Origin of the sequence: Kaistia nematophila (genome assembly GCF_026343855.1) — a bacterium.
In the GTDB taxonomy this organism is placed as follows: Bacteria; Pseudomonadota; Alphaproteobacteria; order Rhizobiales; family Kaistiaceae; genus Kaistia; species Kaistia nematophila.
Genome location: NZ_JAPKNK010000005.1, coordinates 227432 through 284811 on the forward strand (window position 1 = coordinate 227432; position 57380 = coordinate 284811).

Consider the following 57380-nt stretch of genomic DNA (forward strand, 5'->3'; position numbering starts at 1 on the left):
GCCGGCCTCGAAGAAGCTGATGGCGCGGCTCGGGCTCAAGGCAGCCGATTTCGACGTGATCGAACTGAACGAAGCCTTCGCCTCGCAGGGGCTCGCGACCCTGCGCGATCTCGGCATCGCCGATGACGACGCGCGCGTGAACATCAATGGCGGCGCCATCGCGCTCGGGCATCCGCTCGGCATGTCCGGCGCCCGGATCACCGGCACGGCCGCGCTGGAACTGAGCCTGAATGGCGGCCGCCGTTCGCTCTCGACGATGTGCATCGGCGTTGGCCAGGGCATCGCCATCGCGCTCGAACGCGTCTGACCGGTCGATCGGGACGGCGTCCATCCACGATGGCGCCGTCTCCAACGATAGATGACCCGGCCGTCGACGACGGCCGGGACAAAGGCGTCACTTCCAGATCGGATTGGACCAGGCGCTGCGGCCGGTATCGTCGACGACGATCACGCGCAGCCAGGGGCTCTTTTCGAGCGGCGCCAGCGAGACGCGGGTGCGGGTCATGGCGATGCCGCTGCTGTGGCTCATCAGATAGCCCTGTCCGGCGACCAGCACGCGCGAAGCGGACGAGCAGCGGACCTCGACGGCGTCCGCCGTGACATCGATGTCGTCGATGCGCGGGCCCTGGGTCGAATAGAAGCTGCCGGCCTTGAGCGCCTCCAGGATGTGCTCGGGGCTGTTGCTCTCGGCCTTGAGCTCGATCCAGCCGCCGCCGAAATCGGCCGCCTTGAAGTGGGCGTCGTCGCAGGCATAGGTCGTCAGGCGATGGCCCTTGTCGAGCAGGCCGTCGAGCAGATAGGCGCCATGGCCCTTGTCGTGCATGACCTGGCAGCCATGGTTGTAGATCTCGACCGAATGAGCGGCGTCGACCAAAGTCTCGGCATCGGCGAGCGACAGGCTGTACCAGCCGGGATGGGCGATGCCGACAAAGGCGCCGGCCGCCTTGGCGCGGCGGGCGAGCGCCGGCCCATCCTCGTCGGGCGTGGTCGGGGCGAAGTCGAGCGGCAGGCCGACGGCGACGAGGTGCCAGAGGTCGCTTACCTCGGTGCGCGGCGCATGGATCTCGGCGCCCTGCAGCATGGTGAAGCTCTCGTCGCTGAAGGCGCGCGTGTCGGTGACCGGGAAGTCGTACTGCTTCAGGAAATGGTCGGTGATCGACAGGAAGTCATAGCCGGACTGGCGGTAGGCCTGGATCACCGCCTCGACCGGGAGCGCGCCGTCGGAACGCGTGGTGTGGGTGTGGATGTTGCCGCGCAGGAAGCGGCCGGGCAGGGAGAAGGGAGCGATGCTGCTCATCGGGAACGGTCCTTTGTGCAATCGGGAAGGCTGGTTCAGGCAAGGGCAGCCGCGCTGGCGGAAAGCCAGGGCAGGGCGGCCAGTTCGCGGTGTTCGGTGAGGACCAGGTCGGCGCCGAGCGACAGCAGGCGCTGGTCGTGGCCGGGCAGGATGTGGCCGCCGCCGCAGAAGCCGACCACGCGCATGCCGGCGGCGACGCCCGCGGTGACGCCGGTGACGCTGTCTTCCACCACGAGGCATCTCTCGGGCGGGATGCCACCCATGCACTTCGCCGCGTGCAGGAACAGGTCGGGGGCGGGCTTGCCGCGCGCCACGTCGTCGGCGCTGAACACGCGTCCTTCGACCAGCGGCGCCAGCCCGGTGGCCGCGAAGGTGCAGCGTAGCCGCTCGTGGCCGCTGTTCGAGGCGACGCAATAGGGCTGGCCGAGGCCGCGCAGCAGCTCGGCGATGCCGGCGACCGGCTTCAGCTGCGACTGGAAGGCCGCCTCCAGCCGCTCCGCGACCATGGCCTCGAATTCCGGCAGCAGGGCCGTACCGTGCATGGCTTCCAGCTTGCGTCGGGTGGCGCCGGCGTCCAGGCCGACCAGCCCGGCGACGACATCCTCGACCGACATCGGCCGTCCGATCGCGCCGAGCGTCTCGCTGATCACCTGCGCGGCGAGGATTTCGCTGTCGACGAGCACGCCGTCGCAGTCAAATATGACAAGATCGATCAAGGTCTTACCTGATGAAAGGCCGCGCGTGGAAGCACGCGCGGCGGATGGCTTCTGATGTGGGAAGCTCAGTTCGGCAACAGGGCGTTGGTCGCCTCGGTGATCTTGACGATGCCGTCCTCGGGGGAGACGTCGCCGCTCATCACCTGGCCGATGATGTCACGCTGCGTGCGCCAGATCTTCACGCCATTGGTGCCGGGGTAACCGCCCCAGGGCGCCGCGCGGGAGATCTGCTTGATGCTCGTGTACCAGTTCGGGTTCTCTTCGTAGAACTTGCCGAGATATTCCGGCGCAAGCGCCGCCTTGTTGGTGGGCATGTAGCCCGAGCCGAGCACGGCGATGGTCTGGCCTTCGGCGCTGGTCGCAAACTTGATGTATTCCCAGGCCGCGTCCTGTTTCGCCTTGTCCTTGGCGAGGATCATCATGCCGTTGCCGCCGGTCGGCACGACGCCCTTCTCCAGGTTGGAGACGGGGAAGGTCGAGGACATCAGCGTGAAGCGGGTGCCGATCAGGTCGGAGAAGCCGCGCGCGCTGTTCGGCGAGGCGAAGATGATGCCGAGCTTGCCGGCGGCGAACTGCTGGCGGGACTGCTCGAAATCGCGCAGCGTCATCTTGCCGTCGGTGACGAAGCTGCGGGCGAGCTTCAGAGCCTCGAGGCCCGAGCCATTGTCGAAGGCGACGCTCTTGTTGTCGTCCTTCATGACCTGCGCGCCCTGCTCGAGGATGAGCGAGCGCCACAGCCAGTCGTCCGGCCAGGCGTGGATGTCGTAGGCGAAGCCGTCGACGTCGCCGCCGGTTGCCTTGATCTTGGCGCCGAGCGCGATCATGTCCGACCAGTTGGTCGGGAAGTGATCGGGATCGCCGCCGGCCTGCTTCACCAGGTCGGCATTGTAGAAGACGATCGGCGTCGAGGCGTTGAAGCCGATGCCGTACTGCTTGCCGTCGACCTTGCCGAGATTGAGGATCGAGGGCTCGTAGTTGGCGTTGACCCACGCCTCGCCTTCCTTGGCCATGTAGTCGTCGAGCGCGATGACCTGGCCGCGCTTCTCGAGCTGATGGACGACTTCCGGCAGCAGGTGGTAGCCGGAGTGATAGACGTCCGGGAGGTTGTTGGTGATGGCCTCGCGCAGCAGCGCCTGGTGCTGCTCGTCATAGCTCGGCAGCGCGTTGCGGAACTTGATGACGATGTCGGGGTGCTTCGCCATGAACGCCGCCGCCACCTTCTCGTGGAAGACGTTGTGGGCGGGCATGAAGTGCTCGACTTCGATGGTGATCGGGTCGGCATGTGCCGTGGACGCGCCGAGCAGGGCGACCACGCCGGCCAGCGCGGCCTGCTTGAGGGTCTTCATCATTGGCTCCTTGAGGGTGGATGCGTAGGGCAGAGGGATCCGTCGCGGGCCCGACGATCGTCGGGCCCGGCATCTGGTGGAGTTCACTGGGGTGCGGCCGGATCGCCGGCCGCGGCGGTCACTTGACGCCGGTCATGGTGACGCCCTGGACGAAATGGCGCTGGGCGCAGAGGAAGAGGACCACGAGCGGGGCGGTGAGCAGGGTGGCGGCCGCCATCAGGGCGCCGAAGCTGGAACCGAGGTCGGTGTCGGAGAAGTACATCATGCCGAGAGGCGGCGGCGCGAGCTCCGGGCTGGTGACGACGATCAGCGGCCAGTAGAGGTCGTTCCAGTGCGCGGTGATGGAGAAGACCGCGAAGGCGGCGATCGCCGGGCTGGCGCTCGGGACGACGACGCGCCAGAGGATTTCCAGTTCGCCCATGCCGTCGAGCCGCGCCGCGTGGATGATGTCGTCCGGGAAGGAACGGAACACCTGGCGGAACAGGAAGATCGCGAAGACCGACAGGAAGAACGGCAGCATCAGCGCGAAGTAGCTGTCGAGCGTGCCGGTGAAGGCGAGGCCCATGTAGAGCGGCAGCGCCGGCACCTGCACGGGCACGCAGAGGGCGAACAGCACGAGCGCGAACAGCAGGCCGCGGCCGCGGAACTCGTATTTCGCCAGCGCATAGGCGCAGGGGATCGCCGTCAGCAACTGCACCGCGAGGATGCCAGCGCAGATCACGACGCCGTTCAGCATGAACCGCAGCAGCGGCGCCTTGGCGAAGGCTTCGCGGAAATTGTCGAAGCCGGCGAAGGTCTGCGGCAGCCAGTGGAAGGTGGCGGAGAAGACTTCCGGCGACGGCCGGAAGGCGGTGAGCACCATCCAGTAGAACGGAAACAGCATAGCGAAGGCGCAGGCCAGCAGCACGGCGTGCATGACGAGCTGGCCGGGGGTGAAGCCTGCCCGCGTGAGGAAGGAGGCGGAGCGCGACATCAGTAGTGGACCTTCCGTTCCAGAACCTTCGCCTGGATCAGCGACAGCAGGAGGATGATGCCGAGGAAGACGACCGTGATCGCCGAGGCGAGGCCGATCCGCATGTACTGGAAGCCCTCGAGGTAGTTGACGTAGAGCAGCACGTCGCTCGCCCCCTGCGGCCCGCCCCGGGTCAGCACCGCGACGGTGTCGAACACTTTGAAGGCGGTGATCGAGGTGGTGATGATGACGAACATCGTGGTCGGCCCGAGCATGGGCAGCGTCACGGTGAAGAAGCGCTCGATCGGACCGTCGATGCCGTCGACGGCCGAGGCCTCGTAGAGCTCCTGCGGGATCGCCGTCAGGCCCGCGGTGAACAGCACCATGTTGAAGCCGGCGAGCGACCAGACGCCGATGATGGCGAGAGCGGGCATCACCAGCGACGGATTGCCGAAGAACTCCATTGCCGGCAGGCCTATGGCGGTCAGCAGGTGGTTGATCGGGCCGATCGTGCCATGGAGCAGGTATTTCCATACCGTCGCCATCGCGATCAGCGTCGAGGTAACCGGCAGGAAGAAGGCGATCTGGTAGAGCTTGCGGCCGTGCTTCAGTCCATTGACCATCACGGCGAGCAGGAGGCCGATCACCACCGAGGCGGGAACGACCAGCGCGACATAGTAGATCGTGTTGAACAGGGCCTTCCAGAAGCTCCGGTCCTTCCAAAGCGTGACATAGTTGTCGAAGCCGAGGAAGGAATAGTCGAGGGCGCCGAGCTCGTAGTCGGTGAAGCTCATCGTAACCATCACCGCGATCGGCAACAGCAGCGTGCCGACCAGCAGGATGACGGAGGGCGTGGCGAACCAATAGGCGACGGAGGGTGCGATCTCGGCGCCGAGCCGGCGCCGCGATGCGGTGCGGCTCGCGCCGGAGGAAAGAACCATGGCCATGATCAGGCTCCCACCGCCCTGCGGCCCATGGCGAAGTTCATCAGCTCGGTCGGGGCCGCGCCCTGCAGGCCCGGCAGCCGCTTGCCGTCGGCGCCGAACAGGAGGGCCGAACCGGCGCGCGCGCCGATCGCGACGTTCTCGTTCAGGCGGCCGTTTGCCTGCAGCTTCTCGAGATCCGCCGCCGAGACGCGCAATGTCATGTTCTTCTTGCCGCCGGCGTCGTGCCGCATGTGGAGCAGCACGTCGTGGCCGAGCCGCTCGATGCGCTGCAGGCGGCTGTCGATGACGATCTCGGACGAGCCGTCGTCGATGGCGAGCACTTCCGGCCGAAGGCCGACCGTGAGCGCCCCGACCGTCTCCGCGCGGAACCCCGTCGCCTTGCCGGCGATCGAGACCTGACCGTTCGTGTCGGCGCGGGCGTCGACCAGGTTGATCTCCGGGCTGCCGATGAAACGGGCGACGCGTACATCGACGGGATTTGCGTAGATGTCGCTTGGGGTCGCGACCTGGATGATTTCTCCGTCCATCATCAGCGCCACGCGGCTCGACATGGTCATCGCCTCGACCTGGTCGTGCGTCACATAGATGAAGGTCGCGCCGAGGCGGCGGTGCAGTTCGGAAAGCTCGCCGCGCATGTGCACGCGCAGCCGGGCGTCCAGGTTGGAAAGCGGCTCGTCCATCAGGAAGACGCGCGGCTGCCGCACCATGGCGCGCGCGAGCGCCACGCGCTGCCGCTGCCCGCCGGAGAGCTGCGCCGGCCGGCGGTCGAGCAACGCCTCGATCTCGACCTGCGCCGCCACCTGGTTCACGGATTCGGCGATGGCGGCGCGCGCGGCCGACTGGCCCGGCACCATACGGCCGACGAGCGGCCAGCGCGCCGCGCTGCTGAGACGCCGCACCTTCAGCGGCGTGGCGATGTTCTCGCGCACGCTCATATGCGGATAGAGCGCGTAGCTCTGGAACACCATGGAGACGTCGCGCGCCCGGGGCGGCAGGTGGTCGACGGGAGCGCCGTCGATGCGGATCGAGCCGCCGTCCTGCGGAATGAGGCCGGCGAGGATGCGCAGCAGCGTTGATTTCCCGCAGCCGGAAGGGCCGACGAGGGTCAGGAATTCGCCTGCGGCGATATCCACCGAAACCCCCTTCAGCGTTCTGGCCGCGCCGAAGCTCTTTTCGATCGAAGCGATGGAAACGGTCGCCGTCATGTTCTGCCCCCGTTGCGTTGGGCGGAACATGGCGGAGTTTTATTTCACTCGCATGACGGATGTGGATTAAAACTCCATAATCTCTTCATGCCGGTGGAGCGTCGGCCGCTCACTCGGCCGCGATCGCGGCGGCGAGTGCTTCCACGACGAGGATCTTGGCGGGGACGGCCGTCATTTCGCCGCCCATGGGTGGCGGATCGGTGGCGACCGCCAGCAGGACGGCGTCGGCGTTCTGGGTAAGCGGGCTCTGCGCGCGGCCCGTGATCGCGAGCGTGAAGGCGCCGGCCGCCCGCGCGCCGGCCAGGAAGCGCACCGTATCCGGCGTGACGCCGATTTCGGAAATGCCGATCGCCACGCAGGAGGCATCAAATTTGGTGATCACCTCATGCGCGAGCGTCGCATCCTGGAAGGCCTGGGCGATGAGGCCGACGCGCATCAGGCGATAGGCGACCATCTCGGCCACGATGCCGGAGATGCCGGCGCCGAAGACGTCGATGCGCCGGCTCTTCTTCAATTGCACCGCCAGGCGGAGCAGCAGGTCGGGATCGAGGTTCTGCGCGGTGCTGCTGATCGCTTCCGCGAGCCGGGCCGCCAGCGGCGTCAGGCCGCCGACATGGGATACCCGCATCAGGCGGACGGTCCGCTGGCTCGCAAGCTCAGCCGTCAGGGCGATCTTGAGATCGCGGTATCCGGCATAGCCGAGATGCTTGCAGAAACGGACGACGCTGGCCTCGCCGCTCTGCGCCAGCACGGCGAGTTCCGCCAGCGACGAACGGACGACGCGCTCTGGATTGTCGAGGATGTACTTGCCGATCCGCGAGAGCGCTTCCGGCATCTCGTCGATGGCCTGCCGCAGGCGTGGAAGGCTTGGATCGCCGAAAGTCTCGGGGCGATGGTCGGGGGGCGCTTCGAGCGGCATCACGAATCTTTGGCTGCCAGACGGGTCTTCGATCCGGCCGAGAGTGAAACGTCGGCTGCCGATTGTCCAGAAATTGCATAGGCTCGGTTGTGGAGCCCCGCCGTTGCCATGTAGCGCTAGGCGGCAAGGGGCGGACCGGCGGAGCATGTCAGCCGGTCGACGGGCATTTCGCCGCGACCTCAGGGCCGCGACGGCTCGAAGCCTTGATGGACTTTTGTTCTGCGTACCCCGTGATTCACCTTGAACGCAGATGCGGTCTTGATCAGCCCAGCGGGCCGCTACTTTCTCATTCTCGTCGCGTGTCGTGGGCCTAATGTATTGGAGGGTGTCCTAGCGGCACTCTCACGCGTGGCGTTCTTGCTGATTAGTTCAAAAATGGAGACAAAAGATGACTGCCCTTCAAATGAATAGTGCACCGATTGCTTTTAACGCCATGTCGGTCGGCGCCGGAAACCCGCCCGCGCCCGAGGCCGTGCGGGCGATCCGCGATATCGGCTACGACAATCTTCATATCGATATCGACACAACCAATTCGACCTGCTGGTGCTACATGGACCCGGTCGACAAGCCCTCCTACACCCATGAACTGATGCACGACATCAGCCGGATGCAGACGGCGATCACCCAGACCTTCTCGAAGCTGCCGACCCAGGCCGACGCGCCGTTCTCCTGGTTCGTCATGGCCTCGGCGGTGCCGGGCATCTACAATCTCGGCGGCGATCTCGGCCATTTCGCGCAGCGGATCCGCAGCCGGGACCTCGATGCGATGCGCCACTACGGCCATGTCGCCGTCGAGGCCATCCACCGCAATGCCGTGGCATTCGATGCGCCGGTCGTCACCATGGCGCTGGTGCAGGGCGACGCGCTCGGCGGCGGCTTCGAGCACGCCCTGTCCTTCGACCTGATCGTGGCCGAGCGGAGCGCCAAGATGGGCCTGCCGGAAATCCTCTTCAACATGTTCCCCGGCATGGGTGCCTACAGCTTCCTGTCCCGCCGCATGTCGCGCGACAAGGCCGAGGCGCTGATCCTCTCGGGCCGCATCCATACGGCCGAAGAGCTTTACGAGATGGGCGTGGTGGATGTCCTCGCCGAGGACGGCCAGGGCCAGGCGGCCGTGCTCGACTACATCGCCCGCCACAACCGCAAGCACAACGCGCATCACGCCATGTACCGGGCCCGGCGTCGGGTCAATCCGGTGACGCTCTCGGAACTGATCGACGTCGTCGACATCTGGGCGGAAGCGGCGCTCAACCTGACGGAAGCCGACCTGCGCAAGATGGATCGTCTCTGCTCGGCTCAGAACCGGCGCCTCGCCAGCCTGCAATCGGACGTTTCCGTTCTCGTGGCTGCCGAGTGAGGTCGATTGGCGATGCGCCCGCGGGCGCATCGCCAGCCGCCGGAAATTCAGCCCAGTCCGGCTTCGCGCCCCGAATAGAGGCGCATGGCTTTCTGGGTCCGCCGTAGCTCGGCCCTTGCCTGCCGGGTGAACTCGGTCGCACTCGCCCGCAGTTCCTCGCCGCGCAGGTCCCGCCAGGGCCTGCAGATGCTGCCGAGGGCGAGAGCGCCCATGTTTGCGGAACTGCTCTGCAGCGCGTGGTCGTCGCTGCGGAATGCTTCCAGGTCGCCCCGCGTCGCGCTCTTCGCCAGCCTGTCCAGCATGATCTCGGCGTCGGCGAGGTAGTCCTCCATGAGCTCGCTGACGAACTCGGCATTGCCGAGCCGTTGCAGCCGCTCGACCGCCTTCTCGTCCAGCGTCGGCAGGATGTTGGAGCGCACCAGGGTCAGGCGTGTCTCGGGCCGCGCCGAGGGATCGGAGCCGTCGCCGGTGATCCGCTCGATCGCCGCGAGCAGCGCAGCCGGTTCGACCGGCTTGATCAGGCAGTCATCCATGCCCGCGTCGCGCCAGCGGCTGTCGTTGAGCGCGGTCGCATCGGCGGTCAGGCCAACGATCGGCAATCTGCGGCTGCCGGTCGCCATCACGCGGTAGAGCTTGGTCGCCTCCAGCCCGTCCGTGTCGGGCATGTTGAAGTCCATCAGCACGATGTCGATCTGGTCGGCCTTTTCCTCCAGCAGGTCGAGCGCCTGGTCGCCGGTCTCCGCCAGCAGGACGGAATGGCCGGCCCCTTCGAGGATGCGCGAGAAGACCCGCTGGTTGATGCGGTTGTCGTCGGCGAGCATCACGCGGCGTGGCCGGATGGGGCGGATGGGCCGTGGCGCGGCGGCATGCTGCGGGGCGGCCATCGGCGCCGGCGTGTTCAGCCGGCAGGCGATCGTCAGCGCGCGCCGGAGCTCGGCCGTCGTCGGGTGGTCGGAGAGGAGGCTGGTGCAGCGTTGCCGCGTGGCGAGGCCGGGCAGCGTGGGTGCGGCCTCCGGCTGGATCAGGACGCCCTTGGTCGGCGCGCCGGTCGCGACCGCGAAGGGTAGGGGCAGGTTGCGGCCGTTCGGCTCGAAGAGCAGGCGGATCGCATTGGCGGCCTCGGGCGGGAACATGCGCGCCGGGCCGAGCAGCGGGTCGGCCATCATCGGCTTCACCCCGAGCGACGAAAGCGCGCCGACCAGATCCTCCAGCGGCGCGGCATCGCGGCAGACAAGGACGACGCCGCGCTCGCGCCAGGGTTCGTCGACCGCCAGTCCCTCGTCCGGCAGCGTCGAGGTGACGATGTCGAAGCGGAACGTACTGCCTTCGCCGAGCGCGCTCTCGACAGAGATGGAGCCGCCGAGCAGGCCGACCAGCCGCCGGGCGATGGCGAGGCCGAGCCCGGTTCCGCCGAAGCGGTTCATGATGCTGGCATTGGCCTGCGTGAAATCCTCGAAGATCCGCTCCTGGTCCTTCGGGGCGATGCCGATGCCGGTATCGGTGATTTCCATCGTCAGCCGGAGCCGGCCGTCTTCCTCCGGCTGGCCGTCGACCGCGATGGTCACGCCGCCGTCGCGGGTGAATTTCACGGCGTTGCCGACGAGATTGACCAGGATCTCGTGCAGGTGCTGCCGGCTGCCATAGAGCCGCAGCGGGGTGCGCGGCGTGACGTGGATATCGAAGCTCAGGCCGCGCTCGCGCACCTGGCTCTCGACGAGCCGGCGTGAATCGACCAGCAGGGCGATCAGGTCGATCTCTCCGTTCGAAACCGGCATCCGGCCCGCCTCGATGCGCGAGAGATCGAGCAGGCTGTTGATCAGCGATTGCAGCGAGCGGGAGGCGACCTCGACCGTCTCGACCATGTCGCGCTGCTCGGCGACGAGCGGGCTGGCGCGCAGCAGGCCCGTCATGCCGACGATGGCGGTGAGCGGAGTGCGCAATTCGTGGCTGACGCTGGCGAGGAAGAGGCTCTTGGCCTGGCTCGCCTCCTCGGCGGCCTGCGTCGCCAGCGACAGCTTGCGGATCAATGTGCCGGCATAGGCGGGCAGGATGACAAGCCCGCCAAGCAGGCCGACCGACAGGTGCCAGCGCTGGAACCAGAACGGCGTCGTCATCACCACGATGCCAAAACAGATGGTGGCGACCGGAATGGCGATGGCGAGCGATGTGAGGCCGAAGCGGAAGCCGTTGCCGAAGATCACCCAGAGATAGATCGGGAAGAACAGGGCGGCGACCTCGCCGCCGAGATGGAGCTGCCAGGAGAGGAAGCCGCAATCCATCACCAGCGCGAAGAAGCGGCGCCCGCGCGAGACGCCCGGATAGATCAGGATGTGGGCGAGCACCGCCAGAGCGAGCGGGATGTAGAGCGCCATCACGTCCAGCGCATAGCCCATGTCGCCGCTGCCGCGGTTCACCAGCAGCACGATGACGATGATGATGGCGAAGACGAGCCGGTTAAAGCTCATCTCGTGTTCGCTGTCGGGGCGCTCCCGCAGCCGCGCCATCACGCTGCGGAAGGGCGCGGCCAGCGCCTGGAGGAACCTAGTCGGCGCGCGCATGCTCGGTCTCCGTCGCCCCAAACGAGGGGCCGGAGCTTGCCCGGCCATGTCGCGCCACCCAGGCGACGAAGGCATCGGGCGGGAGCGGTCCGCTGAAATGGTAGCCCTGCACCTCGTCGCATCCCTCCAGACGCAGGAGCGAGAGCTGGGCCTCCGTTTCGACGCCTTCGGCGAGGACCTGCAGGTTCAGGATGTGGCCAAGGTCGATGATGGTGCGCACGATCGCGAGCGCGCTCGGATCGCTACCGAGATCCTGGACGAAGGACCGGTCGATCTTCAGCCGGTGCAGCGGGAAGCTGCGCAGGTAGCTTAGCGACGAATAGCCGGTGCCGAAATCGTCCACCGACAGGGTGACGCCGAGCGATCGCAGGACGTGCATCTGCTTGACGATCTGCTCGTCATGGCCGAGCAGGATGCCCTCGGTGAGTTCCAGTTCCAGCGATGTGGGCCGCATGCCGCTTGCCCGCAGCGCGTCCTTCACAAGGCCCTCGACACCCTGGCGGCGGAACTGGATCGGCGACATGTTGACGGCAATGCGCAGGTCGCCCAAGCCGATCGCCTCCCACGCCGCGCCCTGGCGGCAGGCTTCGTTCAGCACCCATTCGTTGATCGGCAGGATCAGGCCGGTCTCTTCGGCGAGGCCGAGGAAGGAGCCGGGCGCCAGCAGGCCGCGTTGCGGATGCTGCCAGCGCAGCAGCGCCTCGGCGCCCACGATCTTCTGGCTGCGGAGATCGACCTGCGGCTGGTAGAACAGCACGAATTCCTGGCGCGAGAGCGCGCCGCGCAGTTCGGTCTCGAGATGGGCGGTCTGGCTGGCGCGCGGGCGCATGTCGGCGGCGAAGAAACGCCAGGTGCCGCCGCCCAGCGACTTCGCCAGGTACATGGCCTGGTCGGAGTTCTTCAGCAACTCGTCCGGGTCGGTGCCGTCGAGGGGGGCCAGCGTGACGCCGATGCTCGCGCCGATATTGAGGGCGAGGGGGCTGTCTTCCGTGCTGTTCAGGAGGGCGAGGATCGACTCCGCAAGCCGGCCGGCATCTTCCGGTCCGTCGATGTCCGGCTGCAGGATGGCGAATTCGTCGCCGCCGAGGCGCGCTACCGTATGGTCCTCGCCGACCAGGGTCCGCAGGGCTTCGGCGACCCGCTGCAGCAGCGCGTCGCCGCGATGGTGGCCATGGGCGTCGTTCACCGCCTTGAAGCGGTCGAGATCGATGAAATGCAGCGCGAAGTTCTGGTCGCCGCGACGGCCGCGCGCGAGTTCGCGGCGCAGGTGGTCGCGCAGCATCACCCGGTTGGGCAGGCCGGTGAGCGGATCGTGGTTGACGATATGGAGCAGGCGCCGCTCGGCGTGGCGCTGTTCGGTGATGTCGATCGAGGTCGAGAGCACGCTGGCGATCTCGCCCATGCCGTCATAGAGCGGCGCCTTGCTGGTCAGGTAGATGCGGTGCTCGCCGTCGGGCGCCCAGACATCCTCCTGGCGCGGCGGCATGGCGCGACCGGTCTTGAGCACGAGCTGGTCGAGGCGACGGCTAATATGAGCGCGGTCCTCGCCGAGAAGCGCCTCGATCGGCTGGCCGACCAGATCCGCGGGAGCCTTGCCGAAGAAGGCGGCCTGGTGCGCGTTGACGAAGACGCAGCGCCCGTCGCGGTCGGTCGCATTGATCATCGCTGGCACGGTATCGATCACCTGCGCGAGCGCTTCGCGGCTCTCGCGCAGCAGCTGTTCCTTGGCGTGCAGGCTGATTTCGAGCTGGTCGGCGCGCTTCGAGATCAGCAATTGCTGCGCCCGCAGCTTCAGCAGGTTCTTGGCCCGAGCCAGGAATTCGACATGGTCGACGGGGCTCAGCAGGAAGTCGGTCGCTCCCGCCTCGAGCGCGGTGACGCGGAACTCCTGGTCGCTATAGGCCGTGACGACGATGATCGGGACGTCCCAGTTGCGGACGTCGGTCCGGATGGCGGCGGTCAGGTCCGCGCCGGTCATGTCGGGCATCTTGTAGTCGGTGATGATCAGGTCGGCGGTGTTCTCCGTCATCCACTCCAGCGCCTTGCGCGGATTCCCGAAAGCGCGGATGTCGAGTTCGGATTCGAGCTGTCTCGCCAGCTTTGAATAGATGCGCTGATTGGTCGAGCTGTCGTCGACGATGACTATCTTGGGCATCAGGGCTGGCGCCTCGGAAACACAGAAGTTCTCTTATCGGTTCATGGGCACGATGCGCTTCATGAACCGCGCTAGACGACAGTTCGCTGGAATCGGCCACGGGACGTGGCCGAATATGGTTTATCATGTGTACGCCCGCCATGGGGCAAGTGGTAGCCTCGGCTTGCCCAGATTTGAATTTTTTCAAAGTGTTGCTCCGGGTCGCTTAGCTGGACTTAGGTTCTTCGGCGACGAAACTCCCGCTACGGAAGGAGAAGGCTCGCTAAACCGCCCGCCAAATGCGTTCGGCCGGGCAGTGCGCCGCCCGGCCGGGACAGGAATCCGTCGATGGGGAGGAAAGGCTAAGGCTTGCCGAACAGGGCCGCCGTCGCCTTCGGGTCGACCGGGCCGCGCTTGCCGTTGCTGTCGAAGTAACGGTCCTTGTAGCAGCTTCGCTCCGACGTATCGCAGAACACCCCGTTGTCGAAGGTGAAGCGGGTCGCGTCGAAATCGCCCTGCGAGAACAGTTTCCTGGCGGCGGCCCTGCCGAGATAGCGCGTCGTCAGCTCACGCGAGATCCCGGCCTTGTCGGCGCACAGGTAGTGGTCGCAGAGAACCCCGGCGTGCGGCGACTTCAGGCCCTTCTGCGGCGCTGCGAGCGACGGCGTCGCGCCTGCCAGCGCCAGCGCTGCAATTGCGAGAATGGCGGCTTTCCGCATCTCCGGTCCCTTCGTCATTCGCCGTCGGAAGCGGCGCGTGGCACGATCGAGGGCCGTGCCCGCTCGCGCAGGCCCTGGAAGATCACATAGAGCGCGGGGATCGCGAAGATGCCGATCAGCGAGGCCGCGAGCATGCCGCCGAAGACCGGCGTGGAAACATGGCGTCGCGCCAGCATCGCCGCGCCGGTGCCGAAGACGAGCGGCACCAGGCCGAGGATGAAGGCGAAGGATGTCATCATCACCGGGCGGAAGCGCAGCCGCGCGCCCTCGATCGCCGCCTCGAGCAGCGGCATGCCGTGCTCGCGCCGCTCCTTGGCGAACTCGACGATCAGGATGCCGTTCTTGGCGGCGAGGCCGATCAGCACGATCAGGCCGATCTGGGCGTAGAGATCGAGCGTCAGCCTTCCAACCAGGATGGCGAAGAAGGCGCCGAGCACCGCGACCGAGACCGAGAGCAGCACTGGCACCGGAATGGTCCAGCTCTCGTAGAGCGCCACCAGGAACAGGAAGGCGAACAGCACGGCGAAGCCGAGGATGATGCTGGTCTGCCCTTCGGCCTTCTTTTCCTGGAACGCGATGTCGGTCCAGGCGCCACCATAGCCGGCCGGAAGCGACTTGGCGGCGACTTCCTCCATCGCGGCGAGCGCCTGGCCGGACGAGACGCCCGGCGCCGGAGCACCCTGCACGGTGACGGCGAGCTTGTTGTTGTAGCGGATCAGCGCCTGCGGGCCGAGCACCAGCCTCGGTTCGACCAGGCTGCGCAGCGCGATCATCTCGCCGGTCCGGCTGCGCACATTGATGCGATCGATGTCGGTGATCGCACGGCGGTCCTGCGCTTCGGCCTGGACCTGGACCTGCCAGGTGCGGCCGAACAGGTTCATGTCGTTGACATAGCCGCCGCCGAGCGAGGTCTGCAGCGCCTGGAAGATCGACGAGATGTCGACACCGAGGATCTCGGCCTTGTCGCGGTCGATGTCGAGATAGATCGACGGGTTCGAGGCGGAGAAGGACGAGAAGACGTTGGAGAGGCGCGGATCCTGGTTGGCGGCGACCAGCAGGCCGCGAAGGGTCTGCGCCAGCGCCGTCGGGTCGCTGCTGGAGAGCGAGCGCAGCATGTAGGTGAAACCACCGCCGGTGCCGAGGCCGATGATTGGCGGCGGCGCGAGCGGCAGCGCGAAACCGCCCGAGATGGTGCGGAGCTTGGGCCCGAGCCGCTGGATCGCCGCCGCCGCCGATTGATCGGCGCCCTTGCGCTCCTCGAACGGCTTCAGCGTGGCGATGACGAAGGCGGCGTTCGGCTGCGAATAGCCGTCGACGAAGTTGAAGCCGATGATCGAGGAGGTATCGGCGATGGTCTCTTCCTGCTTCAGGATCGCCTCGACCTCGGCGACGGCCGCGCTGGTGCGTCCGACCGAGGCGCCGTCCGGCGTCTGCACGACGACGAAGAAGGCGCCCTGATCCTCTTCCGGCAGGAAGCCGGTCGGCGTCACGCCGTTCAGCACGTAGATGCCGATGGCGGAGGCGACCACCATGACGATGCCGATGATCGAGATGCGAAGCAGCCGAGCGACGACCGAACCATAGGCGTCGCGGACATGGTCGATGCCGCGCATCAGCGCGCCGATCGGGCCGCGACGAGGGCCATGGCGCGGCTTCAGCAGGATGGCGCAGAGCGCCGGCGACAGGGTCAGCGCGTTGATGGCCGAAAGCAGCATTGAGACGGCGACCGTGACCGCGAACTGGCGGAACAGCTCGCCGGTGATGCCGGGAATGAAGGCCACCGGCACGAACACCGAGAGCAGGACGAGCGTGATGCCGATGATCGGCGCCGTGATCTCGCCCATGGCCGCCTTGGTGGCTTCACCGGGCGTCAGGTGGGGCTCGGCCTCCATCTTGGCCTCGACCGCCTCGACCACGACGATGGCGTCGTCGACGACGATACCGATGGCGAGCACGAGGGCGAGCAGCGACACCGTATTGGCGGAATAGCCGATCGCGTTCAGCACGATGAAGGTGCCGATCAGGCTGACCGGCACGGCGATCGTCGGGATCAGCGTGGCGCGCAGATTGCCGAGGAAGAGGAACACCACCAGCACGACGAGCACGAAGGCCTCGAACAGCGTGTGCTCGACGATGTCGATCGTGGCGGTGACGAAGGTGGTGGGATCGTAGGTGACGCTCCAGGTCAGATCGTCCGGGAACTGCTTCTGCGCTTCGGCCAGCCTCTCCTTGACGGCGGCGAGCGTCGTCAGGGCATTGGCGCCGGGCGACTGGTAGATTCCGATCAGCGTCGCCGGCTGGCCGTTCAGGCGGGTGGAGCGGTCGAGATTGGCGGCGCCGAGCTCGACGCGGGCCACGTCCGAAAGGCGCAGCACCGATCCGTCCGAATTGGTGCGGATGATGATGTCATTGAACTCGTCGACCGAGGAAAGCCGACCCTTGGTCTGGATGTTGAGCTGGAGCTGCTGGTCGTCGGAGATCGGGCGCGCGCCGATGCGGCCGACGGCCGCCTGCACGTTCTGGCCCTGGATCGCCTGGACGATGTCAGCGGTGGTGAGCCCGAGGCCGGTCAGCCGGTCCGTCTGCACCCAGGCGCGGACGGCATAATCCTGCGGTCCAAACAGCGTCGCCTGACCGACGCCCGGCGTCGAGCGGATCTCGTCGAGCAGGTTGATCGTGGCGTAGTTCGAGATGAACAGCTGGTCGTGCGTGCCCTTTGGCGACGTCAGCGCGATCACGCCCAGCATCGCGGAGGACTGCTTCTTGACGGTCACGCCCTGCCGTTGCACGTCCTGCGGCAGCTTGGAGAGCGCCACCTGGACGCGGTTGTTGACGTTGACGGTATTGATGTCGGCGTCCGAGCCGAGCTCGAACGACACGGTCAGCGTATAGCTGCCGTCATTGCCCGACACGCTCTTCATGTAGATCGACCTGTCGACGCCGACGATCTGGCTTTCGAGCGGCTGGGCGACGGTCGATTCCACCACCGAGGCCGAGGCACCGGGATAGAAGGTCGTCACCGACACCTGCGGCGGCACGATGTCGGGATACTGGGCGATCGGGATCGCGAAGAGGGAGAGCAGGCCTGCGATCACCGTCACCAGGGCGATGACGATCGCGAAGCGCGGCCGGTCGACGAACAATGCGGAGATCATCGTCTTAGCTCGCCTTCGGCAGGACGGGGGCCGGATAGGTCGAGACCGGCGCGCCGGGGCGCACCGTCGCGAGGCCTTCGACGATTACCTGGTCGCCCGGCGACAGGCCGGTCTCGACGCTGGCGTTCATGTTGACCTCGCGCCCGAGGGTGACCCGGCGGACGGCAGCCTTGCCGTCCTCGACCACGAAGACATAGAAGCCCTGCTGGTCGGCGAGCAGCGCCGATTGCGGCACCAGGATCTTCTCGACCGGCTTTTCGAGCTCGATCGTCACCTTGACCAGCTGGCCGTCGATGAGGCGGCCATTCGGATTTGCCACTTCCGCCCGCATCGTCACGCTGTCGGTGGCGCGGTCGACGGAGACGTCGATGAAGTCGATCTTGCCGGGATGGTCGTAGGCCGAGCCATCCGAAAAGCGGATGAGCGCCGTCAGTTCCTGCTTGGCGGCGGTGCGGTCGTCGCTCTTCAGCTTCAGGAATTCGCGCTGGCTGACCGGGATGATCACATGCATCGGATCCTGGCTGACGATGGTCGTCAGCACGCCGCGGTCCGGGCCGACGACATTGCCCTTGGTCACGGCGGTGCGGCCGATCAGGCCGGAGATCGGCGATTTGATCTCCGTGTAGCCGAGGTCGATCTGGGCGGTCTGGACATTCGCTTCGCCGATCTGGACATTGCCCTTGGCGGTCAGTTGCTCGGCGAGGCGCTGGTCACGCGTCGCGGCGGTGCCGGTCTGGGTCTTCAGCAGTTCTTCGGCGCGTGCATATTGCTGGTCGGCATAGGCCGACTGGCCGCGGGCCTGGTCGAGCGCGCCCTGCGCGCGCGAAAGCGCCGCCTGGAACGGTTCCGGCTCGATCCGGTAGAGCAGGTCGCCTTCCTTGACCGTCTGGCCGTCCTCGAACAGCACGTCCTGCAGGAAGCCGGTGACGCGGGCGCGGACATCGACCCGTTCGCGCGCCTCGATGCGGCCGACGAATTCCTTGGCCGGGTTGATGGGCTGCGGCGTCGCTGCCAGCGTGCCGACCCGGACAGTCGCTGCATCCTGCGCCGTTGCCGGCCCTGCGACCGAGAGACCTCCGACCAGAACTGCCGCCATCGCGACGAGCTGCATCTTCATCTTGTGCGATATCCTGTTCGAGCATGACGACAGCCGCCGAGATCATCCCCGAAGCGGCGGGATCATCTCGGCGTTCCGAGCACCCTAGGGCTCGCGACGTAAAGAATTACTTTAAGAATACAGGCAAGCCGCCGGGGCTCTCTTTGAGTTTTGTTGCCGGCTTGCAGAAATTGGCCTTGTCGGCCTGGCCTTCGGCAATGAAGAGTCCGTAGCGCGCCTAAGGCGACTAGAATGGCGGCGCTGCGCCCGAACCGGGAAGATGCGGCGCGGAAGCGAGCAGGCGGCGCGTGAATTCGTGCTGCGGATTGGCGAACAGATCTTCTGTCGCGCCGCGCTCGATGACCTTGCCGTCCAGCATCACCACGACCTCGTCGCTGACTTCGCGAATGACGCCGAGATCGTGCGAGATGAACAGATAGGAGACGCCCAGTTCGTCCTGCAATTCGCGCAGGAGGTCGAGCACCTGGGCCTGGACGGAGACGTCGAGCGCCGAGACGGGTTCGTCGCAGACGATCACCTTCGGGTTCGAGGCAATGGCGCGGGCGATGGCGATGCGCTGGCGCTGGCCGCCGGAAAGCTGCAACGGCCAGCGGCTGGCGTAATCCGCTGGAAGCCGTACCTTCTCCAGCAGCGATGCGATCCGCTCGGTATGCTGGCGGCGCGGCAGTCCGCCGGCTTCGAGCGCATCGGCGAGGATCCGCCCGACATTCCAGCGCGGGTCGAAGGAACTGAGCGGATCCTGGTAGATCACGCCGAAATGCGGCCGCTGCGGCCGGCGCTCCCGCTCGGGGACGGCGTCTTTTCCGGCTGCGTTCCAGCGGCTGCCGTCGAAGGTAACTTCACCCTGGTCGGGTCCGACGAGGCCGAGCGCGATCCGCGCCGCCGTCGTCTTGCCCGAGCCGGATTCGCCGACGATTCCCAGCGTCTGGCCGGAGCGGAGCGTGAAGCTGACGTCGTCGACGACGCGGCGATCCTGCCGATCGGGCCCGACATAGGTCTTGGACAGCCCTGAGGCTTCCAGCACGATGTGCGCATTGGCGGCACTGGCGGCGGCGCGGGCCTTGTGCCGCCGTGCGCCGGGGACCGAGCCGAGCAGCAGGCGGGTATAGGCGTGGCTTGGCTGGCCGAGCACGATGTCGGTCGGGCCCTGTTCGACGACGTCGCCCTGGTGCATGACGACCACCTCGTCGGCGATCTGCGAGACGACGGCGAGGTCGTGGCTGATGATCAGCAGGCCGCTGCCGCGCTGCTTCACCGCTTCCAGAACTCTGAGGATCTGCGCCTGTACGGTGGTGTCGAGCGCGGTGGTCGGTTCGTCGGCAATGACGATGGCCGGATCGAGCGCCAGAGCGGTCGCGATCAGCGCGCGCTGGCGCAGGCCGCCGGAAAGCTGGTCGGGCCGCTGGCGGGCGCGGAGCTGCGGCTCCGGGATGCCGACGAGATCGAGCAGTTCCAGCATGCGCTGCCGCCGGGTCTCGCGGTTGCCCCAGCCATGCGCGGCGAGCGCCTCGATGAGTTCGTCGCCGACGGGCCGCAGCGGATCGAGCGAGACCAGCGCGTCCTGCAGGACGAAGCCGATATCCTTGCCGCGCAGGCCGCGCCATTGCCGGTCGCCGAGCCGGCGCAGGTCTCTATCGCCAAACTGCAGCCGTTTTGCCGAGATGCCGGCGCCGCTGCCGGCCAGTCCCACCAGCGTGCGCGCGGTGACGCTCTTGCCGGAGCCGGATTCGCCGACCAGCGCCACGGCCTTGCCGGGCTCGACGGTGAAGGAAATGTCGTGGACGACGCGGCGACGGCTCGCGCCATGGCCAAGCTCGACGGAGAGTCCGTCGACGATCAGGGACGATCCGCTCATGCGCCGCGTCCTTCCAGCCGGCGCTGCAGATAGCGGCCGAAGACGGTGGTGGCGAGGGTCGTCAGCACGATGAAGAAGCCGGGGAAGAAGGTCAGCCACCAGGCGCGCTGCACGAAATCGCGGCCCATGGCGAGCATGGTGCCCCATTCCGCCGCCGGGGGCTTGGCGCCGAGGCCGAGGAAGGAAAGCGCCGAGGACCAGACGATCGCCTGGCCGATGCCCATGGTGATGGTGACGATCAGCGGCCGCATGGCGTTGGGCAGGATCTGCCGCGCGATGGTGCGGATCGGCGGATGACCGAGCGCGCGCGCCGCTTCGACATAGCCGGCATTGCGGGCGGCGATCACCTGTCCGAGCACCATCCGGGCGTAGCCTGGCGCCGTGCCGATGCCGGTCGCGATGATCAGCGGGCCGATGCCGCTGCCGAGATGGGCGGCGAAAAGCAGCGCCAGGATCAGTGTCGGGAAGGAGAACAGCACGTCGAGCAGCCAGGAGACGGCACGCTCGGCGAAGCGGCCGCCCAAGCCGCCGATCAGGCCGAGCACGATGGCGACGCTCATCGATAGCGCCACGGCGCCGATGCCGAGCAGCAGCGACTGGCGCGCGCCATAGATGACGCGGGTGAAGATGTCCCGGCCGGACTGGTCCGTGCCGAAGACATGGACCCAGCTCGGGGGCTGGAATGCTTCGCGCGGCGCGATCGCCAGCGGGTTGGCGGCGGTGAACAGGCGCGGCTCGATGGCGGCCAGCGCCAGGGCGAGCAGGAACACGCCGGCGAGGATCGCTCGCAGCGGCGGCAGTCGAAGGGCCGGCAGCCGCCAGGCGCCGGAGCGGATCGAGAGCGTGTCGGAAAAGCTCATCGCGTGGCTGCCTTGATACGGGGATCGACGAGGACGAAGAGGATGTCGGCGATGGTGCTGGCGAGGATGTAGACGACCGTCACCACCAGCGTGACGCCAATGGTCAGCGGAATGTCCTGGCGCGTCACGGCCTGATAGAGGATGCGGCCGAGACCCTGCCGCGAGAAGATCACCTCGATCAGCACGGCATTGCCGATCAGCGAGCCCACCGCCCAGGCCGAGAGGCTGATGCCCGGCAGGACGGCGTGGCGAAGCGCATGGCGCAGACGCACCGACAGATCGGACAGGCCGCGCGTCCGGGCCGACAGGATGAAGGGCTGGTCGAGCACCAGTTCCAGCGATTCCCGCGTCACCTGCGCCAGGAAGCCGGCAAGCGGAATGGCGAGCGCCAGCGTCGGCAGGACGAGGCCGGCGAAGCCGTCGCGGCTCTGCGGCGGAAACCATTTGAGGCCGAAGGCGAAGACCGCGAGCAGGACGAGCGCCAGCCAGAACTGCGGCAGCGCCGCCGCGATCGCCTCGAGCCCGGAGCCGAGGGCGCTCAGGACGCGGTTGCGCCGCGTCGTGCCGATCACCGAGGCGAGGGCGAGAGCCCAGGCGACGATCATCGCCGAAGCCGTCAGTTGCAGCGTCGGCCCGATCTGCTGGGCGATGACGGCGGCTACCGGCTGGCGCTGCGAGAACGAGACGCCGAGATTGCCGGAGACCAGCCGCTCCAGATAGAGGCCGTACTGGACGGCGATCGGCCTATCGAGACCGAATTCGCGGATGGTGGCGGCGATCGTCTCCGGGCTCGGATTGGCGGTCGGGCCGCCCAGCACGGCGCGGACGGGATCGCCCGGCGTCAGCTTCAGCGCGAAGAAGGTGACGGTCGCCGAGGCGAGCAGCACCAGGATACCGACCAGCACGCGGATCGCCACGCGCCGGCCGAGGCGTCCCAGCCCGTCGCCCGATGGAAGAGCTAGGACGCCCGCGCTCATTTGCTGACCCAGGCGTCGTAGAGCGTCGTCACCGACAGCGACGGCTCCAGCCGGACGCCCTGCGCGGTCTTGTAGACGCCGAGGCGGGTGCTCTGCGGATAGGTCAGCACCTGCAGGAAGTTGGAGGCGACGATCTTCTGCGCCTGGTGATAAAGCTCGCGGCGCTTCGCCTCGTCCTGCGTTTCCAGCGCCTTGGCGACGGTCGCGTCGAACTCGGCGTCCTTGAAGCCGGAGGCGTTCTGGTGGTAGCCGCCGGAGCCCGCCGCGCCGATGAACTCGGAGCTCAGCACGATCCGCAGCACGTCGGCCGTGTTGGTGTTCCAGTACGCGCCGATCACGTCGTAGTCCCAGCGCGAATCCCGGTCGAGCCAGTCCGAGAAGCCGACATTTTCGAGCTGGACGTCGAAGCCCGCCTGTCCGGCGGTTGCCTGGATCTGCTCCCAGAGCGAGCGATCGGCCGGGCCCTGGAAGTCTCCGATCGGGATGTGGATGGTGAGCTTCTTGCCGTCCTTGGAGCGGATGCCGGCCGAATCCCGCTCGGTCCAGCCCGCTTCGTCGAGCAGCTTGGCGGCGCGATCGGGATCGTAGTCGTAGAGGCTCTGGAAGTCCGCGGTGGCGAAGGGCGTCACGCCGCTGAGCGGGCCCGGCGCGCGGCGATAGCGGCCGAAGAAGACGCTGTCGAGCGCGGCTCCGATATCGGCCGAACGGATGAAGGCCTCGCGGACGCGGATGTCGTCGAACGGAGCGCGCGTGATGTTGAGGCTGCCATTCGTCGGATTGCCGGGGCGATCGGTGACGATCAGCTTCAGGTCCGGGTTCTGCTCGGCTTCGGCCTCCGATTCCGGCGGCACGGATTCGATGACGTCGACATCGCCGCTGGCGAGCGACGCGTAGCGGACGGACGGCTCCGGAATGAACTTCCAGATGATCTGGTCGAGATAGGCCGGGCCCTGGTGGTCGGCGGTCGGCGGCGCCCAGTTGTAGTCGGGGTTGCGCTCCAGCACGATCTCGCTCTGGCGGTCCCACTTCACCACCTTGAACGGGCCGGAACCGATCGGGCTTTCGCAATTGACGTTGCGGTCGCGGGCCAGCGCCGCCGGCGCCTGGATGCCGAGGAAGCCCTGCGCCAGCACTTCGAGGAAGGCCGCATAGGGCTTGGAGAGGTGGACGACGGCGGTGAATTCGTCCGGCGTTTCCGTGCTGACATATTGCTGGATGTAGCCGCCGGCGGTCGAGGATTGCGTCGCAGGGTTCTTGATGTGGTCGAGGTTCGCCTTCAGCGCGGCGGCATTGAACTTCTCGCCATTGGTGAAGGTGACGTCGTCGCGGAGCTGGAAGGTGTAGGTCTTGCCGTCCGGCGAGATGGTCCAGCTCTTCGCCAGCCAGGGGCCGATCCGGCCCTGCTTGTCCTGCGAGACGAGCGAATCCGTATATTGCTGGGCGATGAAGACCTGCGGCATGTCGCCGTCGACATGCGGGTCGAGGCAGGTCGGCTCGCGGTCGGTCGCGTAGATCAGCGTGCCGCCCTTGACCGGCGTCGTCGCGTCCTCGGCGCTCGCCTGCGAGATGCCCCCGGCGAGCAGGAACAGGGTGGCGAGGGCGGTGGATCCGCGTGCCAGCGAGGCACGGCGATGGATGCGTTTCATGCTCAGATCGTCCTTTGCTAAGGGCAAGCGGAACCTCGCGCCGTCCATGCTGGGGGCGAGCATCCGGATTGGTGCCGTTCGGGCCCGGTGAAGGCCGCGACAGGCGATGTCAGCGTGTCGGCTTTGTCAGGCGGCTTCCGGGGCGGAGCGCTGCCGCGCCGCGGCCTCGGCCCGCTTCACGGCCTCGATGTCGCGGTAGCGCGCGCCGGGATGGTCGTCCGGTAAATAGGGGCCATCGCCGAAGAGCTTTTCGCGCAGCGTTCCCTCGGCATAGGCGGTCGGATAGGCGTCGCGGCGCTGCAGTTCGGGGACGAGATAGCCGACGATGTCCTCGAACGAGCCCGGCGTGATCGCATAGGCGACGTTGAAGCCGTCGACGTCGGTTTCCGCGACCCAGTCCTGCAGGATGTCGGCGATCGTTTCCGCCGATCCGATGAAGACAGGCCCGGCGCCGCCGATGCCGCCCCACTGCGCGAGTTCCTCGATCGTCCAGGGGCGGCCGGTTTCCTCGATGGATTCGACCAGCGACGTCAGGCCCTTGGGCGCCACCTGCCGCACCAGGTCGGTTGGCGCGTACTGACCGAAGTCGATTCCGGTCCAGCCGGACATGAAGACGAGCGAGCCATCATAGGAAGCGTATTCCTGCAGCTTCTCGAACTTCGCCTGCGCTTTGGCGTCTGTCTCGTCGACGATGATGGTGATGAGGTTGTAGACGAGCAGCTTGCGCGGATCGCGTCCCTCCGCCGCGGCGCGGGCGCGGATGTCGGAGACGTAGTTCTTTAGCGCCGGCTTGGTCAGCGCCCCGACGAAGACGCACTCCGCGTTGCGGGAGGCGAAGCGCCGCCCGGCCTCGGACTGGCCGGCCTGGAACAGCAGCGGCGTGCGCTGCGGCGAGGGCTCGCTCAGATGATAGCCCGGCACCTGGAAGTATTTTCCGTGATGGCCGATCTCGTGCACCTTGGCCGGATCGGCGAACAGCCGCCGCTCGCGGTCGCGGAGCACGGCGCCTTCCTCCCAGCTGCCTTCGAGCAGCTTGTAGAGAACCTCGAGATATTCCTCCGCCACATCATAGCGGTTGTCGTGCTGGCGCAGTCCCGCTTCGCCGACATTCTTGGCGCCGCTCTCCAGATAGGAGGTGACGATGTTCCAGGCGACGCGGCCCTTGGTGAGGTGGTCGGCCGTCGAGAGCCGCCGCGCGAAGGTATAGGGATGCTCGAACGAGGTGGAGGCGGTGATGCCGACGCCGATATGCTGGGTGCTGAGGGTGATCGGCAGCGCCAGTTGCAGCGGGTCATTGACCGGGATCTGCGCACCTTGGCGTAAGGCGGCGTCAAGGTCGCCCTTGTAGACATCGTAGTAGCCGATAACGTCGGCAATGAAGATGCTGTCGAAAATGCCCTTCTCCAGCGTTCGTGCCAGATCAGCCCAATATTCGACGTCCTTGTATCGCCAGGATTGATCGTCCGGATGCGCCCAGAGGCCGGGAGACTGATGGCCGACGCAGTTCATCTCGAAGGCATTGAATCGGATGTGTCGAGGCAAAGGGAATTCCTTCGAAATTCATAATATTTGTAAGAAAAGACTAGCGGGGCGCGTTGACCGGTTACAGGCAGCGGGTATCCTTCTTCGCCGCATCCATGGAAATTTCCTCCCCCGCCGGCGGCCTTCGGGGCGATGGATCCGGCGATGGGAATGATTTTTTAGCCCCGTGCCGCAGCGCATGATGGGGTTTCTGTCCGCCTTGGCATCGATCGGATATCGCTGGTGGACGGCTTCCGGGACTGGCGCAACGCCCGTCGACCCGCACCGCCGCTCGCGCGCGGCGCGCAGCCGGCAATCGCGGAAGCTATTCCTTTTCACGCAGGCGAGGACCACAGAGATGACGCAGATCGATGCCGGCTGGGGCGCCGGCCCGAGCGCTTCCTACGAGACGCTGGCCGCGACGTTCCGGCCCGTCTTCCGGCAGATCGCGGCCGGCGCCGTCGATCGCGAGGTGGCGCGTCGGCTGCCCTATGAAGAGCTCGCATTGTTGAAGGTCGCGCGCTTCGGCGCCCTGCGCGTGCCGCGCGAGCAGGGTGGCTTCGGCGCCTCGGTGCCGGAACTCTTCGCCTTGCTGATCGAGTTGTCGGCGGCGGATTCGAACGTCACGCAGGCGCTGCGCGCGCATTTCGGCTTCGCCGAGGAGATCGTCAGCACGCGCTCGAGGGCCTGGCAGGCGAACTGGTTCGAGCGGCTGGTCGCCGGCGACACGGTCGGCAATGCCTGGAGCGAGGTGGGGGAGGCCAAGCAGCTCACCTTCTCGACCCGGCTAGACCGCGATGGCGAGCGCTGGCGGCTGAACGGCACCAAATACTACACGACCGGTTCGCTGTTCGCCGAGTGGATCGACGTCACCGCGACCGGCGAAGACGACAAGCCGGTCGGCGTGCTGGTGCGCTCGGATGCGCCGGGGGTCGAGATCTTCGATGACTGGGACGGCTTCGGCCAGATCGGCACGGCAAGCGGGACAACCGTCTTCACCAATGTCGCCATCGAGCCGGCGCAGCTGGTCGCCGACGAGGGGCGGGTCAGATACGGCCAGGCCTTCTTCCAGCTTATACATCTGGCGACGCTCGCCGGTATCGGCCGGGCGGCGGCGCTCGAACTCGCCGAGGCGGTGGCGGCGCGCACCCGCCATTACAGCAATGGCGCCGGCGCGCGGTCGAGCGAGGATCCGCAGGTGCTGCAGGTGGTCGGCCGCATCCGCGCCGCCGCCTATGCCGCCGGCACGATCGTGCTGAAGGCGGCGGAGGCGGTGCAGCGCGCATTCGAGCGCCGGATCGCCGGCGACGAGGCGGGCGAAGCGGCGGCCGCCGCAATCGCGGATATCGAGGTCGCGCAGGCGCAGGTCATTGTGTCTAGCCTGGTTCTCGATGCCACCGCCTCGGTCTTCGATGCGCTGGGCGCCTCGGCGACGCGGAGGGGCGTGGCGCTCGACCGGTTCTGGCGCAATGCGCGGACGCTGTCGTCTCACAATCCGCGCATCTACAAGGATCGGATCATCGGCGATTTCGCCGTCAATGGCGCCCCGCATCCTGCCCAGTGGCGGATCGGCAAGGTCGCCTGATCCCGCGCTCCCGAAAGAGTGCGCGGCCGTCGAACCGGCCGCGCACGCGTCCTGTCCTAAAGCGCGCCGTTGCGCGGCGGCGCGACCTGGTTGAGCACCCAGTTTCCGACGACGTGGTACTTCCAACGGACGGGATCGTGCAGCGTGTGCGTGCGGGCATTGCGCCAGTGGCGATCGAGGTTCTCTTCGATCAACGTCGAGCGCGTGCCGGAGAGCTCGAACAGCGCGTTGGTGGCTGCGAGCGCCACTTCCGTGGTCAGCACCTTGGCGCCGGCAACCGCGATGGTGGCGGCGATTACGTCCGGCTCGGCAAGCGAACGGCGCGCGGTGTCCACCTTGCGGCCGGCCTCGGCAAGAAGCGCGCTGGCGGCGTCTAGGCGTATCGCGAGGCTGCCGACGATCGAGATCGTCAGCGGGTCGTCGGAGGCGCGTTCGACCCCCGCATCGCTCCAGGGGCGCGCGCGGTTGCGGACGAAATCGAGGGTTTCGGCGAGGGCGGCGCGAGCGATGCCGAGATCGATGCCGGCATGGATGATCTGCCCGAGCGAGCCGATCGTCGTCGGACGATCGAAGCCCTTCTGGTGCTCGACGATGCTGTCCTTGTCGACCCGGACATTGTCGACGATGGTAGTGCCGCTACCAGTGGTCCGCTGGCCGAAGCCGCTCCAGTCGTCGAGAACCGTCAGGCCTTCCGCGTCGTGCGGCAGGAAGGACATGGTCGTCCGTCCTTCCGGGTCGTTGGCGAAGACGACGATCCAGTCGGCGAACAGCACCCCGGTCGAATAGAATTTGCGGCCGTTGATGCGGAAGGAGTCGCCGTCTGGCTCGATCTTGGTGTTCTGCTGCCCGACATTCTTGGTGCCGATTTCCGACAGGGCGTTGCCGAACTGATCACCCGCGAGCGCGCGGCCGAAGAAGAAGCGCTTCTGCGCCTCGGTGCCGTCCACTCGCAGCGCCTCGAGGATGTAGAAGTGGTTTTGCGGGATCTGGCCGATCGAGCTGTCGGCCTCGGCCAGGATCGCCGACACCTCGCCGAGCGTCGCAGCCGAAACGTCGATGCCGCCATATTCGCGCGGCACGGTGATGGCGAGCAGGCCGGACGCGGCCAGCTTCTCCAACTCGGTCCAGGGCAATTGACGGTCGCGGTCGCGCTGCGAGGCGCCGCGGGCGAATTCGGCGGCGAGCGTCCGGGCAATGTCCAGTGCCTCCTGGTCGCTGGCGATCCGCCTGGCTGCCGGCGTGGATGAAATCGCGGATGCGGTGGAGAGCGACATGCGGTGATCCTGATTGAACGGGAGGAGGGCGCGCTGGCAGGGCCGGCGCGCGCTTCGTCCAAATCTCTCCGCCGAAGCCGTTTGCGAGAAGCCATCGAATTTCTATATTGCAGGCATAATTGGCAATTGTTTCCTTTTGTCCGGATTTGTTCGATAATACATTGCCGCTTCTTTCCACGATGGCGGAAAGGTCTGGATAATTCTGAATTGATCGGAGATATACATGAGTGTGAACGTGCCCGAGCGCATCAAGGTTCTCTGGTTCATTCCCACTCATGGTGACAGCCGTTATCTCGGTACGTCCGTCGGCGGCAGGGCAGTCGATCTCCCCTATCTGACCCAGATCGCCCAGGCCGCCGATTCGCTCGGTTTCTATGGCGCGCTGCTGCCGACGGGTCGCAGCTGCGAGGACAGCTGGGTCATCGCCTCGGCGCTCGCGCCGTTGACCCGCCGCCTTCGCTTCCTGGTCGCGGTGCGGCCGGGCCTGCAGTCGCCGACACTGGCCGCGCGCATGACGGCGACGCTCGACCGGATCTCCGGCGGGCGCCTGCTGATCAATGTCGTGACCGGTGGCGACCCGCAGGAGAACAAGGGCGACGGCATCTTCCTGAGCCATGCCGAGCGCTACGCCGTCACGCGCGAATTCCTCGATATCTACAAGGCGGTGCTGAGCGGCGAGACGGTCGCGCATGAGGGGCCGCACTTCCGCATCGAGGATGGGCGGTTGCTGTTTCCGCCGGTGCAGGCTCCGTATCCGCCGCTCTATTTCGGCGGCTCCTCGGCCGAGGCCAATGACGTGGCGGCCGAGCAGATTGACAAGTACCTGACCTGGGGCGAGCCGCCGGCGCAGGTGGCGGAGAAGCTCGACACGGTGCGGCGCCTCGCCGATGCGAAAGGGCGCGATGTCAGCTTCGGCATCCGCCTGCACGTGATCGTCCGCGAGACCAGCGAGAAGGCGTGGGCGGCGGCGGAGGAGTTGATCCGGTATCTCGATGATGACACCATTGCGGCGGCGCAGAAGGTATTTGCCCGCATGGACTCGGAAGGCCAGGCGCGGATGAGCCGGTTGCATGGCGGTCGCCGCGACAAGCTCGAAGTATCGCCCAATCTCTGGGCTGGCGTCGGCCTCGTGCGCGGCGGCGCCGGCACGGCGCTGGTCGGCGACCCGGATACGGTGGCCGAACGCATCGACGAATACCGGCGTCTCGGCATTGATACCTTCATTTTCTCCGGCTATCCGCATCTGGAGGAGGCCTATCGCTTCGGCGAGCTTGTGCTGCCGAACTTGCCGCTCGATCATCCGATCTCGTCCCGCAGCAGCGCGGTCAATACCGGGCCCTTCGGCGAGACCATCGCCGGCGACCATCGCCCGGCAGCCTGATGAGCATCCATTCATGACAAGCCGCAGAAAGCCGCCGACTGTCGTCGTTGTGGGAGGTGGTTTCACGGGTGGCGCGGTGGCCTATCATCTCGCTGCCCGTCGCCTGCCTCGCCTCGGCCCGGTCACGGTAGTCGAACCTCGCCCGCTGCTCGGCGCCGGCCTTGCCTATTCGACCCATGACGCGGCGCACCGGATCAATGTGCCGGCGGCGCGGATGAGCCTGATCTCCGAACAGCCAGGCCATTTCGCGGAGTGGCTGGAGCGGACCGGCGCTGCCGACAGGGGCGCGGTGACGGAGGACGGCCACGTCTTTCCGCAGCGCCGCCTGTTCGGCCTCTATGTCGACGCGACACTGCTGCCGCTGCTCGGCGAAGGGCTGGTCCGGCACAGCCAAACCCGGGCGATCGCGATCGAGAAGCAGGGCAAGCGCTTCCGCATCGGTCTCGAGGACGGCAGCGTGCTGCTGGCCGACGTTCTCGTCCTCGCGACGACCCATCCTGCGCCGTCTGTGCCGGCCGTGCTGCGGCCGCTGGCGGAACGAAAGGGCTTCGTCGCCAACGCCTATGCCTCGGACGCGCTGGAGGGCATCGCCCCGGACGACCGCGTCCTGATCGTCGGAAACGGCCTGACCTCGGCCGATATCGTCGCCTCGCTCGACGCCCGCGGCCATCGCGGGGAGATCACCTCGCTCTCCCGCCATGGCCTGCGCTCGAAGGGGCATGCGCCAGGGACGTGGCAGCCGCGCGGCGATTTCACCACTGCGCCAGCCCCGACCGTCCTGAAGCTGCTCGGGCAGATCCGCGTCGAACTGGAAGCCGGCCGGACGGCCGGCGAGACCTGGCATCCCGTCTTCGACGCGCTGCGCGGCCAGGGCGGGGCGATCTGGGCCGCGCTGTCGTTGGCCGAGCGCCGCCGTCTCGTCCGTCACCTGCGAGTGTTCTGGGACGTGCATCGCTTCCGTGTCGCGCCGCAGGTCGAGGCCGCGCTGGATCGCCGGATCGCTGATGGAACGCTCGAGGTTCTCGCCGGATCGCTCGTGGCGGCGAGCCGGGATGCGCGGTCCTTCGTGATCGATATCCGGCCGCGTTCGCGGCGGACCATCCGTCAGGAGCGATATGACGCGGTGATCGTCGCGACCGGTCCGGCTCATGCCGCCGTTATCCGCGAGAACCCGGCGATCGCTTCCCTCCATGCCGCGGGCCTCGTCGGGCTGGACGCCTATGGGCTCGGGCTCGCGGTCGATGCCGAAGCCGTCGCTCTCGACGCAGGGGGATCGCCGGTGCCGGGCCTCTATGTCGCCGGCCCGCTGGCGCGCGGCTCGTTCGGCGAGTTGATGGGGCTGCTGGAGGTGACCCGGCACGCCGAATTCGTCGCGGATCGCATCGTCGAACGCCTGATCGGCTAGAAGGGAAGGCGGAGATGGTGAGCCCGCCTGTTGGCGGGCTCCGCGCCCGCTCAGGCGGCGATCTCGTCGATGCCGGTCATGATGCCTACCACGCCCCGAAGGCTCGTCTCGGCCGGCCGGACGACCGCGGCGCGGCGGCCCTGGCGATGGATGTGGATGCGGTCGGCGATTTCGAGCACTTGCGGCAGGTTGTGGCTGATCAGCGTGACGCTGACGCCCTTGTCGCGCACGCGCCGGATCAGGTCTATGACCACGGCCGTTTCGCGCACGCCCAGCGCCGCCGTCGGTTCATCGAGGACGAGAACCCGCGCGCCGAACGCCATGCCGCGCGCGATCGCCACCGCCTGGCGCTGGCCGCCCGAAAGCTTGCGCACCGGCGTCGTCAGCGAGACGTTGCCGAGGCCGAGACTGGCCAGTTGCTCGCCGGCGATCTTCGCCATCGCCGCGCGGTCGAGCGTTCGCAGCACGCGGCCGCTGAAGGACGGTTTGCGGATCTCGCGGCCGAGAAACAGGTTGCTGACCAGATCGAGTTCGCCGGAGAGCGCGAGATCCTGATGGACGACGCCAATGCCGGCGCCAAGAATCTGCGTCGGGTCGCTGATCTGCACCGGCTTGCCGTCGATGAAGATCTGGCCGGAATCCGGTACCGTCGCGCCGGCCAGCGACTTGATCAGCGTCGACTTGCCGGCGCCGTTGTCGCCGACCACGGCGAGGATCTCGCCCTGCTTCAGGTCGAAATCGGCGCCGCGCATCGCCTCGACCGACCCATAGGTCTTCACGAGGCTGCGCGCGGCGAGGATGGTGCCGGCCGGAACGAGGGGAGCGGTGCTCAATTGGATTTCCTGCGCGAATATTGATCGAGCGAGACCGTCGCGACGATCAGGATGCCGGTGATGATGTCCTGGAACAGGCTGTCGATGCCCGCGAGGGTCAGTCCGTTGCGCAGCACGCCGACGATCAGCGCGCCGGTCAGCGTGCCGAGCACCTTGCCGCGTCCGCCGAAGAAGCTGGTGCCGCCAAGCACGACGGCGGTGATGCTCTGCAGCGCGATATTGGCCATGGCGTTGGGATCGGCGCTCGGAATGCGGCCGAGCGACAGCCAGGCGCCGACGGCATAGAGCAGGCCGGCGACGGCATAGACGCCGATCAAAGTCCGTTCGACGCGGACCCCGGCGAGGCGGGCGGCATCCGGATTGTCGCCGACGGCGTAGATGTGCTTGCCCCACGCCGTGTTGCCGAGGATATGCGCGAACAGCGCATAGGCGGCGAGCAGGGTCGGGATGCCCCAGCTGATGAACACGCCGCCGATGCTGAAGCCCTGGCCGAGGAAGGTCAGGAGGCCCTTGGGGATCGTCTGGCTGCGCGAGCCGGAGAGCAGATAGGAGACCGCCGTCAGTACGGTGAAGGCGCCGAGCGTGACGATGAAGGGCGGCAGGCGGACCCGCGCCACCAGCAGGCCATTCAGCGTGGAGGCGGCGATCGCCAGGACGAAGGCCAGCAGCAGCGCCAGTCCTTCCGGCGCGCCGCCGACGGCGACCTTGGCGGCGACGATGGTTGCCAGCACCGTGATCGCGCCGAGCGCCAGATCGACGCCCGCCGTCAGGATGATCAGCGTCTGCCCGAGCGCCAGCATTCCGAGGACCAGCGTCTGCTGCAGCACGAGCGAGACGTTCGTCGCGGTCAGGAAACGATCGGAGGCGAAGGAAAAGACGATGACCAGCAGCAGCAGCGCCAGCGCCGGGCCGACAAGCGGATGACCGCGCAGGGATTTTCCCCACGCGGCCACCCGGCCCTCACCGGTCTTCCCCGCCACGTCCGGGCGGGCGGGTGCTACCAGCAATTCTTCAGGCCCCAGGCGGAATCCTGCGAGGTGATGCCTTCGAACGGCTTGTCGGTCACCAGCACGGCGCCGGAGTCGATGAAGCCGCTCGGCTTGGCACCGGTCTTGGCATAGTCGACCACGGCCTGGACGCCGAGCTCGGCCATCTTGCCCGGGAACTGCACCACGGTGGCGCCGACCTGGCCATCGGCGACCGCCTTGATACCGTCGCAGCTGCCGTCGATCGAGCCGATCGCGACCTTGCCGGCGAGGCCGAGCGCCGAGGTGACGGCATGGGCGGAGACCGCCGCCGGCTCATAGACCGTGTAGACGGCGTTGATCGTCGGATCCTTCTGGAAGAAGTTTTCCAGCGCCGTCTGCGCTTCCGCCTGGTTGGAGATGTTCTGCTGCGCGATGATCTCGGGCGCGCCTTCCTGCAGGCCAAAGCCCTTCAGGAAGCCGTCATGGCGCTCGCGCGTCGAGACGGTGCCGCGCGTGCCGTCGACCAAGGCGACGCGGGGCGCCGTGTCGCCGAGCGCGGCGCGCACCCACTGGCCCTGCAGGACGCCCGCCTGAAGATTGTCGGTGGCGAAGGTGGCGTCGACGGCGCTGTCGGGAGAGACGCGGCCGTCGAGCGCGATGACGAGGATGCCGGCGGCGCGGGCCTTGGCGATGGCGTCGTTCAGCGCTTCGGCGTCGCTCGGCGTGACCAGGATGCCCTTGACGCCGAGTGCGGTCAGATCCTCGATCGCGGCGACCTGGCCGGCGGCGTCGTCATGCGTCTTGCCCGTGATGGCGACGATCTCCGCGCCGGCCGTCTTGGCATAGGCCTGGGCATCCTCGCGCAGCTTGACGAAGAAGGGATTGCTGTCGGTCCGCGTCACGAGGCCGACCTTGACCGCCTCGTCGGCGGCGAAGGCGCTGCTCGAGAGCATGGCGATGGCCACGAGGGCGAGAGACGGGGCATGGAAGCCGAATTTCAGGCGCATGATTTCATTCGTTTCTGATGGAGGCCCTGTCCGCACCCGTCCGAGAAGGACTTTGGTGACGAGAGCAAGGCAATGGGCACATCGACGATGTGTGTTGTCCGTGATCGTATCGATGACGATCATCTGCATCAGGGTAGAATGAGATATCCACCTCTGAAAGAAATCGTGTTTGCGATTCGTCTGATGATTTAGAAAATATTCGGCGGATTTGGATTAGTAATTATTTCGATTGGAGAGAGATAAATTTGGATCGCTTCGTAAATATACGAGAATCGCATTGGAATATACTGAGAGTGGCCGCCGGCGCTCGATCGGTCGGGAGCCGGCGGCGAAGGGATCAGCGCGATGCCGGGCCCGTCTCGTTCGACAGCTGGCGATAGCCGCCGTGCCAGTAGAGCAGGGGCTGGGCTTCCGCCGTGGTCGTGATGGCCCGGACGGAGCCGATCAGGATCGAATGCGAGTGCCGTTCGATCGCTTCTTCCAGTTCGCAATCGAGGACCGTCAGGGCGCCGACGAGGCCGAGGCTGCCGGTGACGAGTTTCTGCCAGGAGGCGCCCTCATAGCGGTCGGCGCCCTTGAGGCCGCCCCGGCCGGCGAAATTGTCCGCCACGTGCTGCTGGTCGTCGGCCAGCACGTTCACGCAGAAGCTCTGGTAGCGCTGGATGGCCGGCCAGGAGGACGAGGCGCGGTTGAGCGAGACGATGATGGAGGGGTGGTCGGCCGAGAGCGAGGAGACCGAGGTCGCCGTGAAGCCCGTCAGGTCCTGACCCTGTCCGACCGTGATGACGCTGACGGCCCCGGCCAGGAACCGCATCGAGTTCTTGAAGGCCGCCGTCTCGACGCCGGCCTGGAAGCGATCGGAATTCGCCGTGTAGGGGTAGGCGGCGGCAAGCGACATGGTTTTCTCCATGGGGACGTCAGGTCGACGGAATGAGGGGGGAAGCGTCCGGCGCCGCCGGCGCGAAGACGGGATCCGGCATGCGGCCGAAGGCATGCGCCGGCACGCGTGCGCGGCTCGGCGGGGACAGGCGGGCATGTCGAGGTCGGCGGCGAAGGGCCGGGCGGGTAGGACTGGGCATGCCCCATTCCAGCATGGCAGGCCGAGGAAAGACGAGACCGTCGCGATCTAGATCGGCGCGCGACGGGGACTTTCCTTGCTCGAAGCGGCGGCGCGAGCAGAAGAAAAAACCGAATTGCTATTTTGTCGATTAAATTAGTCGTCTTGGTGAATGGAGACCCGCGCTGCGATGGAGCGGCGCGGTGGATCGATCGGGAGCGGCGTCCGGACCGGAGCGGACCCGGACGCCGGAAAGGATCGGCGTCCTTCCTATCTCTCGTAGAACTTGTTCAGCCGGGGGCTGATGACGACCTCGTTGAGGCAGACCGAAGCCGGCTGCGTGGCGATGAAGAGGGCGAGTTCGGCGAGATCGGCCGGCTGCAGCATCTCGGCGCGCTGCTGCGCGCTCGGCGGTGTCGGGCGCTTCTCCAGGATCGGCGTCGCGACCTCGGCCGGCAGGATGGCGGTCGAACGGATGCCGTTCCGGTACTCTTCCATGTTGATGCTCTGGCTCATCGCCACGACCGCATGCTTGGCAGCGGTATAGACGGGGCCGCTGACGGGATGGATGAACTTGCCGGCCCAGGAGGCGATGTGGATCAGCTGGCCCTGCTGCGCCTTGCGCATCGGGTGCATGGCGGCGGCGGCGCAGTAGAGCGCGGCCGACAGGTTGCTGTGGATCAGGCCGTCGATACTGGCCGGCGTGAGGTCCTTCCAGGCGCGCTCGACGATGTTGCCGCCGGCATTGTTGACGAGAAGATCGAGCCGTCCGAACCGCGCCTCGATCTCGGTGACGATCGTTCCGGCGGTCTCTGGCTGCGTCAGGTCGCCGGACTGGACGAGGCTCTTGCCGCCCGTCTCGGCGATCGCGGCCGCCGTCTGGTCGAGGGCCTCCCGACGCCGTCCGGTCAGGACGACGGTGCAGCCCGCGCCGGCCAGCGCCTTGGCGACCGCCTGCCCGATGCCGCTTCCCGCGCCGGTGACCCAGGCGACTTTTCCAACCAGCTTCGTCATGTGCTTCCGTCCTTGCAAGGTGAGCCTCGCTGATAGCGAAGGAACTGGTCCGAGGACAAGGGCGCGGGCTTGATTGCGCCCGCAACGCCGGCCTTGCCTGTCCTGTAATGTAACTTATATAGTTGCATGAAATTCAGTCGTGGCCGGAGGAGATCGCATGCAACGAGACGATGGACGGGCGGGCGCTTCCCGCCTCGTGACGCCGGCGTTTGGCGGCGCGCATGCGAGCCTCTATGCGGAGGGGCCGCCGCGCCAGGTGCCGGGATTTGCCGCCCTTCATCGCATGACCTCGATGCTGCTGGCCGAGCATGTCGCGCAGCAGGGGCGGGTGCTGGTGCTCGGAGCGGGCGGCGGCCTGGAACTGAAGGCGCTGGCCGACGATCATCCCGGCTGGAGCTTCGACGGCATCGACCCGTCGGCCGAGATGCTGCGCGTGGCGGCGGAGATCGTCGGGGCCCATTCGGGGCGGATCCGCCTGCAGGAAGGCTATATCGACACGGCGCCGGCGGGGCCGTTCGATGGCGCGACCTGCCTGCTGACGTTCCATTTCGTTCCGCCGGAGCAGCGCCTCCATACGCTCCTGGAGATCCGTCGCCGTCTTGCGCCGGGCGCGCCCTTCGTCGTCGCCCATCTGAGCTTTCCGCAGGCGGAGCCGGAGCGGTCGCGGTGGATCGCCCGTCATGTCGCGTTCGGCGGGACCGATCCCGCCCAGGCGGAGAGCGCCCGGCAGGCGATTGCCACGCGGTTGTCGATCCTGTCGCCGGAGCAGGACGAGGCGCTGCTGCGCGAGGCGGGGTTCTCGAATGTCGGCCTGTTCTACGCGGGGCTGAGCTTCCGTGGCTGGGTCGCTTATGCCTAGCGCTGCCGCGCCGCGGCCCTGCCTTCATGTCGACACGGCCCTGAGGTGCCGCTCGAGCCAGAGGCTGTAGCGCGAGGCGGCGTAGGAGAGGGCGAAGTAGATCGCCGCCGCGAAGGCGTAGGCTTCGTTGTAGAAGCCGATCCAGTTCGGGTCGGTCGCCGAGACGCGCGCCGTATTCAGGAAATCGAACAGGCCGATGACGATCACCAGCGTGGTGTCGAGGAAGAGGCCGATGGCGAGGCTGACGAAGGCGGGGATGACCGCCCGCAGCGCCTGCGGCAGGACCACCCGGCGCATGGTCGTTCCCCAGGAGAGGCCGAGCGACCGCGATGCCTCGTATTGCCCGCTTGGCACCGCCTGCAGCCCCGCGCGGACGATCTCCGCCATGTAGGCCGAGACGAACAGGACGATCGCGATCTGGGCCCGAAGCAGCTTGTCGAGCGAGAAGCCGGCCGGGAGCATCAGCGGCAGCAGCAGCGTCGAGACGTAGAGCACGGCGATCAGGGGCACGCCGCGCATCGTCTCGATGAAGCCGACGGCGAGAAGCTGGATCAGCCTCATGTTCGAGCGCCGCGCCAGCGCCAGCCCGATTCCGATCGGGAAGGCGGCGGCAAAGCCGACGACCGACAGCAGCGCCGTCACCGGAAACCCGCCCCATTTGTCGGTAGCGACCCAGATCCCGGTCAGCGCGCCGGACAGGATGGCGATCGCGGCGCCGAGGGTGACCGGCCAGGCGAGCGCGAGCCAGCGCCCCCAGAGGCGCGGGATTCCGGTCGCGACGACGAGGCCGATCAGGAGGAAGACCGCCATTGCCGCCTGCCAGTCGCGATCGTTCGGATAGAGGCCGAACAGGATGAAGCGGGCCTTCTCGCCGATGAAGGCCCAGCAGGCGCCGGTCCTCGCCGCGCAGTCCTGCGCCGTCCCCGTCCAGGTCGCGTCGATCACCGCCCAGCGCAGGAAAGGCAGGACGACGAGGGCGACGAAGGCGGCGAAGCCGAGCGTGATCAGGATGTTGGCCGGCGAGCCGAACAGGCCCTGTCGCCATTGGCGCCAGGGCGAGGATCGGGGCGCCGCCGGCGCGGGGCCGGAGAAGGCGATCGTCATCGGCTGAGCCCCTTCAGGGCCTGGCGCGCATTGTAGCGGTTCATCGCGATCGAGACCGAGAAGCTGATCGCGAGATAGACGGCGACCATGATGATGATCGTCTCCAGCGCCTGGCCGGTCTGGTTGGCGGCGGTGTTGATGATGCTGACGAGATCGGGGTAGCCGATCGCGACGGCGAGGCTCGAATTCTTCGTCAGGCTCAGATAGTTCGACGTCATCAGCGGCGTGATCACCCGGAGCGCCTGCGGCAGGATCACGAGGCGGAAGATCTGGCCGGGATGCAGGCCGAGCGAGCGCGCCGCCTCCCACTGGCCCTGCGGCACCGACTGGATGCCGCTCCGCACGATTTCGGCGACCAGCGCCGAGGAATTGACGAAGAGACCGACGACCAGCGCCGCGAATTCGGGCGTCAGCGACAGCCCGCCGACGATGTTGAAGCCCTTCAGCGCCGGCAGTTCGGCGCGCGCCAGCCCGCTCAGGGCGAGAAGCAGGAAGAGGATCGCAAGGCCGGCGCCCGATCCGAGCGCACGGGCGCGGAAGGACAGGCCGATCCGCCGTCCGCGCAGGAGCAGCAGGATCGCGGCGAGGATGCCGGCCGCGGCCAGGATCTCCGCCAGACCGCTCTCGAAGCGCAGCGCCGGGATGTAGATGCCGCGATTGCTGAGGAACACGCCTTCCACCGGCTGCAGCGCCTTTCGCGCGGACGGCAGGGCGTGGAACGTCGCGCTCCAGAAGAAGAGCTGCAGCAGCAGCGGCGTGTTGCGGATCAGCTCGACATAGGCGCGGACGGAACCGGCCAGAAGCGGATTGCTCGACATGCGCGCGACGCCGAGCGCGACGCCGAGGATGGTGGCGATCACGCAGCCGACGAAGGAGACGACCAGCGTGTTGACGAGGCCGACCAGGATGGCGCGGGCAAAGCTGCTTTGCGACGAATAGGCGATCAGCGTTTCGCCGATCTCGAAATTGGTCGGCCGGGCGAGAAAGCCGAAGCCCGGCGTGATGCCGACGCGATGCATGTTGGTCGCCATGCTCTGGCCGAACAGGCCGAGCAGCGCGAGGATGCCGACAAACACGAAAATCTGGGTGAGCGGACGCTCACCCAGAAAGTCTCGAGGCGAGAGGGGGCCGGGCGCCGGGGCGCCCGGAATGGAGCCGCTGGCCATCGGCCGTGCCGGGCCTAGCGGAACGGCGGCGAGTACAGCAGGCCGCCCTGGGTCCAGGGCTGGTTGTAGCCGCGCTCGAAGCCGACCGGCGTGTTCTTGCCGATGTTGCGCTCGTAGATCTCGCCGTAGTTTCCGAGCGTCTTGATGATGTTGTAGGCGAACTTCGGATCGAGGCCGATCGCCTCGCCGAGCGACGGGTCGACGCCGAGGAAGCGCTTGATCGCCGGGTCTTCGCTGGTCAGGAAGCTGTCGACATTCTCCTTGGTGATGCCGAACTCCTCCGCCTGGATCGTCGCGTATACGGTCCAGTTGACGATCTCGAGCCACTGGTCGTCGCCGGCGCGCACGGCCGGCGCCAGCGGTTCCTTCGACAGCCGCTCCGGCAGCAGCAGGAAGTCATCCGGCTTGGCGAACTGCGCCCGCTTCAGCGCCAGGTCGGAGGCGTCCTGCGTCAGCGCGTCGACGCGGCCGCTTTCCAGCGCGGCGACGAACTCCTTGGTGTCCTCGATCACGACCGGCTTGAACGTCTTGCCGTTCTTGCGGAAGAAGTCGGCGATGTTCAGCTCGCCCGTCGTGCCGCTCTGCACGCCGATGGTGGCGCCGTCGAGCTCCGATCCCTTGGTGACGTCGAGGGATTTCGCGACCAGCAGGCCCTGTCCGTCATAGAAGATGATCGGGCCGAAATGGAAGCCGAGCTTGAACGAGCGGGTGATGGTCTGCGTCACGCCCGAGAGCAGGATGTCGAACTCGCCGGCCTGCAGGGCGGGGAGGCGCTGCTGTGGCGAGGACGAGGTGAACTCGACCTTTTCCGGATCGTTGAAGACGGTGATCGCCAGCGCCCGGCCGAAATCGATGAAGAAGCCCTGCCACTTGCCGTTGCTGTCGGGGGCGAAGAAGCCGGGAAGCGTGCCGACGCCGACCTTGATCTGGCCGCGCGACTTGATCTTGTCGAGCGTTTCGCCCGCCTGCGCCACGCCGGCCAGCATCGAGGCCGACACCAGCAGGGCGCCGAGCGTCGTCGCGGTCTTCGCGAAGATATTCCGATCAAAAATTGCCATGATTTATCGTTCCTCGAACGGATATCATCCGTCTGGTTCAATCAATTGTTGTCTATTCTTCAAACTTGCTGTCTCGGTGCCGCGAGACTTGGATGATCATTCCATCAACATCGCCGAATGGCGAAGCATGCCTGCTCAGGAAACGGGCAGAGTGCGGGAAAATCCATTTCAATTCTCGCCGCCGCGCCGCGATCCCGTTTCGACGGCACTGGCGGTCGTGAACGCGAGCTGGAAGGCCCCCGCCGCGAGGGTCAGCACCGCGCCTGCCCAGAACAATCCTTCCCAATAGCGCGGGATGCCGAGCCAGTGTCCCGCGCCGCACAGCGACATGGCGAGCGAGCAGAGGTCGGAGGTGTTGACGAGGCAGGGGACCGCCGCCGGGATCGTGAGACTGGTGTTGGCCGCCACGTTGAGGAAGACCACCGCCCACCAGGCGAGCGCGACGACGAGCGCCAGGATGCCGGCGAAGAGCAGGCCGGTGCCGAGGGCGTCGCGCCTGAACAGGGCTTCGGGTGAAAGGGATCGCCGGCTCATATCGCCTCGCTGACGCCGAGAAGCGCAAGGATCTCGCGCCGCAGCGCGACCAGTTCGGGATCGCCGCGATGGCGCGGATGGGCGCGTTCGACGCGCCGCTCGCCGAGGATGCGGGCCGGGCGGTCGCTGAAGATGACGATGCGGTCGGCCAAAAGCAGCGCCTCCTCGACGTCGTGCGTGACGAGCAGCGCCGTGAAGCCGGACTGCTGCCAGAGCGCCAGCAACTCGCCCTGCATGGTGAGGCGGGTCAACTGGTCGAGCTTGCCGAGCGGCTCGTCAAGCAGCAGCAGGCGCGGATCGTTGACGAGCGCCCGGGCCAGCGCCGCGCGCTGCGCCATGCCGCCGGAAAGCTGATGCGGAAAGGCGTCTGCGAATTCCGAGAGCCGCACGCGGCCGATCGCCTCGTCGATACGGTGGCCTTCGGTCTTGAGGCGTCCCTGCGCTTCGAGCCCGAGCGCGACATTGCGGCGGACCGTGCGCCAGGGAAATAGCGTCGGATCCTGGAACACCAGCACGCGGGACGGATCGGGCGCCTCGACCGCGACGCCATCCGCGAGCACGCTGCCGGCGACCGGCGGCTCCAAGCCGGCGACGAGCCGCAGCAGCGTCGACTTGCCGGAGCCGGACGGCCCCAGCAGCGCGACGAAGGAGCCCGGCTCGATCTTGAGATCGATGTTCTCCAGCACGGGCAGCGGCCCGGATGGCAGGTCATAGCCGTGCGAGACGTTGCGCAGCTCGACCGCGAGACCGGGTGACGCCGCTTCGGGGGCGGAGGCGAGCGCGGCTACCATTGCACGATCCCCTTCTGCCAGCCGAGCAGGCGGTCGCGCCCGACGAAGAGCAGCTTGACCAGGCCGGAGCAGAGCAGTGCCATCAGGATCAGCGCGGCATAGACATTGGCGTAGGCCGAGTAGGCGGTCTGGAACTGCAGGTACCAGCCGAGCCCGTACTTGGCGCCGAGCATCTCGGCGATGACGAGGACGGCGAAGGAGGAATAGAGCCCCATGAACAGGCCGACGAAGACGTTTGGCAGCGCGGCCGGGATCGCCACCTTGAGCACGAGGAAGCGGCGATCGGCGCCAAGCGTGCGGGCGACGTCGTAGAGCGAGCGGTTGACCGAGGCGACGCCGGAGGCGGTCAGGATGATGACCGGGATACCGGAGGCGAGCGCCACCAGGAAGATCGAGGCGCCGAAGGTGGTCGGGAAGACGAAGAAGGCGCTCGGGATCCAGGCGCTGGCCGGGACCGGGCCGATCAGCTTGAGGAGCGGCATGCCCCAATAGCTGAAGCGCTTTGACCAGCCGAGCGCCACGCCGACGACGAAGCCGATGGCGACGCCGGAGAAGAAGCCGAGCCCCCAGAGCCGCAGCGAATAGAGCACGCAGACGAGCAGCCGGTCCCAGTCGGTCAGGTAGACATGCAGCAGCCCCTGCGGCGGCGAGAAGAACGGCTTCGGCAGCCAGCCGAGCTTGGCGGTGGAGATTTCCCAGACCGTGAACCAGGCGCCGAGCGCGATCCACCATGGCCCGTAGTGCACGAGCCTGCGGCCGATGGTGCCGAGGCGGTGGACCGTGAAGGCGAGCACCAGGAATGCGCCGGCGCCGACCACCAGCAGCAGCGCGAAAAGCTGCGTCTGGCCCCAGGGCACGACGTCGGCGAAGCCGACGGTGACGGCGGCCGCCAGCAGCCAGCTTGCCGCCGCCAGCAGGCCGTTGCGCCAGACGTCGCCCAAAAGCGCCGAAGCCGCGAGCGCGCCTCCGGCCGTCTGCGTGGTGTCCGCCATCGGAAGGCTCAGGCGAGCAGGTTGGCGGTGACGCGCTGCGCCAGTTCGGCCGGATCGGTCGAGGCGTCGATCACCTTGATCAGCTGCAGGTCCTCGGCCGCCCATTTCACCTGCTCGACCAGTTCGGGGCCGATCGGGTGGATGTGGTAGACGAAGGAGCCGAGATCGTCGGAGAGATCGGCCAGCGCCAGGTCGGGCTTGAGGTTTTCGAGATACCACTTCGCCACTTCCTCCGGGTGCTTGCCGGTATATTCGTGGATCTCGATATTGGCTTCGGCCAGGCGGCGGACGGCGTCGCGGTTCGCCTCCAGGAACGGGCCGTTGACGCCGAGCACGCAGCAGACCTTGTTCTCGAAGATGCCGGTCTGGGTGTTGGCGATCTCGACCAGGTCGTATTGCTTCTTCAGCGAATAGGCCCAGGGATCGAGATGGGCGAGCGCCTCCGCCTCGCCGCGATCGACCGTCGCGCCGACGAGATCGAACGGCACCGCCTTCCAGTTGACGTCCTGCTCGGGATCGATGCCGGCGCGGGCAAGCGCGATCTGGAACGAATGCTTCGGCGGGCTGGCCGGATCGTAGCTGACGATGGTCTTGCCCTTCAGCCCTTCCAGCGTGGTGATGCCGGACGCCTTCGAGGCGAGCAGCCGCGTGCAGCCGCCATGCGAGCCGACGAACAGTTTGACGTCGAGCCCCTGTTCCAGCGGCTTGACCCAGTCGAGCAGCAGGCCGGCGCCGGCATCGGCCTTGCCGGTCGCCAGCGACTGCACCAGCGTCTGGCCGCTGGCGCCCTGGTAGAACAGCTCGATGTCGAGGTCGTGCTTGTCATAGATGCCCTTGGCGACGCCGAAGGCGATCGGCGAATGGCAGGCGGCGAACTCGGTCCAGGCGAGCCGGATCTTGGTGCGGTTGCCGGCGCGGGCCGAAAACGTCGGCGCGACGCCGAGGAAGGCGGTGCCGGCCAGCACGCCGCCCCCGGTCAGGGCCGTGCGTCGCGAGATGCGGCGACCGAACAGAGAAGGCTTCTTTCCGTCGAGAATGCTCATGACGTCTTCCTGAAAAGGGATGGCGTGTCAGGCGCGATCGAGCGCCTGGGCGAGGTCGGCGATGATGTCGTCGGGATGCTCGATGCCGACCGAGAGGCGCACATAGCCGGGCGTGACGCCGGTCGAGAGCTGGTCCTCGGCGGAAAGCTGCGAGTGGGTGGTGGTCGAGGGATGGATGGCGAGCGAGCGCGCATCGCCGATATTGGCGACATGGTAGAAGAGCCTGAGCGCATCGATGAAGGCGCGTCCGGCGTCGCGGCCGCCCTTGACCTCGAAGCCGACGAGCGCCCCCTTGCCGCCATTCAGGTAGCGGTCGCCCCGTTCCTTGGCGATGCCGCTCTGCAGGCCGGGGAAGATCACCTTCTCGACCTTCGGATGCGCGTTCAGGAAATTCGCCACCTTGATGGCATTCTCATTGTGCTGGCGGATGCGCAGCGGCAGCGTCTCCAGCCCCTGGATGAACTGGAAGGCGGCGAAGGGCGAGATCGCCGCGCCGATGTCGCGCAGCAGCACGGCGCGGGTGCGCAGCACATAGGCGATCGGGCCGAGCGGCTTCGCCTTCTCGAGCCAGGTCGCGCCGTGATGGCTCGGGTCCGGCTCATGCAGGTTGGGGAAGCGCTCGGGATGATCGGCCCAAGGGAAATTGCCGCCATCGACGATCAGCCCGCCGATCGTGGTGCCGTGGCCGCCGATATATTTGGTCGCCGAATAGACGACGACGGCCGCGCCATGGTCGAACGGACGGATTGTCAGCGGCGCGGCGGTGTTGTCGACGATCAGCGGCACGCCGAGCGAGCGGCCGATCGCGGCGACCTCGGCGATCGGGAAGACTTCCAGCCGCGGATTGGGCAGCGATTCCGCATAATAGGCGCGGGTGCGGCTGTCGGTGGCGCGGCGGAAATTCTCTGGATCGGACGGATCGACGAAGCGCGTCTCGACGCCGAGATTCTTCAGCGTCGCGTTGAACAGCGCGTAGGTGCCGCCATAGAGCCCGGTCGAGGAGACGATGTTGTCGCCCGGCCGGGTCAGGTTGAGGATCGAATAGGCCGACGCCGCCTGGCCCGAGGCCAGCGCGAGCGCGGCGACGCCGCCCTCGATCGCCGCGATCCGTTGCTCCAGCGCGTCCTGCGTCGGGTTGCCGACGCGGGTGTAGATGTAGCCGAGCTCGTCGAGCGCGAAGAGCCGGTCGGCGTGGTCGGTGTCCTGGAACTGGAACGAGGTCGACTGGTAGATCGGCACGGCCACGGCGCCGGTCGCCGGATCGGCGCGATAGGCTCCGCCGTGCACGGAGAGGGTTTCGAAGCGCTTGGTCTCGAATTGCGTCGGCTGGAAGGTCATGGTGCGTCTCCGGATGCCGATGGGATGGGCGGGGTCAGTAGGCCGATGCGGGCTCGCGCTTGGCCGCCGGGTCGAGCAGGTCGGCGTAGTGGCGCTGCGCCACGTCGGGATGCGAGCGGAGACGGCCCTTCAGATAGTTCTGGCCGATCTCGCGGAAGAGCGGGTTCTGCGGGTCGGCGGTGGGGCCGAGCGCGGCGGCGGCGAGTTCGGGGTCGAGTTCGAGAAGCGGGATGGTCGCGTCGAGCGCCGCGCCCAGGAAGAAGGCGACCGAGAGCCGGTCCTTTCCGGCCGGCGGCGTCACGACGCGGTGGACCGTGGCGCGCAGATAGCCGTTCGAGGCCATCTCCAGCACTTCGCCGATATTGACGATGAAGGTGCCGGGGATCGGCGGCGCGTCGATCCAGCTGCCGTCGTCGGCCTCGACCTGCAGGCCGCCCTGCACGTCCTGCAGCAGCAGCGTCAGGAAGCCGCCATCCTTGTGCGCCCCGACGCCCTGGTCGCCGCCGGTGGCGTCGCGGCCGGGATAGCGGATCAGCTTCAGATGCTGGATCGGCGCCGTCTCGTAGATCGGCGCGAAGACGTCCTTCGGCTGGCCGAGCGCGATCGCGAAGGCTTCGAGAACGCGGATGCCGAGCTGGGTCAGTTGGTTCTGCCATTCGACGACGAGCGGCTTCAGCGCGGGTTGCGAGGCCGGCCACTGGTTGGGGCCCTGCAGGCGCGCCCAGTTCGGGATGCCCGGCCCGGTCGGCAGGGCGGGCCGCTCGGACGAGAAGTCGATCTGCTCGCGCCAGTCGGCCTGGCCGCGCGTCACCTCCAGTCCGACGCGGGTATAGCCGCGAAAATGCGGCGAGTTCACCATCTCGACGGCGAGCTTGTCCGCCTCGGGAAGGCGGAAGAAATCGCGCGAGGCGGCGACGATGCTGCGGGTCAGGTCTTCGGAAATGCCGTGGCCGGTCAGGTAGAAGAAGCCGACCTCGCGCGCCGTGTCGCGCAGTTCGGACAGGAAGGCCTCACGCTCCGCCGGCCCCTTGTCGAGGCGCGAGATATCGAGGATCGGGAGTGTGGCTGTTGCCGGCATATTGGTTCTTCCCTTGGTCGGGCGTCTGTGTGCGTCGCGCCCGTCAACTGGTTGTCGTGGATCGTCCGGCCCGTCAGCGGGGCCGCGCCGGGATTGCCTTGCGTTCGACATGTCGGCCGGCGCGTTCGCCGAGCACGTGCAGGCCGCTCCAGAGCTCGGTCGAAATGATCAGCCTGTCGCGCCGCGTCGCTGTATCGATATTCGACGCTTCCGCGTCTACGGCCGCACCCGGCATCGTCGGGTGGTCCGAATCGTCAAAGCACCGGGTCCGGAAACCTGGCGGATCCGGCAGAATACTTTTGAGCATTGTTCGACTCGCAGTCAGGAAACCTTGAGGCGCGACGTCTTGTCGAAGACCTGATCATTCTAGGTTTCGGCCTGTTGTTTGAAAGGAATGGCATTCTTTTGCTGGAGCCGTTGCGGAACGTTTCCGACGGTGCTCTGCGCGGGGCGCGCACTTTCGCTATCGCGGGCTTGATTGGCGCGGCTGGTACGTGGCGGTCGCTGGCAGGTCGAGACCGGGAAGAGCAGGGAAGTCGGATGGCGGTCCGGCGGAGCTGTGCGTTCCGCTTTTCATCAATGGAGGTGAGGCGGGGCCTTGCGCCCTCGGCGTGGGCCAGATCGGTCCGGCAGAGACCTCGTTGCGAGCCTCGCCGCCGATCGACGAGCCGCATATGCCGCATTCTTTCGGCCCGATGATGCACATGTCGGATGCCGGGCTCGACCTGTGGCGTCGGGAACCAGCATGAGCGTACCCGGCGCTTGGCTGGGATCGCGGGGGCGCCCCGACGCTCCCAGATGATTTGCGGGTGGAGCGCGCCGATGGCGGACGCCCGGCGAGGTCCGCGCGGCGGAAGCGTCGGCGCTCGCCGCTGGATAGCGAGCCTGAGGCCGGCCTACGATCGTGGACGTCGCGAGACGTCCACGATCTCAGTCTGCGTCAGGCCGACTTCAGCTTCGCCTGCTCGAGCGACCAGTATTCCATGTCGAACAGGTCCGCCTCCGAGATCGGCGTGAAGCGGCCATAGGCTTCGGCGGCGTTCATGACGCGGGTCGACTGTTCGATCAGGTCGCCGGCGATTTTCGCTGCCTTGGCATTGCTGCCGAGGCCGAACATGCCTTCGCCGCGCACCAGAACGACACGCGGATAGGCGTCGAGCATTGTCTTCGGTTCGCTCGCCTTGGCGGCGTTGCGCTCGAAATAGGCGGTGTAGCGCTCGATATAGCCGGCCAGCGCCCTGTCGATGTCGGCTTCCGAAGCGCCGGCATCGATGATCAGCGGGAACGGCTTGATGCGGATGACGTGGTCGGGCGTGACGGTGCCGCGCAGCGCGATATCAGCGACATCGGGCTTCGACACGTGGCGGCGGATCGCCGGCGTCGAACGGTAGTCGAGCGAAAGGCCCTTGGCGAAGGGCGAGCCGGCGCGGGTGAGGGCGGTGGTGAGCCGCTCGACCAGGGCCGGGTCGGCCTGCTGGTCGCTCTGCTGCGGGCCTTCCAGCGTCACGCCGGCGCGGGCGAGTTCCTGCTCGGCCAGGGTGGCGAATTCGATCATCAGCTCATAGGACGCCTCGGCCGTGTCGGCGAAGCTGAACAGGCCGTGGTTCTCGAGCCAGAGCCCCTCGCAGCCGGGATGGGCGCGATAGACCTTGTCGCCCTCGATCGAGAGGTCGAAGCCGGGCATGACATAGGGCACCCAGGCGAGGCGGTCGCCATAGACGCGCTTCACGGTCTCCTGCATATCGGGCTGGTTGGCGAGCGCCAGGGCCGCCGTCGCATGGGTATGGTCGACGAAGCGGAACGGCAGGAAACCGTGCAGCAGTGCCTCGACGGAAGGATTGGGCGAAGCCGCGTCGAGCAGGGCGGAGCGCAGCAGCGCGACCATCTCGGGGTCGGAGAGCTTGCCGCCGTCGCGCGCCGCGAGCAGCGGCTCCATCCGCACGGCCGGCAGGCCCGGCGCCTCGATCGTGTCGAGATCCCAGCCGCTGCCCTTGATGTGCATGATCTCGCTGCCGTCCTCGGCCGTCACCTTGGCCGAGGTATTGCCGCCGCCATGCAGCACGAGATCCGGATCCTGGCCGATGATGCGCGAGGTGTAGATGCGCAGCCCGAGCGCTTCGCTCTGGCCGGCGGCAAGGGCTGCCTGGATGAAACGATTGGCCTCGTCGCCGTTCCAGCGGCTTTGCATGGGTCTGGATCCGTTTGTTTTGGGAAAATGGATCGGGCGGCTCCGACTGGAGCCGCCCGTATTGGCTTCGCGAACTAGAAGTCGAAGTTGCCGATGTTTTCCTTGGTGAACACGGTCCGCTCGGGCAGCAGCACGATGCCGTTGCCGTCGGCCTCGTAGTCATAGCCCTGGACGCTGTTCGGCGAGACTTCGATCGTGCCGACGCCCGGAATGTCGAGCTTGTCGCCGACCTTCATCTTGCCGTTCTTCAGCACGTGCTCGGCGACATGGATCGAGATCTTGCCCTGCTGGGTGACGTCCCAGAGGCCGAAGCGCTTGATCGTGCCGCGCTCGACATAGGGGCGCATGACATTGGGGGTCGAGAAGCCGACGATGTTGACGCCATCGGCGCGCTTCAGGTTTTCCGCCGCCTGGGCTGCGGCCGGCAGCGCATTGGCGTCCGGCGCGATGATGATGTCGAGGTCGGGGTAGGTCTGCAGGATGCTTTCGGCCGTCTGCAGCGACTTCTGCGCGTCATTGTAGCCGTACTGGGTGGTGACGATCTCCCAGCCCGGATGCTCCTTGGCGATCTTCGCCTTGGCGGCTTCCGCCCATGCGTTCTGGTCGGTCACGGTCGGGCTCGAATAGAAGAACGCCACCTTGGCCTTCTCCTTGGTCACGCCTTCCTTCGCCATGTCGACCAGCAGGCCGCCGAGCTGGTCCGGGGTGCCCTGGTTGATGTAGTAGCTGCGGCAGTCCGGGTTGACGTCGCTGTCCCAGGTCATGACCAGCACGCCGCGATCCATGGCGCGCTTCAGCGCCGGGCAGAGACCGTCGGGCGACACCGACGACACGACGATCGCGTTGTAGCCCTGGTTGACGTAGTTGTTGATGAACTGGACCTGGGCGGAGACGCTCGGCTCGGTCGGGCCGTCATAGGTGACCTTGGCGCCGACTTCCTCGCCGGCCTTGACCGCACCGGCGCCGCCGCTGGTGAAGAAGCCGACGCCGACCAGCTTCGGAATGAAGGCGATCTGGGATTCGGCCTGCGCCGCGCCCGAGGCGAGCATGGTGCCCGCGAGTAGCGTTGCCGCCATCAGTCCGGACTTCAGGAATTTCATCGTCATTGTCGTTTCCTCCTCAAAAGGCCGTCGCCTGATCGTTTCGTTTCTGTCGGGCGACAGCGATGAAATCGGCCAGCAGCGCGCTCCCGTGGCGCAATGCGACCGCCGCAACCAGCAAACCTCCCGAAAGCGCGCTGGAAATCTGGCTTGGTACCCCGCTCGCCTGCAGGCCCTGCTGCAGGTAGCCGATGACGAACGTCGCGAGCAGCGTGCCGAGGATCGAACCCTGGCCGCCATAGATCGACGCGCCGCCGAGCACCGCCGCGGTGACGGCCGGCAGCAGGGTCGAGGCGCCGAGATCGACGCGGGCCGAGCCGAAATAGGCCGACATGACCAGGCCCGCGATCGCGGCGCAGACGCCGGTGATCACATAGGTGATGGTCTGGGTCGTCGCGACCGACAGGCCCGAATAGCGCGCGGCTTCGGCCGACTGGCCGATCAGGAACACGGCGCGGCCGAAACGGGTGAAGTGCAGCAGCACGACCAGCACGGCGGCGAGGCCGAGGAAGACGGCGAGCGGCGCCGGCAGGCCGAGGAACTCGGCATAGCCGAACGCGGTGAAGCTGGCGGGGAAGTTGCCGATGCCCTCATAGCCGCCGGCGCCGACGACGCCGGACAGCACCGTGGCGGCGCCCTGGAACAGATAGAGGCTGCCAAGCGTGACGACGAGCGGCTGGATTTTCGACAGATGGATGACCGTGGCGTTGAGCAGGCCGGCGAGGGCGCCGGCGACGAGCGCCAAGCCGATCGCCAGCGGCAGCGGCAGGCCGAAGAAGTTGGAGACGCCGAAGACGATGGCGCAGAGGCCGATCGCGGAGGCGAAGGAGACGTCGATGCCGCCGGCGATGATGACGAGCGTCAGCGGCAGCGCGACGATGCCGATCTGGACGAAGTCGGACGTGCCGTAGATCAGGTTGCCGACGTTGAGGAAGCGCGGGTTGATGAAGCCGAACACGGCGAGCTCGGCGACGAGCATCAGGAACAGCGCCGCTTCCCAGCGGAAGAACAGGTTTTTCATCGGCTTGCCTCCGCCAGCAGGGTCTTGTCGGCGATCTTGTCGGCCGGGTTTCCGGGCGCCTCGGCGCTGTGCGGCGCGCGGGCATGGACGGCGTAGCGGCGGGCGCGGATGCGCCGGTCGATCAGGAGCCGGATGCGGCCGTCGAGCAGCAGCACGATCAGCAGGATCGCGCCGGCGATGAAGTCGTTCCAGAACGCCGGGATCTTCAGGAAGACGAGCGCGCTGTCGATCGAGGTCAGGAAGATCGCGGCGGTGAAGACGCCGGCGACCGAGCCGCTGCCGCCGAGCAGGCTGACGCCACCGAGCACGTTGACGGCGATCGCCTTCAGCTCGATGCCGTTGCCGGCCTGGTTGGGGATGAAGCCGATCTGCGCCGCGAAGATCAGGCCGGCGATCGCCGCGCAGGCGCCCGATGCGACGAAGGCGGTGAACTGCACGCGCCGGACCGGCACGCCGAGATGACGCGCCGCCTCGCGGTTGTCGCCGACAGCGTAGAAATAGCGGCCGAAGCGGGTGCGGCGCAGGAAGAACCAGGCGATGGCGAACAGCGCCAGCACGGTGACGGTCAGGATCGAGATGCCGAAGCCGATGCTGCCGGCGAGCGCCTTCAGATCCTGCGGCAGGTCCTCGATCCAGCGGCCGCCGGTCTGGATCAGCATGATGCCGCGATAGAGGCCGAGCGTGCCGAGGGTGGCGACGATCGAGGGGATGCGGAGATAGGCGACGAGCAGGCCGTTCACCGCGCCGGCAACGATGCCGGTCAGGATGCAGAGCGCGATGGCGAGCGGCAGGCTGACGCCGGCATTGAGCGACAGGCCGAGCGTCGCGGCGCTCAAGCCCAGGATCGAGCCGCTGGAGACGTCGATGTTGCGCGTCAGGATGACAAGCATCGTGCCGAGCGAGATCAGGAGCAGCACGAGGCTGTTCGACAGGATCACCGAGGCGGTGGCGGCCGAGAGATAGCCGGGCGCGGCGAAGCCGAGCGCCAGGCAGGCGACGGCCATCACCAGCACCAGCATGATGACGCGGTTGCGGGCGATGATGTTAAGCATGGGCCTGCTCCCCCGCGCCGAATGCCAGGCGGGCAATCGCGTCGACGCTGATCTTGTCGGTGAGTTCGCCGCCGAGCTGGCCGAAGGCCATGACGGTGACGCGGTCGGCGAGCAGCTCGATCTCGTCGAAATCGGACGAGATCAGGATGACGGCGACGCCGTCGGCGGCCAGCTGCCGGATCAGCGCGTAGATGTCGTTGCGCGCCGCCACGTCGACGCCGCGCGTCGGTTCGTCGAGCACGAGCACCTTGGGTTTCGCCGACAGGCATTTCGACATCAGCACCTTCTGCTGATTGCCGCCGGAAAGCGCCTTGGCCGCTTGGCCGGGGCCGGTGCACTTGATGCCCATGCTCTGGCGGAAGCCGTTGAAGAGGCCGCGCTCGCGGCCGGGCCGCAGCAGGAAGGGCAGGCGGTGGATCAGGTAGGACGAGGTGTTCCAGTAGAGCGGCGCATCGAGGAACAGGCCGTTCTGCTGGCGGTCTTCCGGCAGGTACACGAGGCCGGCGTCGATGCAGCGGCGCGGCGAGCGGTTCGAAAGCTCGACGCCGTCGAGTGTGACCGAGCCGCCGCTCTGGCGGCGCAGGCCGAACAGGGTTTCGGAGAATTCGGTGCGGCCGGCGCCGACGACGCCGGCAAGGCCCAGCACTTCGCCGGCACGCACATCAAGGCTGATATCGCGAAACCCTTCGCCGCTCAGCTTGCGCACCGAGAGGCGCACGGCGCCGTCGTCGCGGCCGGACTTCGCGGCGACGACCGGCGTGGCGCCCGTGGCGACGCGGCTCATCGCGTCGATGATCTCGGCGTCGCTGTAGCCATCGAGCGGGCCGCTCAGGACCACCGCGCCGTCGCGCAGCACGCTGATCGTGCCGCAGATCTCGCGGATCTCGCGCAGCTTGTGCGAGATGAAGAAGATGCCGACGCCCTGGGCCTGCAGCTTGCGGACGCGCTGGAAGAGGGCGTGCACCTCGAAGGGCGTCAGCGCCGAGGTCGGCTCGTCGAGGATCAGCACGCGCGCTTCGCGGATCAGGCCGCGCAGGATCTCGACGATCTGGCGCTCGGCGATTTCCAGTGTCGCCGCCTGCGCGTCGAGGTCGAGGGTGACGGAGAGTTCGGCGATCAGCTGCTCGACCCGCTTGCGCAGCGCGCGCGGCGACGGGCGCAGGCCGAGACAGATGTTCTCCAGCACCGACTGGTTGCCGAGGATGTGCGCTTCCTGCGGCACCAGATAGAGGCCGAGCTGCTGCGCCAGCGCCGGCGAGGCATGGGTGAGCTTCTCGCCATTGATCTCGATCGAGCCGGCATTGGCCGGCACGAGGCCGGACATGATCTTCATCAGGGTGGATTTGCCGGCGCCGTTGCCGCCGAGCAGCGCATGCACCTCGCCCTTCTGCAAGGCGAGCGAAACCCCCTTCAGGACCGGAACGGGACCGTAGGATTTCCATATGCCGGTGAGCTGTGCAGCCCTCCCGGCCGCTGTGTCCGCAGTCATTCCGCACCTGTTCAGATGTCTCTTGTTGCTTTCAAGTGATCACAAGATTCGAGGGGCGTCAATATGGTCAGATCTGGCAATATCGCGATGCGGTCTCGATATTGCGGTGCAATATAAGGATTTTATTGGATTTCTGGCGGTTGTGCCGGCTTCCAAACGCAGGCCGGGCTTGCGCGGTTGACGTATCAAATGTTTTTACGATATCGATGTGATCACAAGTCGCGAGAAGGGAAGCTCGGCGGATGGCCTTGGACAGCAACGAGTGGAGCTATGGCGATGCCGACGAGGAGATCCTCACGCGCATCGCCTGGTACTATTACAATGACGGCCTGACGCAGAACGAGATCGGCGAAAAGCTGAACATGTCGCGGATCAAGGTCTCGCGCCTGCTCGAGAGCGGCCGGCGATCCGGCATCATCCAGGTCCGCATCAATTCGCGCTATCAGGGTTGCCTGTCGCTCGAGCGCGAGATCAAGAGCCGTTATGGCCTGCTCGAAGCTTATGTCGTGCCCGAATTGCCGGAGCAGAGTTCGAGCGATCGGCTCGGCCAGGCGGCGGCGCAGTTCCTCATGCAGCGTCTGCAGCCGGACGACCTGCTCGCCGTCGGCTGGGGCGCCACGGTCAGCAACGCCATCCAGCGCCTCGGCCATCTCGCCAATGAACGCAATATCGGCCTCGTCAGCCTGACCGGCGGCGTCGGCACCTATGTCGACGGCATGCGCACGGCCAACTGGGGCAGCAGCGTCCATCTCGTGCCGGCCCCGCTGGTGGTGCGCGACCCCGACGTCGCCAAGAACCTTTCCTCCGAGCCCGCCGTCGCCAACCTGCTCGATATGGCGCTGAACGCCTCCTACCAGCTGGTCGGCATCGGCGAGCTTTCGGGCGCGTCGACCGTGGTGCGCTCCGGCTATGTGACGCCGGACGAGGTCGAGCCGCTGCGCCGCAAGGGCGCGGTCGGCGACATCCTCTGCCAGTTCTTCAACGACAAGGGCGAAGTGCTGGATCTGCAGCTGCACGACCGGGTCATCGGCGTGAAGCTCGCCGCGCTGTCGCGGGCGGAAAAGGTCGTCGCGGCAGCCGGGGGCCTCGAAAAGGTGCCGGCGATCCATGCCGCGCTCAAGGGGAAGTTCGTCGGCATCCTGATCACGGATGAAACGACGGCGCTGGGTCTGATGGACCTCAAGGACTAGGGAGAGGGTTATGGCGGGGACATATCTTCTGGCGGTCGACGCCGGGACGGGAAGCGGCCGCGCGGTCGTCTTCGACGCGGCCGGCAACCAGATCGCCGCCGCCCAGCACGAGTGGTGGCACAAGCCTGATCCGCGCTTCGACGGCTCGATGGATTTCGACGTCGAGGGCAACTGGGCCCATCTCGCCCGCGCCATCCGCCAGGGGATTTCGAGCGCCGGCATCTCGGCCGCCGACATCGCCGCCGTCAGCGCCACCAGCATGCGCGAGGCGCTCGTCGTCTATGACGCCGAGGGCCGGGAAATCTGGGCCTGCGCCAATGTCGACAGCCGCTCGAACAGCGAAGTACGCGAGCTGAAGCAGGAATTTCCCGAGCTGGAGGCGAAGCTCTACCAGCATTCCGGCCAGACCTTTGCGCTCGGCGCGCTGCCGCGCCTGCTCTGGCTGAAGCGCAATCTGCCTGACGTCTACGACCGCATGCACCGGATCAGCATGCTGTCGGACTGGGTGCTGGCGCGCCTCTCCGGCGTCCTCGTCAGCGAACCGTCCAATGCCGGCACCACCGGCCTGCTCGATTTGCGCGAGCGGCGCTGGCTGCCGGAGGCGATGCGCTGGGCGGGTATGCGCGACGACATCTTCCCCGAGACGGTCGAGCCCGGCGTGGTGATCGGCCATGTCACCGCCGCCGCCGCCGAGGCGACCGGGCTCCAGGCCGGCACGCGGGTCGTCGCCGGCGGCGGCGACTGCCAGATCGGCACGGCCGGCCTCGGCGTCGTCAACAAGGGCGATTGCGCGGTGCTCGGCGGCACGTTCTGGCAGCAGATCGTCAATGTCGACCAGACGCTGACCGATCCCTCCATGAACCTCCGCATCAATCCGCATGTCGTCGACGGCCTCAACCAGGCGGAGGCGATCAGCTTCTTCGTCGGCATCGTCATGCGCTGGTTCCGCGACAGCTTCGGCGCGGCCGAGGTGGCGGCGGCCAACGCCGGCGGCGGCGATGCCTATTCGCTGCTCGAGGCGCAGTCGGCGCATGTCCCGCCCGGCGCCTATGGCATCATCCCGGTGTTCTCCGACGTGATGCGCTACGGCAAGTGGTACCACGCGGCGCCGTCGCTTCTGAACCTCTCGATCGATCCGGAAAAATCCGGCAAGGCGGCGATCTTCCGCGCCCTGCAGGAGAATGCGGCGATCGTCGCGGCGCGTAATCTCGCCGCCATCTTCAAGCTCTCCGGCGTGACGCCGAAGCAGATTGTCTTCGCGGCCGGCGCGGCCAAATCGGCCCACTGGGCGCAGATCCTGTCGAGCGCGACCGGCCTGCCGGTGGTGACGCCGGTGGTCAAGGAGGCGACCGCGCTCGGCTGCGCCGCCGCCGCCGCGATCGGCGCCGGCCTGCAGCGCGACTTTGTTTCCGCCGCCGAAAACTGGGTGCGCTGGGACCGGCATTTCGAGCCGGAAGCGGCCCACAAGGCGATCTATGACGACGCCGGCGAGCGCTGGGCGCGGGCCTATGCCTTGCAGCGGCAGCTCGTCGACGAGGGCATCACCACGTCGATGTGGAAGGCGCCCGGCCTCTGATTTCGCGATTTCGCCGCGCTCCTGGCGTGGCGACGACCTGTTTGCAAAGGAGTGAAAATGCTCATCCAGATGGTGACCATCATGGTCAAGCCGGGCCATGCCGACGATTTTCTCGAGGCCTTCCGCATCAACTACGAAGGCACGCGCCAGGAGCCGGGCAATCTGCGCTTCGACGTGTTGCGCGACCCGGACGACGCCAACAAGTTCCTGATCTACGAAGTCTTCAGGTCGGAAGCCGCGCTCGAGGAACACCGCCGCACGCCGCATTACCAGAAATGCGTCAGCCTGCTGGAGCCGATCCAGACCGGCCCGCGCACCAAGGTGTTCTATCATGCCGAGATGGCGGATTTCCTCGCCGACGCGACGGCCGACTAGGCGTCGGCCGCGCCACTTGCTGCGGGGCGCGCCGGGTCAGCCCAGCGCCCCGGCGGTGAGCTTGCCGCCGATCGCGGCCGGGCCGGACGAAACGGTGGCGTCCGGCAGGCTCTCGAACCGCGCCAGTTGTTCGCCGAGCGCAGGGATGTCGTCGATCGTCGCCATGTCGATGCGTCCGACGATCCGGCCGCGGGCCAGCACCACCACCTCGTCGGCGACGTCGAAGATCTCCTGCACCTCGGTGCAGAAGACGACGACCGAGCGGCCCTGGGCGGCGAAGTCGCGCAGCAGCTCGTAGATGTCGGCCTTGCTGGAGATGTCGACGCCGCGCGTCGGCTCCTCGATCACGACGATGTCGGTGTTCTCCTCCATCGAGGCGCCGAGCACGACCTTCTGCTGGTTGCCGCCGCTGAGCGACGTGATCGGGTGCTCGATGCTGCCCGTCTTCACCCGGTAGCGGGCGACGCCCTGGCGCGCGAGCGCTTCCAGCCGCGCGGGATCGAGCAGCTTCGTGGCGCCGCCAAGCGCGCCGAGTCCAAGCCGGGCTGCGAGGTTCTCGCCGACGCTCATATTGTGGAACACCGTGTGCCGGCGGCTGGCCGCGAGATAGGAGACGGTGGTGCGGCCGCGCGGCGTCAGGCTGCGGCCGTCCGCCTCGCACATCGGGCGGAAGGCGCCGATCGCCTGCGCCAGTTCGCGCGCCCCCGATCCCTCGACGCCGGAAAGCGCGATGATGCGGCCGGGCATCAGGTCCATCGAGATATCGCGAAACGCGTTGAGCCGGTCGGCGCAGTTGCTGAGCCGCCAGACCGGCGACAGAGCCTGGCCGGACGCGCTTCTTGCGCTTGCGCGGACGGCCTCCGGCTTCTTGTCGCCGGCATGGCTCGCCGTCAGATGCGCGGCGATCGCCGTTTCGCTGATCTCCGCCCCGTTGATCTCGGCGCTGATGCGGCCGTCGCGGAGAACCAGAACGCGATCGCAGCAGCGGACGAAGTCGTTCAGCCGATGCGTGATCAACAGGACGATGCGGCCGTCCGCTGCCAGTTCGCCCATGGTGGTGAACAGCGCTTCCGATTCCTGTTCGGTCAGCGCCGAGTTCGGCTCGTCGAAGAGATAGACGTCGGCGTCGCTCAGCATGGCGCGGGCGATCTCGACGCGCTGCTGCACGGCGAGCGACAGGTCGGCCAGTTCGTAATGCGCGAAGGCGGCGATGCCGAGCCTGGTCAGCACCGCCTTGGCCGCCGCCGGATCGACGGCGATGCGGCCGAACCAGTTTCCTTCGCGGCCGACGGCGAGGTTCTGCTCGACGGTCATGTTCGGCCAGACATGCGGCTCCTGGTGCACGACGGCGACGCGCCGCCAGACATCGGCGACCGGCCCGTCCGGGCGGAGCAGGGTGATGTCGCCGCTATCCGCCTGTTCCTCGCCGGCGAGCATGCGCATCAGCGTGCTCTTGCCGGCCCCGTTGGGGCCGGCGATGCCGATGATGCTGCCGGACGAGATGTCGAGGTCGAGCCCGTTCAGCGCTCGCGTCGCGCCATAGCGCTTGGTGATGCCCTTGCCGGTGAGCCGGATCATGCCGACGCCCCCGCGCCGGAGCGAACCGAACGCTGGCCGGCGC

Annotated in this window: 48 protein-coding genes (2 of these 48 running past the window's edge); 9 read left to right on the forward strand and 39 right to left on the reverse strand. The window is 67.2% G+C overall.

Annotated features, from left to right (window positions below):
• A protein-coding gene (gene pcaF / locus OSH07_RS14020) for a 3-oxoadipyl-CoA thiolase (RefSeq protein WP_266339284.1) crosses the window boundary here: on the forward strand, positions 1-307 show its 3' portion. It extends 896 nt beyond the left edge of the window; 307 of the gene's 1203 nt are visible here — the last part of the coding sequence; its start codon lies off the left edge, out of view; the stop codon is at positions 305-307.
• 87 nt (positions 308-394) lie between these two features.
• Here pcaF and OSH07_RS14025 read toward each other — a convergent pair whose 3' ends face one another.
• From OSH07_RS14025 to OSH07_RS14055, 7 genes are all read right to left on the reverse strand, one after another.
• Positions 395-1297, reverse strand: coding sequence for a CehA/McbA family metallohydrolase (locus OSH07_RS14025; RefSeq protein WP_266339285.1), 903 nt, complete (start codon positions 1295-1297; stop codon positions 395-397).
• Positions 1298-1332: 35 nt separating this feature from the next.
• Positions 1333-2013, reverse strand: coding sequence for an HAD family hydrolase (locus tag OSH07_RS14030; RefSeq protein ID WP_266339286.1), 681 nt, complete (start codon positions 2011-2013; stop codon positions 1333-1335).
• A 65-nt stretch (positions 2014-2078) separates the two neighbouring features.
• Positions 2079-3359: an ABC transporter substrate-binding protein gene (locus OSH07_RS14035; protein ID WP_266339287.1), complete on the reverse strand. Its 1281-nt coding sequence runs from the start codon at positions 3357-3359 to the stop codon at positions 2079-2081.
• A gap of 118 nt (positions 3360-3477) precedes the next feature.
• Positions 3478-4332 (reverse strand): carbohydrate ABC transporter permease, encoded by an 855-nt coding sequence (locus OSH07_RS14040; protein WP_420909628.1) that lies wholly within the window; start codon positions 4330-4332, stop codon positions 3478-3480.
• A complete protein-coding gene (locus OSH07_RS14045) occupies positions 4332-5258 on the reverse strand; it encodes a carbohydrate ABC transporter permease (RefSeq protein ID WP_266339288.1) in 927 nt (308 codons plus the stop codon). Before OSH07_RS14045 ends, OSH07_RS14040 begins: the two co-directional genes overlap by 1 nt.
• Positions 5259-5260: 2 nt before the next feature.
• Positions 5261-6463 (reverse strand): ABC transporter ATP-binding protein, encoded by a 1203-nt coding sequence (locus tag OSH07_RS14050; RefSeq protein ID WP_266339289.1) that lies wholly within the window; start codon positions 6461-6463, stop codon positions 5261-5263.
• Between the two features lie 109 nt (positions 6464-6572).
• Positions 6573-7382 (reverse strand): MurR/RpiR family transcriptional regulator, encoded by an 810-nt coding sequence (locus OSH07_RS14055; RefSeq protein ID WP_266339290.1) that lies wholly within the window; start codon positions 7380-7382, stop codon positions 6573-6575.
• Positions 7383-7770: 388 nt separating this feature from the next.
• Here OSH07_RS14055 and OSH07_RS14060 point away from each other — a divergent pair, with 388 nt between their 5' ends.
• Positions 7771-8739: a crotonase/enoyl-CoA hydratase family protein gene (locus OSH07_RS14060; protein ID WP_266339291.1), complete on the forward strand. Its 969-nt coding sequence runs from the start codon at positions 7771-7773 to the stop codon at positions 8737-8739.
• Between the two features lie 47 nt (positions 8740-8786).
• On the opposite strand, the gene OSH07_RS14065 is transcribed toward OSH07_RS14060, so the two are convergent.
• From OSH07_RS14065 to OSH07_RS14110, 10 genes are all read right to left on the reverse strand, one after another.
• Positions 8787-11297, reverse strand: coding sequence for a sensor histidine kinase (locus OSH07_RS14065; protein WP_266339292.1), 2511 nt, complete (start codon positions 11295-11297; stop codon positions 8787-8789).
• Complete coding sequence (locus OSH07_RS14070; protein WP_266339293.1) at positions 11281-13452, reverse strand: GGDEF/EAL domain-containing response regulator; 2172 nt, start codon at positions 13450-13452, stop codon at positions 11281-11283. The genes OSH07_RS14065 and OSH07_RS14070 overlap by 17 nt, the downstream gene beginning before the upstream one ends.
• 341 nt (positions 13453-13793) lie before the next feature.
• Positions 13794-14150, reverse strand: coding sequence for a YcgJ family protein (locus OSH07_RS14075; RefSeq protein ID WP_266339294.1), 357 nt, complete (start codon positions 14148-14150; stop codon positions 13794-13796).
• Between the two features lie 14 nt (positions 14151-14164).
• Positions 14165-17305 (reverse strand): efflux RND transporter permease subunit, encoded by a 3141-nt coding sequence (locus OSH07_RS14080; protein WP_266339295.1) that lies wholly within the window; start codon positions 17303-17305, stop codon positions 14165-14167.
• Positions 17306-17309: 4 nt separating this feature from the next.
• Positions 17310-18422: an efflux RND transporter periplasmic adaptor subunit gene (locus tag OSH07_RS14085; RefSeq protein WP_266339296.1), complete on the reverse strand. Its 1113-nt coding sequence runs from the start codon at positions 18420-18422 to the stop codon at positions 17310-17312.
• A gap of 226 nt (positions 18423-18648) precedes the next feature.
• The gene (locus OSH07_RS14090) at positions 18649-20277 is read right to left on the reverse strand and encodes a dipeptide ABC transporter ATP-binding protein (protein ID WP_266339297.1); all 1629 of its coding nucleotides are present in this window, start codon (positions 20275-20277) and stop codon (positions 18649-18651) included.
• On the reverse strand, positions 20274-21137 hold the full coding sequence (locus OSH07_RS14095; RefSeq protein ID WP_266339298.1) for an ABC transporter permease: 864 nt from the start codon (positions 21135-21137) through the stop codon (positions 20274-20276). Before OSH07_RS14095 ends, OSH07_RS14090 begins: the two co-directional genes overlap by 4 nt.
• Positions 21134-22114 carry an ABC transporter permease gene (locus OSH07_RS14100; RefSeq protein ID WP_266339299.1) on the reverse strand — a complete coding sequence of 327 codons (981 nt, stop codon included), beginning with the start codon at positions 22112-22114 and terminating at the stop codon, positions 21134-21136. Before OSH07_RS14100 ends, OSH07_RS14095 begins: the two co-directional genes overlap by 4 nt.
• Positions 22111-23760, reverse strand: a complete 1650-nt coding sequence (locus OSH07_RS14105) for an ABC transporter substrate-binding protein (RefSeq protein WP_266339300.1) — start codon at positions 23758-23760, stop codon at positions 22111-22113. Before OSH07_RS14105 ends, OSH07_RS14100 begins: the two co-directional genes overlap by 4 nt.
• Positions 23761-23886: 126 nt before the next feature.
• Positions 23887-25302, reverse strand: coding sequence for an LLM class flavin-dependent oxidoreductase (locus OSH07_RS14110; RefSeq protein WP_266339301.1), 1416 nt, complete (start codon positions 25300-25302; stop codon positions 23887-23889).
• A 337-nt stretch (positions 25303-25639) separates the two neighbouring features.
• Here OSH07_RS14110 and OSH07_RS14115 point away from each other — a divergent pair, with 337 nt between their 5' ends.
• Positions 25640-26866, forward strand: a complete 1227-nt coding sequence (locus tag OSH07_RS14115) for an acyl-CoA dehydrogenase family protein (RefSeq protein ID WP_266339302.1) — start codon at positions 25640-25642, stop codon at positions 26864-26866.
• Between the two features lie 56 nt (positions 26867-26922).
• Here OSH07_RS14115 and OSH07_RS14120 read toward each other — a convergent pair whose 3' ends face one another.
• Entirely contained in the window at positions 26923-28140 is a 1218-nt protein-coding gene (locus tag OSH07_RS14120) for an SfnB family sulfur acquisition oxidoreductase (protein WP_266339303.1), read from the reverse strand.
• Positions 28141-28363: 223 nt separating this feature from the next.
• Between OSH07_RS14120 and ssuD the strand changes: the two genes are divergently transcribed.
• Complete coding sequence (gene ssuD / locus OSH07_RS14125; RefSeq protein WP_266339304.1) at positions 28364-29521, forward strand: FMNH2-dependent alkanesulfonate monooxygenase; 1158 nt, start codon at positions 28364-28366, stop codon at positions 29519-29521.
• Between the two features lie 13 nt (positions 29522-29534).
• The gene (locus OSH07_RS14130; RefSeq protein WP_266339305.1) at positions 29535-30926 is read left to right on the forward strand and encodes an FAD/NAD(P)-binding protein; all 1392 of its coding nucleotides are present in this window, start codon (positions 29535-29537) and stop codon (positions 30924-30926) included.
• A gap of 50 nt (positions 30927-30976) precedes the next feature.
• On the opposite strand, the gene OSH07_RS14135 is transcribed toward OSH07_RS14130, so the two are convergent.
• From OSH07_RS14135 to OSH07_RS14155, 5 genes are all read right to left on the reverse strand, one after another.
• A complete protein-coding gene (locus OSH07_RS14135) occupies positions 30977-31678 on the reverse strand; it encodes an ATP-binding cassette domain-containing protein (RefSeq protein ID WP_420909632.1) in 702 nt (233 codons plus the stop codon).
• A gap of 77 nt (positions 31679-31755) precedes the next feature.
• On the reverse strand, positions 31756-32712 hold the full coding sequence (locus tag OSH07_RS14140; RefSeq protein WP_266339307.1) for an ABC transporter permease: 957 nt from the start codon (positions 32710-32712) through the stop codon (positions 31756-31758).
• A gap of 44 nt (positions 32713-32756) precedes the next feature.
• Positions 32757-33734, reverse strand: coding sequence for a substrate-binding domain-containing protein (locus OSH07_RS14145; protein WP_266339308.1), 978 nt, complete (start codon positions 33732-33734; stop codon positions 32757-32759).
• Positions 33735-34071: 337 nt separating this feature from the next.
• Positions 34072-34632 (reverse strand): flavin reductase family protein, encoded by a 561-nt coding sequence (locus OSH07_RS14150; protein WP_420909629.1) that lies wholly within the window; start codon positions 34630-34632, stop codon positions 34072-34074.
• A 429-nt stretch (positions 34633-35061) separates the two neighbouring features.
• A complete protein-coding gene (locus tag OSH07_RS14155) occupies positions 35062-35805 on the reverse strand; it encodes an SDR family oxidoreductase (RefSeq protein WP_266339309.1) in 744 nt (247 codons plus the stop codon).
• A gap of 157 nt (positions 35806-35962) precedes the next feature.
• Here OSH07_RS14155 and OSH07_RS14160 point away from each other — a divergent pair, with 157 nt between their 5' ends.
• Entirely contained in the window at positions 35963-36664 is a 702-nt protein-coding gene (locus tag OSH07_RS14160) for a class I SAM-dependent methyltransferase (RefSeq protein WP_266339310.1), read from the forward strand.
• 24 nt (positions 36665-36688) lie between these two features.
• On the opposite strand, the gene OSH07_RS14165 is transcribed toward OSH07_RS14160, so the two are convergent.
• The 14 genes from OSH07_RS14165 to lsrA all read right to left on the reverse strand — a co-directional run bounded on the left by OSH07_RS14165 (position 36689) and on the right by lsrA (position 52618).
• Positions 36689-37768 (reverse strand): amino acid ABC transporter permease, encoded by a 1080-nt coding sequence (locus OSH07_RS14165; protein WP_266339311.1) that lies wholly within the window; start codon positions 37766-37768, stop codon positions 36689-36691.
• Complete coding sequence (locus OSH07_RS14170; RefSeq protein ID WP_266339312.1) at positions 37765-38844, reverse strand: amino acid ABC transporter permease; 1080 nt, start codon at positions 38842-38844, stop codon at positions 37765-37767. The genes OSH07_RS14165 and OSH07_RS14170 overlap by 4 nt, the downstream gene beginning before the upstream one ends.
• Positions 38845-38948: 104 nt before the next feature.
• On the reverse strand, positions 38949-39920 hold the full coding sequence (locus tag OSH07_RS14175; protein WP_420909633.1) for an amino acid ABC transporter substrate-binding protein: 972 nt from the start codon (positions 39918-39920) through the stop codon (positions 38949-38951).
• Positions 39921-40160: 240 nt separating this feature from the next.
• Positions 40161-40526, reverse strand: coding sequence for a hypothetical protein (locus tag OSH07_RS14180; RefSeq protein ID WP_266339314.1), 366 nt, complete (start codon positions 40524-40526; stop codon positions 40161-40163).
• Positions 40523-41317 (reverse strand): ABC transporter ATP-binding protein, encoded by a 795-nt coding sequence (locus tag OSH07_RS14185; RefSeq protein WP_266339315.1) that lies wholly within the window; start codon positions 41315-41317, stop codon positions 40523-40525. The genes OSH07_RS14180 and OSH07_RS14185 overlap by 4 nt, the downstream gene beginning before the upstream one ends.
• Complete coding sequence (locus OSH07_RS14190) at positions 41311-42309, reverse strand: ABC transporter permease (protein WP_266339316.1); 999 nt, start codon at positions 42307-42309, stop codon at positions 41311-41313. Before OSH07_RS14190 ends, OSH07_RS14185 begins: the two co-directional genes overlap by 7 nt.
• Before the next feature lie 8 nt (positions 42310-42317).
• Positions 42318-43352, reverse strand: a complete 1035-nt coding sequence (locus tag OSH07_RS14195) for an ABC transporter substrate-binding protein (RefSeq protein ID WP_266339317.1) — start codon at positions 43350-43352, stop codon at positions 42318-42320.
• A gap of 27 nt (positions 43353-43379) precedes the next feature.
• Complete coding sequence (locus OSH07_RS14200) at positions 43380-44690, reverse strand: O-acetylhomoserine aminocarboxypropyltransferase/cysteine synthase family protein (protein ID WP_266339318.1); 1311 nt, start codon at positions 44688-44690, stop codon at positions 43380-43382.
• A 34-nt stretch (positions 44691-44724) separates the two neighbouring features.
• A complete protein-coding gene (locus OSH07_RS14205; protein ID WP_266339319.1) occupies positions 44725-45768 on the reverse strand; it encodes an isopenicillin N synthase family dioxygenase in 1044 nt (347 codons plus the stop codon).
• A gap of 940 nt (positions 45769-46708) precedes the next feature.
• Positions 46709-47956 carry a class II aldolase gene (locus OSH07_RS14210; RefSeq protein WP_266339320.1) on the reverse strand — a complete coding sequence of 416 codons (1248 nt, stop codon included), beginning with the start codon at positions 47954-47956 and terminating at the stop codon, positions 46709-46711.
• 74 nt (positions 47957-48030) lie between these two features.
• Complete coding sequence (gene lsrB, locus OSH07_RS14215; protein ID WP_266339321.1) at positions 48031-49062, reverse strand: autoinducer 2 ABC transporter substrate-binding protein LsrB; 1032 nt, start codon at positions 49060-49062, stop codon at positions 48031-48033.
• A 13-nt stretch (positions 49063-49075) separates the two neighbouring features.
• The gene (locus OSH07_RS14220; protein WP_266339322.1) at positions 49076-50077 is read right to left on the reverse strand and encodes an ABC transporter permease subunit; all 1002 of its coding nucleotides are present in this window, start codon (positions 50075-50077) and stop codon (positions 49076-49078) included.
• The gene (gene lsrC / locus OSH07_RS14225; RefSeq protein WP_266339323.1) at positions 50074-51129 is read right to left on the reverse strand and encodes an autoinducer 2 ABC transporter permease LsrC; all 1056 of its coding nucleotides are present in this window, start codon (positions 51127-51129) and stop codon (positions 50074-50076) included. Before lsrC ends, OSH07_RS14220 begins: the two co-directional genes overlap by 4 nt.
• Positions 51122-52618, reverse strand: a complete 1497-nt coding sequence (gene lsrA, locus OSH07_RS14230; protein ID WP_266339324.1) for an autoinducer 2 ABC transporter ATP-binding protein LsrA — start codon at positions 52616-52618, stop codon at positions 51122-51124. The genes lsrC and lsrA overlap by 8 nt, the downstream gene beginning before the upstream one ends.
• Positions 52619-52860: 242 nt before the next feature.
• Between lsrA and OSH07_RS14235 the strand changes: the two genes are divergently transcribed.
• Genes OSH07_RS14235 through OSH07_RS14245 form a run of 3 tightly spaced genes read left to right on the forward strand, consistent with a single transcriptional unit; the run spans position 52861 to position 55759 of the window.
• Positions 52861-53808 carry a sugar-binding transcriptional regulator gene (locus OSH07_RS14235; RefSeq protein WP_266339325.1) on the forward strand — a complete coding sequence of 316 codons (948 nt, stop codon included), beginning with the start codon at positions 52861-52863 and terminating at the stop codon, positions 53806-53808.
• A 10-nt stretch (positions 53809-53818) separates the two neighbouring features.
• Complete coding sequence (gene lsrK / locus OSH07_RS14240) at positions 53819-55384, forward strand: autoinducer-2 kinase (protein ID WP_266339326.1); 1566 nt, start codon at positions 53819-53821, stop codon at positions 55382-55384.
• Positions 55385-55441: 57 nt separating this feature from the next.
• Positions 55442-55759 carry an antibiotic biosynthesis monooxygenase gene (locus OSH07_RS14245; RefSeq protein ID WP_266339327.1) on the forward strand — a complete coding sequence of 106 codons (318 nt, stop codon included), beginning with the start codon at positions 55442-55444 and terminating at the stop codon, positions 55757-55759.
• 36 nt (positions 55760-55795) lie between these two features.
• On the opposite strand, the gene OSH07_RS14250 is transcribed toward OSH07_RS14245, so the two are convergent.
• Positions 55796-57337 (reverse strand): ATP-binding cassette domain-containing protein, encoded by a 1542-nt coding sequence (locus OSH07_RS14250; protein ID WP_266339328.1) that lies wholly within the window; start codon positions 57335-57337, stop codon positions 55796-55798.
• Positions 57334-57380, reverse strand: the 3' end of a protein-coding gene (locus OSH07_RS14255) for an ABC transporter permease (RefSeq protein WP_266339329.1). It continues 1018 nt past the right edge of the window; the window shows 47 of its 1065 coding nt (coding positions 1019-1065); its start codon lies beyond the right edge, outside the window — the gene reads right to left on this strand; the stop codon is at positions 57334-57336. The genes OSH07_RS14250 and OSH07_RS14255 overlap by 4 nt, the downstream gene beginning before the upstream one ends.

Coding starts and splice junctions, on each gene's coding strand:
- OSH07_RS14200 (WP_266339318.1), bottom strand. CDS start 44,690: ATGACCTTCCAGCCGACGCAATTCGAGACCAAGCGCTTCGAAACCCTC.
- OSH07_RS14130 (WP_266339305.1), top strand. CDS start 29,535: ATGACAAGCCGCAGAAAGCCGCCGACTGTCGTCGTTGTGGGAGGTGGT.
- OSH07_RS14065 (WP_266339292.1), bottom strand. CDS start 11,297: ATGCGCGCGCCGACTAGGTTCCTCCAGGCGCTGGCCGCGCCCTTCCGC.
- OSH07_RS14120 (WP_266339303.1), bottom strand. CDS start 28,140: ATGTCGCTCTCCACCGCATCCGCGATTTCATCCACGCCGGCAGCCAGG.
- OSH07_RS14050 (WP_266339289.1), bottom strand. CDS start 6,463: ATGACGGCGACCGTTTCCATCGCTTCGATCGAAAAGAGCTTCGGCGCG.
- OSH07_RS14060 (WP_266339291.1), top strand. CDS start 7,771: ATGACTGCCCTTCAAATGAATAGTGCACCGATTGCTTTTAACGCCATG.
- OSH07_RS14045 (WP_266339288.1), bottom strand. CDS start 5,258: ATGGCCATGGTTCTTTCCTCCGGCGCGAGCCGCACCGCATCGCGGCGC.
- OSH07_RS14160 (WP_266339310.1), top strand. CDS start 35,963: ATGCAACGAGACGATGGACGGGCGGGCGCTTCCCGCCTCGTGACGCCG.
- OSH07_RS14040 (WP_420909628.1), bottom strand. CDS start 4,332: ATGTCGCGCTCCGCCTCCTTCCTCACGCGGGCAGGCTTCACCCCCGGC.
- OSH07_RS14080 (WP_266339295.1), bottom strand. CDS start 17,305: ATGATCTCCGCATTGTTCGTCGACCGGCCGCGCTTCGCGATCGTCATC.
- OSH07_RS14090 (WP_266339297.1), bottom strand. CDS start 20,277: ATGAGCGGATCGTCCCTGATCGTCGACGGACTCTCCGTCGAGCTTGGC.
- OSH07_RS14175 (WP_420909633.1), bottom strand. CDS start 39,920: ATGCTGGCCGGCGTGGCGCAGGCGGGCGAAACGCTCGACAAGATCAAG.
- lsrC (WP_266339323.1), bottom strand. CDS start 51,129: ATGCTTAACATCATCGCCCGCAACCGCGTCATCATGCTGGTGCTGGTG.
- OSH07_RS14205 (WP_266339319.1), bottom strand. CDS start 45,768: ATGCCGGCAACAGCCACACTCCCGATCCTCGATATCTCGCGCCTCGAC.
- OSH07_RS14190 (WP_266339316.1), bottom strand. CDS start 42,309: ATGGCGGACACCACGCAGACGGCCGGAGGCGCGCTCGCGGCTTCGGCG.
- lsrK (WP_266339326.1), top strand. CDS start 53,819: ATGGCGGGGACATATCTTCTGGCGGTCGACGCCGGGACGGGAAGCGGC.
- OSH07_RS14075 (WP_266339294.1), bottom strand. CDS start 14,150: ATGCGGAAAGCCGCCATTCTCGCAATTGCAGCGCTGGCGCTGGCAGGC.
- OSH07_RS14195 (WP_266339317.1), bottom strand. CDS start 43,352: ATGAGCATTCTCGACGGAAAGAAGCCTTCTCTGTTCGGTCGCCGCATC.
- lsrA (WP_266339324.1), bottom strand. CDS start 52,618: ATGACTGCGGACACAGCGGCCGGGAGGGCTGCACAGCTCACCGGCATA.
- OSH07_RS14210 (WP_266339320.1), bottom strand. CDS start 47,956: ATGCAAAGCCGCTGGAACGGCGACGAGGCCAATCGTTTCATCCAGGCA.
- OSH07_RS14085 (WP_266339296.1), bottom strand. CDS start 18,422: ATGAAGATGCAGCTCGTCGCGATGGCGGCAGTTCTGGTCGGAGGTCTC.
- OSH07_RS14155 (WP_266339309.1), bottom strand. CDS start 35,805: ATGACGAAGCTGGTTGGAAAAGTCGCCTGGGTCACCGGCGCGGGAAGC.
- OSH07_RS14235 (WP_266339325.1), top strand. CDS start 52,861: ATGGCCTTGGACAGCAACGAGTGGAGCTATGGCGATGCCGACGAGGAG.
- OSH07_RS14180 (WP_266339314.1), bottom strand. CDS start 40,526: ATGAGCCGGCGATCCCTTTCACCCGAAGCCCTGTTCAGGCGCGACGCC.
- OSH07_RS14245 (WP_266339327.1), top strand. CDS start 55,442: ATGCTCATCCAGATGGTGACCATCATGGTCAAGCCGGGCCATGCCGAC.
- OSH07_RS14145 (WP_266339308.1), bottom strand. CDS start 33,734: ATGCGCCTGAAATTCGGCTTCCATGCCCCGTCTCTCGCCCTCGTGGCC.
- OSH07_RS14095 (WP_266339298.1), bottom strand. CDS start 21,137: ATGAGCTTTTCCGACACGCTCTCGATCCGCTCCGGCGCCTGGCGGCTG.
- OSH07_RS14025 (WP_266339285.1), bottom strand. CDS start 1,297: ATGAGCAGCATCGCTCCCTTCTCCCTGCCCGGCCGCTTCCTGCGCGGC.
- OSH07_RS14135 (WP_420909632.1), bottom strand. CDS start 31,678: ATGCGCGGCGCCGATTTCGACCTGAAGCAGGGCGAGATCCTCGCCGTG.
- OSH07_RS14250 (WP_266339328.1), bottom strand. CDS start 57,337: ATGATCCGGCTCACCGGCAAGGGCATCACCAAGCGCTATGGCGCGACG.
- OSH07_RS14035 (WP_266339287.1), bottom strand. CDS start 3,359: ATGAAGACCCTCAAGCAGGCCGCGCTGGCCGGCGTGGTCGCCCTGCTC.
- OSH07_RS14070 (WP_266339293.1), bottom strand. CDS start 13,452: ATGCCCAAGATAGTCATCGTCGACGACAGCTCGACCAATCAGCGCATC.
- OSH07_RS14150 (WP_420909629.1), bottom strand. CDS start 34,632: ATGTCGCTTGCCGCCGCCTACCCCTACACGGCGAATTCCGATCGCTTC.
- OSH07_RS14185 (WP_266339315.1), bottom strand. CDS start 41,317: ATGGTAGCCGCGCTCGCCTCCGCCCCCGAAGCGGCGTCACCCGGTCTC.
- OSH07_RS14220 (WP_266339322.1), bottom strand. CDS start 50,077: ATGAAAAACCTGTTCTTCCGCTGGGAAGCGGCGCTGTTCCTGATGCTC.
- OSH07_RS14115 (WP_266339302.1), top strand. CDS start 25,640: ATGACGCAGATCGATGCCGGCTGGGGCGCCGGCCCGAGCGCTTCCTAC.
- ssuD (WP_266339304.1), top strand. CDS start 28,364: ATGAGTGTGAACGTGCCCGAGCGCATCAAGGTTCTCTGGTTCATTCCC.
- OSH07_RS14100 (WP_266339299.1), bottom strand. CDS start 22,114: ATGAGCGCGGGCGTCCTAGCTCTTCCATCGGGCGACGGGCTGGGACGC.
- OSH07_RS14165 (WP_266339311.1), bottom strand. CDS start 37,768: ATGACGATCGCCTTCTCCGGCCCCGCGCCGGCGGCGCCCCGATCCTCG.
- OSH07_RS14055 (WP_266339290.1), bottom strand. CDS start 7,382: ATGCCGCTCGAAGCGCCCCCCGACCATCGCCCCGAGACTTTCGGCGAT.
- OSH07_RS14105 (WP_266339300.1), bottom strand. CDS start 23,760: ATGAAACGCATCCATCGCCGTGCCTCGCTGGCACGCGGATCCACCGCC.
- lsrB (WP_266339321.1), bottom strand. CDS start 49,062: ATGACGATGAAATTCCTGAAGTCCGGACTGATGGCGGCAACGCTACTC.